At 62.7% G+C, this 56,148-nt stretch carries 54 protein-coding genes, 1 tRNA gene and 2 rRNA genes (2 of these 57 cut by a window edge); 36 read left to right on the forward strand and 21 right to left on the reverse strand.

Features of this window, described 5'->3' with window-relative positions; genetic code table 11:
* From AC3WVQ_RS18595 to AC3WVQ_RS18605, 3 genes are all read left to right on the forward strand, one after another.
* A 23S ribosomal RNA gene (locus AC3WVQ_RS18595) occupies positions 1-2,341 on the forward strand; it begins 455 nt to the left of the window's first position.
* A gap of 124 nt (positions 2,342-2,465) precedes the next feature.
* Positions 2,466-2,580 (forward strand): 5S ribosomal RNA (gene rrf, locus AC3WVQ_RS18600).
* A 226-nt stretch (positions 2,581-2,806) separates the two neighbouring features.
* Positions 2,807-2,883: transfer RNA gene (locus AC3WVQ_RS18605), tRNA-Met, on the forward strand.
* A 91-nt stretch (positions 2,884-2,974) separates the two neighbouring features.
* Here the strand turns inward: AC3WVQ_RS18605 and AC3WVQ_RS18610 are convergent.
* Positions 2,975-3,655 carry an alpha/beta fold hydrolase gene (locus AC3WVQ_RS18610; RefSeq protein WP_181432570.1) on the reverse strand — a complete coding sequence of 227 codons (681 nt, stop codon included), beginning with the start codon at positions 3,653-3,655 and terminating at the stop codon, positions 2,975-2,977.
* A 262-nt stretch (positions 3,656-3,917) separates the two neighbouring features.
* On the opposite strand from AC3WVQ_RS18610, the gene AC3WVQ_RS18615 reads away from it, so the two are divergent.
* From AC3WVQ_RS18615 to deoA, 9 genes are all read left to right on the forward strand, one after another.
* Entirely contained in the window at positions 3,918-4,625 is a 708-nt protein-coding gene (locus tag AC3WVQ_RS18615) for a lysoplasmalogenase (RefSeq protein ID WP_492382889.1), read from the forward strand.
* Positions 4,615-6,027, forward strand: coding sequence for a coniferyl aldehyde dehydrogenase (locus AC3WVQ_RS18620; protein ID WP_371589956.1), 1,413 nt, complete (start codon positions 4,615-4,617; stop codon positions 6,025-6,027). Before AC3WVQ_RS18615 ends, AC3WVQ_RS18620 begins: the two co-directional genes overlap by 11 nt.
* Before the next feature lie 95 nt (positions 6,028-6,122).
* A complete protein-coding gene (locus tag AC3WVQ_RS18625; protein WP_110818584.1) occupies positions 6,123-8,435 on the forward strand; it encodes a heavy metal translocating P-type ATPase in 2,313 nt (770 codons plus the stop codon).
* 248 nt (positions 8,436-8,683) lie between these two features.
* Entirely contained in the window at positions 8,684-10,219 is a 1,536-nt protein-coding gene (locus AC3WVQ_RS18630) for an ABC transporter ATP-binding protein (RefSeq protein WP_492382890.1), read from the forward strand.
* Complete coding sequence (locus tag AC3WVQ_RS18635; RefSeq protein ID WP_060519393.1) at positions 10,216-11,349, forward strand: ABC transporter permease; 1,134 nt, start codon at positions 10,216-10,218, stop codon at positions 11,347-11,349. The genes AC3WVQ_RS18630 and AC3WVQ_RS18635 overlap by 4 nt, the downstream gene beginning before the upstream one ends.
* Positions 11,350-11,353: 4 nt before the next feature.
* A complete protein-coding gene (locus AC3WVQ_RS18640; protein ID WP_043622808.1) occupies positions 11,354-12,325 on the forward strand; it encodes an ABC transporter permease in 972 nt (323 codons plus the stop codon).
* A gap of 4 nt (positions 12,326-12,329) precedes the next feature.
* Complete coding sequence (locus AC3WVQ_RS18645) at positions 12,330-12,722, forward strand: cytidine deaminase (protein ID WP_034805117.1); 393 nt, start codon at positions 12,330-12,332, stop codon at positions 12,720-12,722.
* Entirely contained in the window at positions 12,719-13,525 is an 807-nt protein-coding gene (locus tag AC3WVQ_RS18650; RefSeq protein WP_060580511.1) for a purine-nucleoside phosphorylase, read from the forward strand. The genes AC3WVQ_RS18645 and AC3WVQ_RS18650 overlap by 4 nt, the downstream gene beginning before the upstream one ends.
* A complete protein-coding gene (deoA, locus tag AC3WVQ_RS18655; protein WP_090296387.1) occupies positions 13,522-14,838 on the forward strand; it encodes a thymidine phosphorylase in 1,317 nt (438 codons plus the stop codon). The genes AC3WVQ_RS18650 and deoA overlap by 4 nt, the downstream gene beginning before the upstream one ends.
* Here deoA and AC3WVQ_RS18660 read toward each other — a convergent pair.
* From AC3WVQ_RS18660 to AC3WVQ_RS18690, 7 genes are all read right to left on the reverse strand, one after another.
* Entirely contained in the window at positions 14,831-15,358 is a 528-nt protein-coding gene (locus tag AC3WVQ_RS18660) for a TIGR02281 family clan AA aspartic protease (protein ID WP_089043333.1), read from the reverse strand. The genes deoA and AC3WVQ_RS18660 overlap by 8 nt on opposite strands.
* A 128-nt stretch (positions 15,359-15,486) precedes the next feature.
* Positions 15,487-16,116 (reverse strand): uracil phosphoribosyltransferase, encoded by a 630-nt coding sequence (gene upp / locus AC3WVQ_RS18665; RefSeq protein WP_034805105.1) that lies wholly within the window; start codon positions 16,114-16,116, stop codon positions 15,487-15,489.
* Positions 16,117-16,233: 117 nt separating this feature from the next.
* Positions 16,234-17,202 (reverse strand): adenosine deaminase, encoded by a 969-nt coding sequence (locus AC3WVQ_RS18670; RefSeq protein ID WP_090296100.1) that lies wholly within the window; start codon positions 17,200-17,202, stop codon positions 16,234-16,236.
* Entirely contained in the window at positions 17,199-18,419 is a 1,221-nt protein-coding gene (locus AC3WVQ_RS18675; protein WP_090296104.1) for a phosphopentomutase, read from the reverse strand. Before AC3WVQ_RS18675 ends, AC3WVQ_RS18670 begins: the two co-directional genes overlap by 4 nt.
* Positions 18,420-18,560: 141 nt before the next feature.
* A complete protein-coding gene (locus AC3WVQ_RS18680) occupies positions 18,561-19,148 on the reverse strand; it encodes a TadE/TadG family type IV pilus assembly protein (protein WP_090296106.1) in 588 nt (195 codons plus the stop codon).
* A 10-nt stretch (positions 19,149-19,158) separates the two neighbouring features.
* Positions 19,159-19,782 carry a TadE/TadG family type IV pilus assembly protein gene (locus AC3WVQ_RS18685; protein ID WP_090296109.1) on the reverse strand — a complete coding sequence of 208 codons (624 nt, stop codon included), beginning with the start codon at positions 19,780-19,782 and terminating at the stop codon, positions 19,159-19,161.
* A gap of 116 nt (positions 19,783-19,898) precedes the next feature.
* Positions 19,899-20,312 carry a pilus assembly protein N-terminal domain-containing protein gene (locus AC3WVQ_RS18690; protein ID WP_090296111.1) on the reverse strand — a complete coding sequence of 138 codons (414 nt, stop codon included), beginning with the start codon at positions 20,310-20,312 and terminating at the stop codon, positions 19,899-19,901.
* Between the two features lie 257 nt (positions 20,313-20,569).
* Between AC3WVQ_RS18690 and AC3WVQ_RS18695 the strand changes: the two genes are divergently transcribed.
* The 10 genes from AC3WVQ_RS18695 (at position 20,570) to AC3WVQ_RS18740 (ending at position 29,674) form a co-directional block, all read left to right on the forward strand.
* Positions 20,570-20,758: a Flp family type IVb pilin gene (locus tag AC3WVQ_RS18695; RefSeq protein WP_090296113.1), complete on the forward strand. Its 189-nt coding sequence runs from the start codon at positions 20,570-20,572 to the stop codon at positions 20,756-20,758.
* Positions 20,759-20,791: 33 nt separating this feature from the next.
* Complete coding sequence (locus tag AC3WVQ_RS18700) at positions 20,792-20,977, forward strand: Flp family type IVb pilin (RefSeq protein WP_060580518.1); 186 nt, start codon at positions 20,792-20,794, stop codon at positions 20,975-20,977.
* A gap of 123 nt (positions 20,978-21,100) precedes the next feature.
* Positions 21,101-21,613 carry an A24 family peptidase gene (locus AC3WVQ_RS18705; protein ID WP_090296116.1) on the forward strand — a complete coding sequence of 171 codons (513 nt, stop codon included), beginning with the start codon at positions 21,101-21,103 and terminating at the stop codon, positions 21,611-21,613.
* 121 nt (positions 21,614-21,734) lie between these two features.
* Positions 21,735-22,544, forward strand: coding sequence for a Flp pilus assembly protein CpaB (cpaB, locus tag AC3WVQ_RS18710; RefSeq protein WP_034805067.1), 810 nt, complete (start codon positions 21,735-21,737; stop codon positions 22,542-22,544).
* Positions 22,541-24,118, forward strand: coding sequence for a type II and III secretion system protein family protein (locus AC3WVQ_RS18715; RefSeq protein ID WP_060609563.1), 1,578 nt, complete (start codon positions 22,541-22,543; stop codon positions 24,116-24,118). Before cpaB ends, AC3WVQ_RS18715 begins: the two co-directional genes overlap by 4 nt.
* 8 nt (positions 24,119-24,126) lie before the next feature.
* Positions 24,127-24,870, forward strand: a complete 744-nt coding sequence (locus tag AC3WVQ_RS18720) for a CpaD family pilus assembly protein (protein ID WP_083523783.1) — start codon at positions 24,127-24,129, stop codon at positions 24,868-24,870.
* A gap of 18 nt (positions 24,871-24,888) precedes the next feature.
* On the forward strand, positions 24,889-26,175 hold the full coding sequence (locus AC3WVQ_RS18725; RefSeq protein WP_060580521.1) for a CpaE/TadZ family protein: 1,287 nt from the start codon (positions 24,889-24,891) through the stop codon (positions 26,173-26,175).
* A gap of 17 nt (positions 26,176-26,192) precedes the next feature.
* Positions 26,193-27,659 (forward strand): TadA family conjugal transfer-associated ATPase, encoded by a 1,467-nt coding sequence (locus AC3WVQ_RS18730; protein WP_492382891.1) that lies wholly within the window; start codon positions 26,193-26,195, stop codon positions 27,657-27,659.
* A gap of 8 nt (positions 27,660-27,667) precedes the next feature.
* Positions 27,668-28,678 (forward strand): type II secretion system F family protein, encoded by a 1,011-nt coding sequence (locus tag AC3WVQ_RS18735; RefSeq protein ID WP_060609560.1) that lies wholly within the window; start codon positions 27,668-27,670, stop codon positions 28,676-28,678.
* Positions 28,679-28,687: 9 nt separating this feature from the next.
* Positions 28,688-29,674: a type II secretion system F family protein gene (locus AC3WVQ_RS18740; RefSeq protein WP_060609557.1), complete on the forward strand. Its 987-nt coding sequence runs from the start codon at positions 28,688-28,690 to the stop codon at positions 29,672-29,674.
* Between the two features lie 168 nt (positions 29,675-29,842).
* Here AC3WVQ_RS18740 and AC3WVQ_RS18745 read toward each other — a convergent pair whose 3' ends face one another.
* Positions 29,843-30,667 (reverse strand): tetratricopeptide repeat protein, encoded by an 825-nt coding sequence (locus tag AC3WVQ_RS18745; RefSeq protein WP_060609554.1) that lies wholly within the window; start codon positions 30,665-30,667, stop codon positions 29,843-29,845.
* Positions 30,668-30,798: 131 nt separating this feature from the next.
* On the opposite strand from AC3WVQ_RS18745, the gene AC3WVQ_RS18750 reads away from it, so the two are divergent.
* The 3 genes from AC3WVQ_RS18750 (at position 30,799) to AC3WVQ_RS18760 (ending at position 33,489) form a co-directional block, all read left to right on the forward strand.
* Positions 30,799-32,190 carry a leucyl aminopeptidase family protein gene (locus tag AC3WVQ_RS18750; RefSeq protein ID WP_110818582.1) on the forward strand — a complete coding sequence of 464 codons (1,392 nt, stop codon included), beginning with the start codon at positions 30,799-30,801 and terminating at the stop codon, positions 32,188-32,190.
* An 87-nt stretch (positions 32,191-32,277) separates the two neighbouring features.
* Positions 32,278-32,628, forward strand: coding sequence for a MarR family transcriptional regulator (locus AC3WVQ_RS18755; protein ID WP_034805040.1), 351 nt, complete (start codon positions 32,278-32,280; stop codon positions 32,626-32,628).
* A gap of 6 nt (positions 32,629-32,634) precedes the next feature.
* A complete protein-coding gene (locus AC3WVQ_RS18760) occupies positions 32,635-33,489 on the forward strand; it encodes a C40 family peptidase (protein WP_034805036.1) in 855 nt (284 codons plus the stop codon).
* Positions 33,490-33,635: 146 nt separating this feature from the next.
* Here AC3WVQ_RS18760 and AC3WVQ_RS18765 read toward each other — a convergent pair whose 3' ends face one another.
* The 5 genes from AC3WVQ_RS18765 to AC3WVQ_RS18785 all read right to left on the reverse strand — a co-directional run bounded on the left by AC3WVQ_RS18765 (position 33,636) and on the right by AC3WVQ_RS18785 (position 40,496).
* A complete protein-coding gene (locus tag AC3WVQ_RS18765) occupies positions 33,636-34,595 on the reverse strand; it encodes a 2-hydroxyacid dehydrogenase (protein WP_090296121.1) in 960 nt (319 codons plus the stop codon).
* Between the two features lie 8 nt (positions 34,596-34,603).
* Positions 34,604-36,232 carry an ABC transporter ATP-binding protein gene (locus tag AC3WVQ_RS18770; protein WP_034805312.1) on the reverse strand — a complete coding sequence of 543 codons (1,629 nt, stop codon included), beginning with the start codon at positions 36,230-36,232 and terminating at the stop codon, positions 34,604-34,606.
* Positions 36,233-36,240: 8 nt separating this feature from the next.
* Positions 36,241-37,377, reverse strand: coding sequence for an ABC transporter permease (locus AC3WVQ_RS18775; protein ID WP_034805015.1), 1,137 nt, complete (start codon positions 37,375-37,377; stop codon positions 36,241-36,243).
* Positions 37,377-38,459 (reverse strand): microcin C ABC transporter permease YejB, encoded by a 1,083-nt coding sequence (locus tag AC3WVQ_RS18780; protein ID WP_034805012.1) that lies wholly within the window; start codon positions 38,457-38,459, stop codon positions 37,377-37,379. Before AC3WVQ_RS18780 ends, AC3WVQ_RS18775 begins: the two co-directional genes overlap by 1 nt.
* 177 nt (positions 38,460-38,636) lie before the next feature.
* Positions 38,637-40,496, reverse strand: coding sequence for an extracellular solute-binding protein (locus tag AC3WVQ_RS18785; RefSeq protein WP_492382892.1), 1,860 nt, complete (start codon positions 40,494-40,496; stop codon positions 38,637-38,639).
* A 231-nt stretch (positions 40,497-40,727) separates the two neighbouring features.
* Between AC3WVQ_RS18785 and mepA the strand changes: the two genes are divergently transcribed.
* From mepA to AC3WVQ_RS18815, 6 genes are all read left to right on the forward strand, one after another.
* Entirely contained in the window at positions 40,728-41,780 is a 1,053-nt protein-coding gene (gene mepA / locus AC3WVQ_RS18790; RefSeq protein WP_090296126.1) for a penicillin-insensitive murein endopeptidase, read from the forward strand.
* 105 nt (positions 41,781-41,885) lie between these two features.
* Positions 41,886-42,266 carry a methylglyoxal synthase gene (locus tag AC3WVQ_RS18795; RefSeq protein WP_034805003.1) on the forward strand — a complete coding sequence of 127 codons (381 nt, stop codon included), beginning with the start codon at positions 41,886-41,888 and terminating at the stop codon, positions 42,264-42,266.
* A gap of 112 nt (positions 42,267-42,378) precedes the next feature.
* Entirely contained in the window at positions 42,379-43,398 is a 1,020-nt protein-coding gene (locus AC3WVQ_RS18800; protein WP_090296393.1) for a glucokinase, read from the forward strand.
* 112 nt (positions 43,399-43,510) lie between these two features.
* The gene (locus tag AC3WVQ_RS18805) at positions 43,511-45,346 is read left to right on the forward strand and encodes an ABC transporter ATP-binding protein (RefSeq protein ID WP_090296128.1); all 1,836 of its coding nucleotides are present in this window, start codon (positions 43,511-43,513) and stop codon (positions 45,344-45,346) included.
* A gap of 21 nt (positions 45,347-45,367) precedes the next feature.
* Entirely contained in the window at positions 45,368-46,186 is an 819-nt protein-coding gene (gene dapB / locus AC3WVQ_RS18810) for a 4-hydroxy-tetrahydrodipicolinate reductase (RefSeq protein WP_090296130.1), read from the forward strand.
* A gap of 34 nt (positions 46,187-46,220) precedes the next feature.
* Positions 46,221-46,856, forward strand: a complete 636-nt coding sequence (locus AC3WVQ_RS18815) for a 2,3-bisphosphoglycerate-dependent phosphoglycerate mutase (protein ID WP_034804979.1) — start codon at positions 46,221-46,223, stop codon at positions 46,854-46,856.
* Between the two features lie 77 nt (positions 46,857-46,933).
* Here AC3WVQ_RS18815 and AC3WVQ_RS18820 read toward each other — a convergent pair whose 3' ends face one another.
* Both AC3WVQ_RS18820 and AC3WVQ_RS18825 read right to left on the reverse strand, forming a co-directional pair.
* Entirely contained in the window at positions 46,934-47,821 is an 888-nt protein-coding gene (locus AC3WVQ_RS18820) for a methylated-DNA--[protein]-cysteine S-methyltransferase (RefSeq protein ID WP_034804968.1), read from the reverse strand.
* Between the two features lie 103 nt (positions 47,822-47,924).
* A complete protein-coding gene (locus AC3WVQ_RS18825; RefSeq protein WP_034804964.1) occupies positions 47,925-48,422 on the reverse strand; it encodes a DUF2244 domain-containing protein in 498 nt (165 codons plus the stop codon).
* A 22-nt stretch (positions 48,423-48,444) separates the two neighbouring features.
* Here AC3WVQ_RS18825 and nth point away from each other — a divergent pair, with 22 nt between their 5' ends.
* Positions 48,445-49,215 (forward strand): endonuclease III, encoded by a 771-nt coding sequence (gene nth / locus AC3WVQ_RS18830; RefSeq protein ID WP_090296396.1) that lies wholly within the window; start codon positions 48,445-48,447, stop codon positions 49,213-49,215.
* A 22-nt stretch (positions 49,216-49,237) separates the two neighbouring features.
* Here the strand turns inward: nth and AC3WVQ_RS18835 are convergent, their stop codons facing one another.
* Positions 49,238-49,831 carry a TetR/AcrR family transcriptional regulator gene (locus AC3WVQ_RS18835; protein ID WP_090296132.1) on the reverse strand — a complete coding sequence of 198 codons (594 nt, stop codon included), beginning with the start codon at positions 49,829-49,831 and terminating at the stop codon, positions 49,238-49,240.
* Between the two features lie 68 nt (positions 49,832-49,899).
* Between AC3WVQ_RS18835 and AC3WVQ_RS18840 the strand changes: the two genes are divergently transcribed.
* Together AC3WVQ_RS18840 and AC3WVQ_RS18845 are read left to right on the forward strand one after the other, a co-directional pair.
* A complete protein-coding gene (locus tag AC3WVQ_RS18840) occupies positions 49,900-50,328 on the forward strand; it encodes a VOC family protein (protein ID WP_090296135.1) in 429 nt (142 codons plus the stop codon).
* A gap of 87 nt (positions 50,329-50,415) precedes the next feature.
* Positions 50,416-51,408, forward strand: coding sequence for an adenosine kinase (locus AC3WVQ_RS18845; RefSeq protein WP_060519440.1), 993 nt, complete (start codon positions 50,416-50,418; stop codon positions 51,406-51,408).
* Between the two features lie 39 nt (positions 51,409-51,447).
* Here the strand turns inward: AC3WVQ_RS18845 and AC3WVQ_RS18850 are convergent, their stop codons facing one another.
* The gene (locus AC3WVQ_RS18850; protein ID WP_034804952.1) at positions 51,448-51,999 is read right to left on the reverse strand and encodes an SH3 domain-containing protein; all 552 of its coding nucleotides are present in this window, start codon (positions 51,997-51,999) and stop codon (positions 51,448-51,450) included.
* Positions 52,000-52,181: 182 nt separating this feature from the next.
* Here AC3WVQ_RS18850 and AC3WVQ_RS18855 point away from each other — a divergent pair, with 182 nt between their 5' ends.
* A complete protein-coding gene (locus AC3WVQ_RS18855; RefSeq protein ID WP_034804939.1) occupies positions 52,182-53,186 on the forward strand; it encodes a 2-hydroxyacid dehydrogenase in 1,005 nt (334 codons plus the stop codon).
* Between the two features lie 49 nt (positions 53,187-53,235).
* Here the strand turns inward: AC3WVQ_RS18855 and AC3WVQ_RS18860 are convergent, their stop codons facing one another.
* The 3 genes from AC3WVQ_RS18860 to recF are packed head-to-tail and all read right to left on the reverse strand — an operon-like array spanning position 53,236 to position 55,627.
* Positions 53,236-53,703 carry a GNAT family N-acetyltransferase gene (locus AC3WVQ_RS18860; RefSeq protein WP_110818598.1) on the reverse strand — a complete coding sequence of 156 codons (468 nt, stop codon included), beginning with the start codon at positions 53,701-53,703 and terminating at the stop codon, positions 53,236-53,238.
* 10 nt (positions 53,704-53,713) lie between these two features.
* A complete protein-coding gene (locus AC3WVQ_RS18865) occupies positions 53,714-54,475 on the reverse strand; it encodes a molybdopterin-synthase adenylyltransferase MoeB (protein WP_090296137.1) in 762 nt (253 codons plus the stop codon).
* Positions 54,476-54,502: 27 nt separating this feature from the next.
* Positions 54,503-55,627 (reverse strand): DNA replication/repair protein RecF, encoded by a 1,125-nt coding sequence (gene recF / locus AC3WVQ_RS18870; protein WP_090296401.1) that lies wholly within the window; start codon positions 55,625-55,627, stop codon positions 54,503-54,505.
* 203 nt (positions 55,628-55,830) lie between these two features.
* Here recF and AC3WVQ_RS18875 point away from each other — a divergent pair, with 203 nt between their 5' ends.
* Positions 55,831-56,148 carry the beginning of a DUF47 domain-containing protein gene (locus tag AC3WVQ_RS18875; protein ID WP_043622835.1) on the forward strand. It continues 327 nt past the right edge of the window, so 318 of the gene's 645 nt are visible here — the first part of the coding sequence; it begins with the start codon at positions 55,831-55,833; the stop codon falls past the right edge of the window.

Below are 56,148 nucleotides of genomic sequence, written 5' to 3' on the forward strand. Positions count from 1 at the left end.
TCTCCAAGCCTAAGTACTCGTGCATGACCGATAGCGAACAAGTACCGTGAGGGAAAGGTGAAAAGCACCCCGACAAGGGGAGTGAAATAGAACCTGAAACCGGATGCCTACAAACAGTTGGAGCCCGCAAGGGTGACAGCGTACCTTTTGTATAATGGGTCAACGACTTAGTGTGACGAGCAAGCTTAAGCCGATAGGTGAAGGCGCAGCGAAAGCGAGTCTGAACAGGGCGTTCAGTTCGTCGCATTAGACCCGAAACCGAGTGATCTAGCCATGAGCAGGTTGAAGGTTGGGTAACACCAACTGGAGGACCGAACCCGCATCTGTTGCAATAGATTGGGATGACTTGTGGTTAGGGGTGAAAGGCCAATCAAACTCGGAAATAGCTGGTTCTCCGCGAAAACTATTTAGGTAGTGCGTCGACCGAATACCCTCGGGGGTAGAGCACTGGATGGGCTATGGGGACTCACCGTCTTACTGATCCTAACCAAACTCCGAATACCGAGGAGTACTAGTCGGCAGACACACGGCGGGTGCTAACGTCCGTCGTGAAAAGGGCAACAACCCTGACCTCCAGCTAAGGTCCCCAAGTCATGGCTAAGTGGGAAAGGATGTGAGGATCCCAAAACAACCAGGATGTTGGCTTAGAAGCAGCCATCATTTAAAGAAAGCGTAACAGCTCACTGGTCTAAATAAGGGTCTTTGCGCCGAAAATGTAACGGGGCTAAAGCCATGCACCGAAGCTGAGGATACGTCGCAAGACGTGTGGTAGCGGAGCGTTCCGTAAGCCTGTGAAGGGATACCCGTGAGGGGTCCTGGAGGTATCGGAAGTGCGAATGTTGACATGAGTAACGATAAAGAGGGTGAGAGACCCTCTCGCCGAAAGACCAAGGGTTCCTGCTTAAAGTTAATCTGAGCAGGGTTAGCCGGCCCCTAAGACGAGGCGGACACGCGTAGTCGATGGGAACCACGTTAATATTCGTGGGCCTGGTGGTAGTGACGGATCGCTTAACTTGTTCACACTTATTGGATTGTGTGGGCGGGGACGCGGTTCCAGGAAATAGCTCCACCGTATAGACCGTACCCGAAACCGACACAGGTGGTCAGGTAGAGTATACCAAGGCGCTTGAGAGAACTATGCTGAAGGAACTCGGCAAATTGCACGCGTAACTTCGGAAGAAGCGTGACCCCAAGGGACGCAAGTCTGTTGGGGTGGCACAGACCAGGGGGTAGCGACTGTTTATCAAAAACACAGGGCTCTGCGAAGTCGCAAGACGACGTATAGGGTCTGACGCCTGCCCGGTGCTGGAAGGTTAAGAGGAGGGGTGCAAGCTCTGAATCGAAGCCCCAGTAAACGGCGGCCGTAACTATAACGGTCCTAAGGTAGCGAAATTCCTTGTCGGGTAAGTTCCGACCTGCACGAATGGCGTAACGACTTCCCCGCTGTCTCCAGCATAGACTCAGTGAAATTGAATTCCCCGTGAAGATGCGGGGTTCCTGCGGTCAGACGGAAAGACCCCGTGCACCTTTACTATAGCTTTACACTGGCATTCGTGTCGGCATGTGTAGGATAGGTGGTAGGCTTTGAAGCAGGGACGCCAGTTCTTGTGGAGCCATCCTTGAAATACCACCCTTATCGTCATGGATGTCTAACCGCGGTCCGTTATCCGGATCCGGGACAGTGTATGGTGGGTAGTTTGACTGGGGCGGTCGCCTCCGAAAGAGTAACGGAGGCGCGCGATGGTGGGCTCAGACCGGTCGGAAATCGGTCGTCGAGTGCAATGGCATAAGCCCGCCTGACTGCGAGACTGACAAGTCGAGCAGAGACGAAAGTCGGTCATAGTGATCCGGTGGTCCCGCGTGGAAGGGCCATCGCTCAACGGATAAAAGGTACGCCGGGGATAACAGGCTGATGACCCCCAAGAGTCCATATCGACGGGGTTGTTTGGCACCTCGATGTCGGCTCATCGCATCCTGGGGCTGGAGCAGGTCCCAAGGGTTTGGCTGTTCGCCAATTAAAGCGGTACGTGAGCTGGGTTCAGAACGTCGTGAGACAGTTCGGTCCCTATCTGCCGTGGGTGTAGGAATATTGACAGGATCTGTCCCTAGTACGAGAGGACCGGGATGGACATATCTCTGGTGGACCTGTTGTCCTGCCAAGGGCATAGCAGGGTAGCTATATATGGAATGGATAACCGCTGAAGGCATCTAAGCGGGAAACCAACCTGAAAACGAGTATTCCCTTGAGAACCGTGGAAGACGACCACGTTGATAGGCTGGGTGTGGAAGTGCGGCAACGCATGAAGCTTACCAGTACTAATCGTTCGATTGGCTTGATCGTTCCCATTGCTCATGCTCATCTTCAGATGAGCGACGTGTTCAAAACAAAACGAGTTGGCTCGACCAACTCACCAGCTTCTCAATCCGGTTTGCGTCCGCTAGACGCAAATCTTGCGCTTTGCCGACCTGGTGGTTCTGGCGGGGTGGCTGCACCCGTTCCCATTCCGAACACGGCCGTGAAACGCCCCAGCGCCGATGGTACTTCGTCTTAAGACGCGGGAGAGTAGGTCGCTGCCAGGTCTGCAAAGCGCAAGATAAAATCCGGAAAACAAAGATCACCTTCTCTTCATCCCTCGGCCCAGCCGAAACACGGGCCGCCCTCAAGCGGCCCTTTTGTTTTGCTAGACCGAAGTCATCAGTGCGTCCCTTACACGAGACAAATCGCTTCGCAATTTGCTCGGCACAGACCATAAATCCCTTCGGGATTTACGTTACCGCGATAAATCCCATCGGGATTTACGCTTGGCGCGGGGTGGAGCAGCCCGGTAGCTCGTCAGGCTCATAACCTGAAGGCCGCAGGTTCAAATCCTGCCCCCGCAACCAAATCAAAAAAAGCCCGCATGGAGAAATCCAGCGGGCTTTTTGACGTTTGAACCGCCGAAAGCATTCCCCTGCTAAGCCGCAAGCGTCCAATTTAGGCGACTTCCTGAGATCTGATCACGTCCGCCAGGATGGCATTCAGCGCAAACGCACGCTCCAGTGGGACATAATGGCCGCAAGCCGGGAGGACGTGCAAACGGCCATCGATCGCGGCTGCGGCCTGCAAGGCGCTCGCGCTAGGCCCCGGAGCGACGTCGTCCGCTCCGGACACGATCGTGATCGGCCCCGGAAACGTCGAGAGGCAGTGATCCCGGCTCGGCCGCGTATGAAACACGGTAACGCCCCTTGCTATCTCCGCCGCCGAGGATCGTAACGCCATTTCCTTCGCCCGGTCGACCGTTGCCGTGCTGGCGGTGCGGGAAAACAGCGGCGCCCAATAGGAGTACCAGGCAGCCTCCAGGCCTTCTTCGTCAATCAGCCTGAGCGCAGAGGCATGGAAAGTCGGTTCGGGATGATGCCTGGCCTTCGTGCCGATCAGCACCAGCGCCGAGACCCGTTGCGGTGCGATGGTCGCGACCTCGAGCGCGCATGATCCGCCGACGGAACAGCCGACCACGATGATATTGTCGCCCTTCAGCGGTTTGAGTGCGGCCCGCGCCCATGCGTCAATCGTCTCTCCCGAAGAATAGAGGGTCGGGGCATGGGTTGCGCCTGGCAGCAGATGCATCTGCTCCGCCCACATGGAACTGTCGAGCGGCAATGCGTGCAGCAGCAAGAGTTCGGGGGCCGATCTTGGCTGTGGCCCGTTGGCGGAATGGGCGATCATGGAACGCACTATGAGCCAGCCGCCGGCGAAAGGGCAATCCTGCCGCGCTTCGGACGGTTCACCAGCGGAGCGATGTCCGCAATAGTCCGTCAGGAGTGTAGTGTTGCTCGATATGCCCGCGCGCCCCCGCTGGACAATCGCGCAAAAATAGAAACTATCGCCGTGACCGGAACAGAGTCGAAACGCGGCCTTAGGGCGGGAGTGGCGCGACATGAGTTATCAGGGAACCTTGGACGTTCACCGAAGCCGGCCCGTCCACGTGCTCTTTTTCGTCTGCGCCGCTTTGGCGATCCTCGGCAGCCTGCTTGCCGCCCCCGACGATTCTCCCTGGCGCTGGCTGCATTATCTGACGAAGCCGACGGCGACGCTGCTGCTTCTCGTCGTGGTGTTGCGAACGATCTCTGAAACACCCAGCGCCTATGCCTGGGCAGTTGCTATCGGTCTCGTCTTCGCGGCGGCCGGCGATGTCTTTCTTATGCTGCCGGGTGATGATTTCCTGGCAGGCCTCGTTTGCTTTCTGCTGACCCATTGCACCTATATTTACGCACTCACCCGTGATGCCAAGTTTGCCGAAAGCAAAGGCATCTTCGCGGCCTTTGCCCTCGTTGCGCTCGCCGTTGTCGGTGGGCTCTGGATCTCACTTCCTGACGAAATGCGCATTCCCGTCATCATCTACGCCCTGGCGCTTGGAGCAATGGCGGCTCAGGCCATTTCCCGCGCCCGACAGCTTTCGGGAACGCCCCGGGCAACGGCGGCACGGCTCGCCGCCTATGGCGGCCTGTTGTTCCTGATCAGTGACAGCATACTCGCCTATGGCCGCTTCCGCTTCGCGATCCCCTTCAACGCGCTCTGGGTGCTTGGCACCTACTACGCAGCCCAATGGTTCTTTGCCCGCTCGACCGATGACCATAGCCACTGACAACCCCGCAGGTCTCCATGCCACTTTCGACGGGCTACGCACGACCTGGCGCGACAACCGGCCGTCCGTCGAACAACGCCGTGCGGACCTGAGCCGGCTCAGGGACCGCCTGCGCGACCGCATGGAGGAGATGTGCGAGGCGATCGAAGAGGATTTTGGTCATCGCGCCCGGCATGAGACGTTGCTTGGCGAAGGGGGTGTCGTACTCTCGGAGATCGACCACACGCTGGCGAAGCTCAAACACTGGGTTCGGCCGGAACGACGCAAGGCCGGTTGGAAGCTATGGCCGGCGAAGGCCGAAGTGCGCTTCGTGCCGCTCGGTGTCGTCGGTATCATTTCGCCGTGGAACTACCCGGTCAACCTGGCGCTTGCCCCCTTGGTGGCGGCGATCGCGGCCGGTAACCACGTGTACCTGAAGCCGTCCGAACACACGCCGCGCACCGCGGAATTCCTTCGCTCGCTGCTTGCCGAAGTCTTTCCCGAGACACGGGTGGCTGTTGCCCTGGGGGCCGCCGAGCTTTCGGCAGCCTTCTCCGCCCTTCCCTTCGATCACTTGTTCTTCACCGGCTCGACCGCCGTCGGCCGCAAGGTGATGGCGGCGGCCGCGCAGAACCTGACACCTGTCACGCTGGAGCTCGGCGGCAAATCGCCGGCGATCGTCGGCGAAGCCGCAGACCTCGCCAAGGCTGCTGCGCGCATCGCGACCGGAAAGTTCTTCAACGCCGGGCAGACCTGTATCGCGCCCGACTATGTGCTGATCCATGAGAGCAGGCGGGATGCTTTCGTGGAGCAGCTCAAACGGGAGGCTGTGGCGCGCTATCGGTCGAAGCGTGGTCTCGACGATTACACGTCGATCATCAACGACGCCCAGTACGAGCGCCTGAAGCGGCTCATTGCGGATGCCGAGGCGCGCGGTCATCCGGTGGTTTCCCTTCTCGAAGGGGCAGCAGACGCGATAGCGCGGGAACGCGTCCTGCTGCCGACGCTCGTGCTTGATCCGGACCACGACAGCGCCGTCATGGGCGAGGAGATTTTTGGGCCCATCCTTCCCATCGTCAGTTACGCTTCCATCGACGAAGCCATCGCCTATGTGCGCGATCGCGACCGCCCGTTGGCACTTTATTGCTTCAGTCGCGATAACGTTGAAATCGAGGCCGTCCTGTCACGCATCGTCGCCGGCGGGGTCTGCGTCAACGACACGCTCTACCAGTTCGGCTGCAACGACCTGCCTTTCGGCGGCGTCGGCGCCAGCGGCATAGGCCACTATCACGGGCGCGACGGGTTCCTGACCTTCTCCAAGGCGATGCCGGTGCTGAGGAAACTCGATCCGGCGCCGAGCGACCTGGTGAAACCGCCCTATCGGGGCATTGCCGACTGGGTCATCCGCTTCCTGTCGCGATAATTCGCCAAAAAATCTGCAATCACGCAGCAATTTGGCCTTGTAGCTCTAGTTGCTAGAGGTCGTAGCCTTGCTTCAGAATTTGCAAGGAGCAGGTTATGGCGAGCACTATTCGGGAAGCCCGTTATCGCGTCGAGGGCATGGATTGCGCGTCCTGCGCGTCCAAGATCGATACGGCGGTGCGCCGGCTGTCGGGCGTCGAGGACGTATCGGTCTCTGTGTCGGCGGGCACCATGTCGGTCAAGTTTGCCGACGAAAACGATCTTGCGACGTCGATTGTGAGCAGGGTCGGAAAGCTCGGCTATCGTTTGCATCCGATCCAGGCAGGCCAGGCGTCGGAGCGGAAAGCGGCGCATGTCTGCTCCGGACACGATCATGACCATAACCACGACCACGATCACGGCGATCACAGTCATGACCATGACCATGATCATGGTAATCGACACGATGAGCACGCCCATCATCACGAGGGTAACGCCAGCCAGAAGGGCGAGACAGTCGCGGCAGCGATGGGCCTTCACGGTCATGACCACGGCCCGACGAGCGGCCCCTGGTGGAAGTCGGGCAAGGGCAAGCTGACGATTGCCAGCGGCCTGGCGCTGATTGCCGCCTATGCGGTCGGCAAGACGATCCCGGCGACCGAGCCCTGGATCTTTACCCTCGCCATGCTCGTCGGCCTGTTGCCGATTGCGCGGCGCGCCTTTGTCGCTGCGACCATGGGCACGCCGTTTTCGATCGAGATGCTGATGACGATCGCCGCGATCGGCGCGGTCTTCATCGGCGCGACGGAAGAGGCGGCAATGGTCGTCCTGCTCTTCCTGGTCGGTGAACTGCTGGAGGGCGTGGCCGCCGGCAAGGCGCGCGCCAGCATCCAGTCGCTGACGGCGCTCGTTCCGAAATCCGCCTTCGTCGAGCGCGATGGGCGGCTGGATGAGGTTCCGGCCGAAACGCTGAGCGTGGGCGCCGTCATTCTCGTTCGCCCCGGCGACCGCATTCCGGCTGACGGAGTCATTCTCTCCGGCGAAAGTGCCGTCGACGAAGCGCCGGTTACCGGCGAGAGCACGCCGGTGCGCAAGGAAGTCGATGACACTGTGGTTGCGGGCACCGTCAATGGCTCCGGCGCGCTGCGCGTGCGGGTCACGGCCGCCGCTGCCGACAACACCATTGCGCGCATCGTCCGCATGGTGGAGGAAGCCCAGGAAAGCAAGGCGCCGACCGAGCGCTTTATCGACCGCTTCTCGCGCTACTATACGCCGGGTGTCGTCGTCGTCGCGGCGCTTGTGGCGGTGCTGCCGCCGCTTCTCTCCGGCGGCTCCTGGGACGAGTGGATCTACAAGGGTCTTGCCATCCTTCTGATCGGCTGCCCCTGCGCGCTGGTCATCTCGACACCGGCAGCGATCGCCGCCAGCCTTTCGGCCGGCGCCCGTCGCGGTTTGCTGATGAAGGGCGGCGCTGTGCTTGAGAATGTCGGCAAGGTCACGGCCGCCGCCTTCGACAAGACCGGAACGCTGACCGAAGGCAAGCCGAAGGTGACGGATATCGTCGGCTTCGGCCGGTCGGAGGCGGAGGTCCTGCGTCTTGCCGCAGCACTGGAGCAGGGATCGAGCCACCCGCTTGCCCGGGCCATCCTGGAGCGCAGCACGGCTGATGGCGTTGCGATCCCCAATATCGCCACTGTGAATGCGGTGGGCGGCAAGGGGCTGGAAGGCACCGTCGAAGGCATCGCGCTGTTCTTCGGTTCGCCGAAGGCCGCAGCCGAGCGGACGCCGATGACGGCCGACGAAAAGGCGCGCGTCGCCGCTCTCAACGATGAGGGCAAAACCGTTTCTGTGCTGGTCGCCGGTGGCGTGATGGCCGGTGCCATTGCCATGCGTGACGAGCCTCGGCCGGATGCGGCCGCGGGTGTGAAGGCGCTCACGGACGCCGGCCTCCGCGTCGTCATGCTGACGGGCGACAACCGCCGCACGGCCGAAGCGATCGGCCGCCAGTTCGGCATGGAGGTCCGTGCGGAACTCCTGCCCGAGGACAAGCAACGTATCGTGCGCGAACTGAAGGCGGAAGGCTTCAACGTCGCCAAGATCGGTGACGGCATCAACGACGCGCCGGCGCTGGCCGCGGCCGACATCGGTATCGCCATGGGCGGCGGCACCGATGTGGCGCTGGAAACGGCGGACGCGGCGGTGTTGCACGGCCGTGTCGGCGACGTCGCGGCGATGATCCGGCTCTCCCGATCGACGATGCGCAACATCGTTCAGAACATCACGATTGCGCTTGGCCTGAAGGCGGTCTTCCTGGTGACGACGATCATCGGCGTTACCGGCCTTTGGCCGGCGATCCTCGCCGACACCGGTGCGACCGTTCTCGTCACGATGAATGCCCTCAGGCTGCTTCGGCCCGTGCGAGCCGTCTGAGAACCACCAAATAATCCCAAGATGAAGGACCGGCGGCACCCGTTGTCGCCGGTTTTTCGCGTCCAAGTGCCTGTGTATATTCACGCTGGACTCTCACCAGCGATCTGATGAGAGTATAAGGAGATCACGGTTGAGGGCTTTCGCCCCGAAAAATCGATGATAAACTTAGACCAAATGGTAAAAAAATCGCCGGCACGGTTTCTGGGAAGAATGCCGAAGCGGGCCAGTTTGGGGATCGCAAGGCCAATATGGACAATATTGCCATCGAACTGCGTGGGATCGACAAGAGTTTCGGTCCGGTCCACGCCAACAAGAACATCAATCTAAAAGTCCGCAAAGGGACGATCCACGGCATCATCGGCGAAAACGGTGCGGGAAAATCGACCCTGATGTCGATCCTCTACGGCTTCTATCAGGCCGATAGCGGTGAAATCCTCGTCGACGGAAAACCCGTAGCGATCCGCGATCCGAATGCGGCGATCGCCGCCGGCATCGGCATGGTCCACCAGCATTTCATGCTGGTCGAGAACTTCACGGTGCTCGAAAACATCATGCTCGGCGCCGAGGACAGCCAGATCCTCAACAAAGGTATTGCCAAGGCGCGCGTCGAGCTGAAGCGGCTGGAGCGCGAATACGCGCTGGAAGTCGATCCGGATGCCGTCATCGAGGAACTGCCCGTTGGCCTGCAGCAGCGCGTCGAGATCCTGAAAGCACTTTATCGCCGGGCCGATATCCTGATCCTCGACGAGCCGACCGGCGTCTTGACGCCGGCTGAGGCCGACCATCTCTTCCGGGTGCTCGAACAGCTGAAGAACCAGGGCAAGACCGTCATCCTCATCACCCACAAGCTGCGCGAGATCATGGCGATCACCGACGAGGTGTCGGTCATGCGCCGCGGCGAGATGGTAGCAACGCGCACGGCGGCTGAAACCTCGGTCGAAGAGCTTGCCGAACTCATGGTCGGGCGTCGCGTCTTGCTGCGTGTCGAAAAGGGCGAGGCCAAGCCCGGCGAGGTGAAGCTCGCGGTCGAGGGGCTGACGGTCAAGGACGGCCGCGGCGTCACCATGGTCGACAACGTCTCCTTCAACCTGAGGGCGGGCGAGATCGTCGGCATCGCTGGTGTTGCCGGCAACGGCCAATCCGAGCTGCTCGAAGCGATTTCGGGCATTCGTCGCGCCGTGTCGGGCTCCGTGCTTCTCAACGGCAAGCCGATCGACGTTACCGGCCGCGCCGACCCCTCCGAACTGCGCAATCGTGGTCTCGCCCACGTGCCGGAAGACCGCCACCATGTCGGTCTCGTGCTGAAGTTCGAGGAATGCGAAAACGCGATCCTCGGCTATCATCACGACAAGCGTTACCTCAACGGCGTCTTCCTGAACGTCGATGCGATCCGCAAGGACGCAGAGCAGCGCATCGCTGAATACGATATCCGCCCGCCGAATCCGCGGCTGAAGACCGCCAATTTCTCCGGCGGCAACCAGCAGAAGATCGTGCTGGCGCGTGAAATGGAGCGCGGGCCCGATGTGCTGATCATCGGCCAGCCGACGCGCGGCGTCGATGTCGGCGCCATCGAGTTCATCCATAGACGGATCATCGAGATGCGCGACCAGGGCATGGCTGTCCTGTTGGTCTCCGTCGAGCTCGATGAAATCCGCGCCCTGTCGGACCGTATCCTCGTCATGTTTGCCGGCCGTGTCGTCGGCGAGCGCGATCCGGATGCGACCGAGGGCGAACTCGGCCTGCTGATGGCCGGCGTTGAAGGCCGCAAGGAGGCCGCAGAATGAGCACCCCCTATGCTAAGCTTCCGGGCTGGGTCGAATACGGCCTCGTCCCGCTGGTCAACCTCGCTGTTGCCTTCCTCGTCGCCGGTCTCGTCGTGTTGCTCGTCGGTGAAAATCCGTTGGAAGCGGCCTATCACCTGATCAACGGCGCCTTCGGCCGCGGCGAATATCTCGGCTTCACGCTGTACTACGCCACCACCTTCATCTTCACCGGTCTTGCCGTCGCAGTCGCCTTCCATGCCGGCCTCTTTAACATCGGCGGCGAAGGCCAGGCCTATGTCGGCGGTATCGGCGTGGCGCTTGCCTGCCTCTGGCTCGACCAGACGATGCCGTGGTTCGTGGTGTTCCCGCTGGCGATCCTCGGGTCCGCCTTCTTCGGCGCCGCCTGGGCCTTCCTGCCCGGCTGGCTGCAGGCCAAGCGCGGCAGCCACATCGTCATCACGACGATCATGTTCAACTTCATCGCCTCGAGCCTGATGGTCTACCTGTTGACTCGGGTGCTGAAGCCGCTCGGCTCGATGTCGCCGCAGACGCGCACCTTCGCCGAAGGCGGGCAACTGCCCAAGCTCGATTGGCTGCTCGCGATCTTCGGGCTGGATATCGGCACGGCGCCGTTCAACGTCTCGTTCCTGCTGGCGCTGGTCGCGGCCTTCTGCGTCTGGCTTCTGATCTGGCGCACCAAGCTCGGCTATGAAATGCGCACCATGGGCCACAGCCCTTCGGCCGCGCGCTACGCCGGCATGAGCGAAAGCCGCATCACCGTCATCACCATGATGATATCCGGTGCGCTTGCCGGCATGATGGCGCTCAATCCGATCATGGGCGAGCAGGGGCGCATGCAGCTCGACTTCGTGCAGGGCGCAGGCTTCGTCGGCATCGCCGTGGCGCTGATGGGCCGCTCGCATCCGGCCGGCATCATCCCGGCCGCCATTCTCTTCGGCATGCTTTACCAGGGCGGAGCCGAAATCTCCTTCGAAATGCCGTCGATCTCGCGCGACATGATCGTGATCATCCAGGGTCTCGTCATTCTCTTTGCCGGTGCACTCGAAAACATGTTCAGGCCGGCGATCGCCCGGCTGTTTGCGACGCAGAGCCGCCGTGCGGCCGTCGTGGCACAGACCAAGGGAGCTTGAGGCCATGGATTTCTTCCACGTCATCGTGGTGCTCCTCGAGTCCACCATCCGCGTATCCGTTCCGCTGATCTTCGCGGCGCTGGCAGGGCTCTTCACCGAGCGCGCCGGCATCTTCGACATCGGCCTTGAAGGCAAGATGCTTGGTGCTGCCTTCGCCGCCGGCGCTGTTGCGGCCGTCACCCAGTCGGTCTGGATGGGGCTGCTTGCTGCCATCCTGATCTCGATCGCGCTGTCGCTGGTGCACGGCTATGCGTCGATCACCCAGCGCGGCAACCAGATCGTCTCGGGTGTCGCGATCAACTTCATCGTCGCCGGCTCGACCGTCATCCTTGGCGAGGCCTGGTTCCGCCAGGGCGGCCGCACGCCGGCACTCGGCGAAGGCGCACGCTTCCAGACGATCACCTTCCCCTATGCCGACAGCATCCGCGAAATCCCGATCCTCGGTCCGATCTATTCGGACCTGCTTTCCGGGCATTTCATCCTGACCTATGTCGCCTTTGCCATGGTGCCGATCAGCTGGTGGATCCTCTACCGCACCCGCTTCGGGCTGCGTCTGCGCGCGGTCGGCGAGAACCCGGGCGCGGTCGACACAGCCGGTATTTCGGTGATCTGGATGCGCTATCGCGCCGTCATCTGCTGCGGCATTCTCTGCGGCTTTGCCGGTGCCTATCTGTCGCTGGCCATGACCGCCGGCTTCGTCAAGGGCATGACCGCCGGTAAGGGTTATATCGCGCTGGCAGCGTTGATCTTCGCCAAGTGGCGGCCATTCAATATCATGCTCGCCTGCCTGCTTTTCGGCTTCCTCGATGCGCTCGCCATCCGCCTGCAGGGCAATCCGCTGCCGCTGATCGGCCAGGTGCCGGTGCAGTTGATGCAGGCGCTGCCCTATATCCTCACCGTAATCCTGCTTGCCGGTTTCATCGGCAAGGCCATTCCGCCGAAGGCCGGCGGCGTCCCCTATGTCAAGGAGCGCTAGAACCATGGAAAAGGAACTGTTCGAAGCCGCGCGTGACGCAATGGCCAAGGCGCATGCGCCCTACTCGAAGTTTCCGGTCGGCGCGGCGATCCGCGCCGAGGACGGCAAGATCTATACCGGCGCCAACATCGAGAACCTGTCCTTCCCCGAGGGCTGGTGCGCCGAAACCACCGCGATCAGCCATATGGTCATGGCCGGCCAGCGCAAGATCATGGAAGTCGCCGTCATTGCCGAGAAGCTGGCGCTCTGCCCGCCCTGCGGCGGCTGCCGCCAGCGGCTGGCGGAGTTCTCCGGCGCCAGCACGCGCATCTTCCTGTGCGACGAGACCGGCGTGAAAAAGACCCTGGCACTGTCGGACCTGCTGCCGCACAGCTTCGAGACCGAGATTCTCGGATGACCGCGGCCGCTGAACTGTTGAAGGCCAGGCTCGGGGGCCTCTCTCCACGCTATGGCATCGTGCTCGGCTCTGGCCTCGGTTCTCTGGTCGAGGCTTTGGACGAGACGTTGCGCCTCTCCTACGCCGAGATCCCCGGGTTCCCGGTCAGCAGCGTCTCCGGCCATGCCGGCGAACTTGTGGCCGGAACGCTCTCGGGCGTGCCTGTTGTCATGCTGTCTGGTCGTGTCCACTACTACGAGCAGGGCGACGCCAATGCGATGCGCGTCCCGCTCGAAACCCTTAGGGCGCTCGGCATCGAATGCCTGGTGCTGACCAATTCCGCCGGATCGCTGCGGGACGATCTGCCGCCGGGATCGGTGATGCGGATATCCGACCACATCAACTATTCGGGCTTCAACCCGCTGATCGGCGTCGACAGCGACGATCGCTTCGTCGGCATGACCAATGCCTATGATGCCGAGCTTGCGGAAAGAATGCAGGAGAGCGCCGAGCGCCTCGGCATTCCGCTTCTCGCCGGCGTCTACATGTGGTTCTCCGGACCGAGCTTCGAAACGCCGGCGGAGATCCGCATGGCGCGCATCCTTGGCGCCGATGCGGTCGGCATGTCCACGGTTCCGGAAGTCATCCTCGCGCGCTTCTTCGGCCTCCGCGTCGTTGCCGCCTCTGTGATCACCAATTTCGGCGCCGGCATGACCGGTGGCGAGATCAGCCATCACGAGACGAAGGACATGGCGCCGATCGGCGGCAAGCGGCTTGCCGCGATCCTCGCCGACATGATCGCGGCCGACGCGGTGTGCGGGTGACGATGCTTCCGCAGGAAACCATCAGGCGCAAACGCAACGGCGAGCACCTCGCCCCGGCCGAGATCGCGGATTTCGTTCGCGGCCTGTCGGATGGTTCGATCTCCGAAGGGCAGGTCGCCGCCTTCGCCATGGCGATCTGGTTCTCCGGCATGAGCCGCGAGGAGACCGTCGCTCTGACATTGGCGATGCGCGATAGTGGCGAAACACTCGACTGGAGCACCATCAGACGACCCATAGCCGACAAACATTCGACCGGCGGTGTCGGCGACAACGTCTCGCTGATGCTGGCGCCGATCGTTGCCGCCTGCGGGCTCGCCGTGCCGATGATATCAGGGCGCGGGCTCGGGCACACCGGCGGCACGCTCGACAAGCTCGAATCCATACCCGGCTATGATATCCAGCCGTCGGCGAGTGTCTTCCGCAGGACGGTCGACGAGATCGGTTGCGCCATCATCGGCCAGACCGCTAATCTCGCGCCTGCCGACAAGCGCCTCTATGCGATCCGCGATGTCACTGCGACCGTCGATTCGGTACCGCTGATCACGGCCTCGATTCTGTCGAAGAAGCTCGCGGCCGGCCTTCAGTCGCTGGTGCTGGACGTCAAGCTCGGCAACGGCTCCTTCATGAGCGATGCGCGTGAGGCCGAGATCCTGGCGCGCTCGTTGGTCGACGTTGCCAATGGCGCCGGCGTTCGCACCTCCGCACTCCTGACCGACATGAACGAGCCCCTGGCAGACGCGGCCGGCAATGCACTGGAGATCGACAATTGCCTGGCTTTCCTTCGAGGCGAGAAGAAGGGAACGCGGCTTGAAACCGTCGTGCTCGCCTTTGCCGCCGCAATGTTGGTGGCCGGCGGCGTTGCCGGCGATGCCGAACAGGGTGAAGCCCAGGCGCGCAAAGTGCTTGGCAGCGGAGCGGCGCTGGAACGGTTCGGGAAGATGGTACATGCGCTGGGTGGCCCGGCGGATTTCATCGAGCGCTCGGTCGCCTATCTCGGACGTGCGCCGGTCATTCTGCCGGTCGAAGCCTCGCAGTCCGGCTATCTCGCCGCCTGCGAGACGCGGGAACTGGGCTTGGCCGTCATCGCGCTCGGCGGCGGGCGTTCGCATCCAGACGACAGGATCGATCACCGCGTGGGTTTCGACGCGCTGAAGCCGCTTGGCACGCGGGTCGAGAAGGGCGATCTGATCGCCTTCGTTCACGCGGCAGACCAGGAGGCGGCGGAAGCGGCCCGGCGACGCCTTTTGGCACTCTACACGATCGATGAGGTCGAGCCGGAGACGAGGTCCCCGATCCTCGCGAAAATCACCTGACCAGATGCAGGTCGCCGTCCTCGACACGGAAAGAGGACAGCCGGTTCAGGAAGGTCATGCCGATCAGAGTCCCCGAGAGCGCCTTGTCCGGAAGCACCAGCGCCTGAACGTCGCGCACCGATATGCCGCCGATCTCGATTCGGCTGAGGACCGCCGGCGCTGCCCCGACGATGCCATTGGCCGTGTTGACACGTGCCGCGGCGAAGTCGAGCGTGCTCGCCGAAATCCCGAGCCGCCTTGCGGTTGAAAAGTTGATAATGATCGCACTGGCGCCGGTATCGACCAGTCCGCGTTCGGTTCGTCCATTGATGCGGAAGGTGCCAATGAAATGGCCTCTGTCGTCGGCGTCGAGCACGACGCTGCGCCCCATCGCGTATTTCGCGGTGGTCGTCGGCGGGGCTGCAGCTTCCTGTGTGGTCTTCCCGTTGTCTGCGTGGGACAGAAACCTGGTCGCAAGGTTCGGGACCAAGATGGCCGCGACTGCCGCAGCGCCGGCCAATGTCAGCAAACGGACGAGCATGGACATCACCTCTCAATCTAACTTATGCTCGTGCAAGTAGAGCCGATGATGCCTAAGACGACATAAAAAAACCGCCGGGATCCGGCGGTTTTCTCATCGATTTCAGATCCTGGTTAAGGATCTGAAAATCACTTGGTGCCGTACATGCGGTCGCCGGCGTCACCCAGACCGGGCATGATGTAGCCGAGTTCGTTCAGGTGGCTGTCGATCGAGGCGGTGAAGATCGGTACGTCCGGGTGCGCGCTCTGGAAATTGCGGATGCCTTCAGGTGCGGCGAGCAGGCAGAGGAAGCGCATGTTCTTGGCGCCGCGCTCCTTCAGCTTGTCGATCGCCGCGATCGAGGAATTGCCGGTGGCAAGCATCGGATCGACGACGATGATCAGGCGCTCTGACAGGCTCTCCGGTGCTTTGAAGTAGTATTCCACCGCCTCCAGCGTCTCATGGTCGCGATAGACGCCGATATGGGAGACGCGGGCTGAAGGCACGAGTTCGAGCATGCCTTCCAGCAGCCCGTTGCCGGCGCGCAGGATCGAGGCGAAGACAAGCTTCTTGCCTTCGAGGACCGGCGAGTCGATTTCCTGCAGCGGCGTTTCGATGCGCTCCATCGTCAGTTCGAGATCGCGCGTCACCTCGTAGCAGAGCAGCGTCGAGATCTCACGGAGAAGCCGGCGGAAACCCGCAGTCGAGGTCTCCTTCTTGCGCATGATGGTCAGCTTGTGCTGCACAAGCGGATGATCGATCACTGTAACGCCGTTCATGGCTCACCTTTCCGGATTTTTTGTATCCGTCCTTTTTCCATGGAATGCGCCGTCGCCGCAAGGGTATTGGCCGACCGGAGACCGTCATCCCCAGCCGGCAAATCGCGACCTGTACCCCTAGATCCGCGTCAGCAACCGCTGGCGCGTCGCCTCGTCGACAAAGGCCGCTTCGATCGCGGTCCTGGTCATGCCGTTGATCTCATCGTCGCTGAAGCCCATCACCGCGGAGGCGATGTCGTATTCCTGGGCGAGCGAAGTGTGGAAGAACGGTGGGTCGTCGGAATTGAGCGTGACGCGCACGCCGGCCTCGTGCAGGGCCCGCAGCGGATGCGACGCGAAATCGGGGAAGACCTGAAGCGAGATGTTGGAACCGGGGCAGACCTCGAGCACTACACCCTCATCGGCGAGGCGCCGCACCAGATCCGCGTCTTCGATCGCCCGCACACCGTGGCTGATGCGCGACGGGCGCACGTGGTCGAGCGCGTCGCGAACGCTGAAGGCGCCCGAGAGTTCGCCCGCATGGATCGTCAGCCCGAGGCCGGCATCGCGCACGATATCAAAGGCGCGCGCGAAGTCGGCGACCTTGTGCATGCGCTCTTCGCCGGCAAGGTTGAAGCCGGTGACGAGCTTGTGTTCGCGCCTGGCGGCGAATTCGGCCGTCTTGATCACCGATTCCGGGCCGAGATGGCGGATGCCCGTGATCAGCATGCGCGATTCGATCCCAGTCTTCTGCCGGGCGGCTTCCATTCCGGCGGCAAGACCTTCGAGATAGGCGTGGGCACCCAGGCCGATCGTGTTGCCGTGGTCGGGCGAAACGATGATTTCGCTATAGATCGTGCCGGCTTCGGCAAGCTCGGTCAGATAGGCTTCAGCGAGCAGCGCGTAGTCTTCCTCGGTCTTAAACAGTGAGGCGATGGCGTCGTAGCATTTCACGAAGCTGGTGAAGTCTTCCCAGACATAGGCCTTGTCGCGGATGATTGCGCTGGTGTCGACGCCATATTTCTCGGCCTGGGCCAAAGCCAGTTCGGGCGGCGTCGCACCCTCGATGTGGCAATGCAGTTCCGCCTTCTTCAGATGTGCGGTCAAATGAGGCTTCTCCCATGGTGCCCCGGCGCGATGCCGAGATGCTTGGCGACGGTTTCGCCGATATGCGTGAAGGTATTGGCAATGCCAAGCGAGCGGCTGCGCAGGGACGGCCCGAACATCAGCACCGGCACGCGCTCGCGCGTATGGTCGGTACCGCGCCAGGTCGGGTCGCAGCCATGGTCGGCCGTCAGGATGACGATGTCGCCCGGCTGCAGGCGCCGGTCGAGATCGGGCAGGCGCGCGTCGAAGGCCTCGAGGGCAGCCGCATAGCCGGCAACGTCGCGACGATGGCCGTAGAGCATGTCGAAATCGACGAAGTTGGTGAAGACCAGGCTTCCGTCCTCGGCCTCGTCGATGGCTTCAATGCTGGCATCGAAGAGCGCCATGTTGCCATCGGCCTTGGTCAGCTTGGTCACGCCCTGATGGGCGAAGATGTCGCCGATCTTCCCGATAGCGTGAACCGAGCGCTCGGCCTCCACCAGCCGGTCGAGGATGGTCGGCTCCGGCGGCAGCACCGAAAAGTCGCGCCGGTTGCCGGTGCGCACAAAGGTCTGCGGGCTCGTGCCGACGAAGGGGCGGGCGATGACGCGGCCGATATTGTAGTCGTCGAGCAGGCGGCGAACGATCTGGCAAAGCTCGAGCAGGCGGTCGAGGCCAAAACTCTGCTCGTGCGCTGCGATCTGGAAGACCGAGTCCGACGAAGTGTAGCAGATCGGCTTGCCACTGCGCATGTGCTCCTCCCCGTGGCGGACGATGATGTCGGTGCCGGAGGCGTGGCAGTTGCCGAGAATGCCGGGAATGTTGGCCTCGCGGCAGATCGCTTCGACGAGCTCCGGCGGAAAGGCGTCGCCTTCGGCGGAGAAGTAGCCCCAGTCGAACATGACGGGGGTCCCGGCGATTTCCCAATGACCGGAAGGCGTGTCCTTGCCGCGCGATACTTCGCTCGCCGCGCCATAGGCGCCATAGACACGATTGGGCATCGGCATGCCCTGGGGAATGGTGCCGGTCGCAAGCTTTGCAGCGTGGATCAGGCCAAGCGCGGACATGTTCGGCAGGCTGAGCGGGCCCTCGCGCAAACCTGGCCGGTCGGCAGCGCCGATAGCGCAGAACTCGGCGATATGGCCAAGCGTGTTGGCACCGAGATCGCCGAAGGCTTCGGCGTCCGGCGCTCCGCCTATGCCAAAGGAATCGAGAACGAATAGAAAGGCACGCGCCATGATGCACCTGACAGCGGGCGCGCGGCGATCGCGGCCCGAAACCTCCGGAAAAGCGCAGGCACGCCCTCTAGGGCACCCGCGCAATCTCGAAGGGATAGCGCCGCTCGTTGCTCAATGCAATTGCGTCGCATGTCTGTCTGATCAGCAATCCGAGCATTTTATCGGCTGGGAGAGGCGTGCGTGGAAGTAGGCCGTCTTGGAGAGATCGATGGTCTTTGCCGTCGCCTGAAGGTTGGGCGCATAGAGCAGGAGTTCGTGCGGCACGGTCAGTTCCGTGCGAATGACGAAGGAGTTGGTCGCTGTGAACTGGGCGGGCAGGGAGACCTTGGTATTGACGGCATAGGGTGTGCCGCCTGCCTGATCGCGCGACCACAGGATCGTGCCCTCATTGGTGTTCGTGACCGCGATGCCGCTGATCTTCAGCGTGTAGTTGGCATTTCCGTAGGGCGCCAGGATGCTCTTTGCGATGTTCGGCACGTTGGCGAGGAAGGCCTTGTTGACTTCCGTCTGCTGCGCGACGACGTCGGCCGTAGCGCTTGCGGCGCGCGCGGTCTTGCCGGCAACTGTAAAACCGACCGAGAGTTCGAAGGCGCCGAGATAGGCCATCACCAGCAGCGGGGCGACGATCGCGAATTCGACCGCACCGACGCCGCTTCTGTCGCGCCGCAGCGCACCAAGGGCCTTGGTGATTGGCTTGAGGCGCAGGATTTCTAACGCGGAATACGGCATCGGGGGTGCCTCACTCGCTCTCGTTGCGGAAGGTGGCGGTCGCCACCATGAGATAGTCCTTCGGCATGCTTGAGCCGGCGGGCCGCAGGTTGGTGATGAACGGCCTGACGAGGTCCGTGAAGACGCTCCAGCGATAATAGGCGCGAACCACGTTGAAGGAGCCGGGGCCGCCAGGAGCAAACTTGAAGTCGGCCGTGTCGATGTCGGTGGAATCGGCCTTCCGCGGGATCAGCACGGGAAACTTGCTGAGATCGTTGACCGCCCTGACGTCCAGATAGAACTGCGAGGGTTGGCCGGCTTCGGTGGCCGAGCACTTCATCAGGATGGAGATCTCGTCGCAGAATGCCTGGCGGAACTCAGCCTGGTTCATATCGGTCAGTTTTCCCTGCTCGAAGGTGATCTGACCGGTGCGGACCTTGCGCGCCATCGTCTCCGTCGCATTCGCCAGGAGCTGGTCGCCGTAGAAGGCAGCGAAGGTTTCGAGTGAGGCGAAGATCACCATGAAGAAGGGAAGCGCGAGGATGGCGAACTCGATGCTCGTCGTGCCTTTGCGGTTGCGAAGGAAGCGGCTGAAGATGCCTTTTCGCCCGTTTTCGGCGGCACTCGGCCGCCTTGTGCCCTGCTCGATGTTCATTGCGCCGTCCCATCATGTTACGCCAGACGGGCGGCAGATTATGGAGCAACCATTGATATTTCGTTCTCAGGGATGGTGCGTATTTTAACGAATCACGCGCTTCGAACCCATAAAAATCAATTGGTGCTACCTGTGGTTTTGCGTTCCGCGTGACGCTCGCAATTTGGTGTGCAGGAGAGCACGGTGCGGGACGTTTGTTTATAGACGCGCACTGTGTTGCCTTCGTCGATCGACACCAGGATCCGCTCGTCGACGATGGCGTTTCCGTCCTGATCGAGGATGACCAAGTTGGTGGTTCCGAAGTTGCGGCCGGTAATGACGATCGTACGGGCATCCGCAACCGTCGCGTCCGCCACCTCTGCATTGCCAATGATGACCTTGCTGACCGGGCGGTCGAGCTTCAATACGCGCGCATGATCCATATACACACGCATCAAGTCGCTTTCGGCCGCAGCGGCAACCGATGGGGCGAGGGCGGCGATCGCGAATGCGAAAATGGCGGCTCGGCCGGTCGCGAATGGCGTGGTCATGGCGGGTCCCTAGGTGGTGTTCATGCCATACTCACTGGTCTTGGTGAACGAACCGTTAAGTCGACGCTATCGAGGCTTTGCGGAGGCTTTGCCGTTTTCTGTTCGTTTACCCAAAAATCAGGGATGCTTCGTTAACCTTCAGGTAACCGCCTTCTTTAAGTTGATGGCAATGCGCCAGGACTAGTTTGGGGTTCATCCGATCAACGGCAACAGTTGGCGGAAGTGCTGAACAACAAACGTGAAGTAGGAGAATCATCATGAAGAAGATTTTTGCCCGTCTGATGAAGGACGAGTCCGGCGCGACCGCCATCGAGTATGGCCTCATTGCCGCGCTCATCTCCGTTGCCCTGATCGCAGGTGCAACGACCCTCGGCAACCAGCTGAATTCCGTCTTCAGCAGCCTCGGCACCAAGATGTCGAATGCTGCGACCGCCGCAGCCAAGTAATCGGGCTGACCGCCTCGAACGGAGGGGATTTCGATGAAGTCGATTTTCTGCCGCTTGCTGCGGGATGAGTCCGGAGCGACCGCGATCGAATACGGCATGATTGCCGCCCTCGTCTCGGTGGCGCTCATTGTCGGTGCAAGTTCGCTCGGCAATGCGATTAACGCCACGTTCAGCGGGGTCGAAACGACGGTTTCGACGAGCACGGCCGGAAAACTGTGACGATCCAGCTTTCGTAGCGGATCGACGATGGAGCCGCCCCCGAAAAGGGCGGCTCCATCGGTATCTATGGATCCTGCGATCGGATCTCAGATCGCGTGCATCTGATTTCGGGAGGCCGTGAATATGACTGAAGCCGCCATTTTCGTAGTCTTTCCCTTTTGCCTGGGATTTGCGGCGTTTTCCGACCTGCTGACGATGACGATCCCGAACCGTGTTTCGGTGATCCTGCTTGGTGCCTTTTTCCTGGTGGCGCCAATGTCCGGCTTGGGGTTCGCCGAGATCGGCCTGCATGTGCTCGCGGCCGCCGCAGTCTTTGCCGCATGTTTTGCCCTGTTTGCGACGAACGTGATGGGCGGCGGGGACGCGAAGCTCCTGACGGCCTGCGCCATCTGGTTCGGCCTGACGTCGTCGTTGACGGCCTTCCTGCTCTATGTCTCGATCTTCGGCGGCGTGCTGACGCTCGCGGTGCTTTTGTTGCGCCAGCAGGAGGATACGATCCTTGCGAGCGGCATTCCTTTCCCGCAGCTTTTGCTCACGGCCAAGAAAATTCCTTACGGGATCGCGATCGCGCTTGGGGGCTTTGCCGCCTATCCCTCGTCGCCGCTTATGGAGGCGGCCTTCGCGCGGCTGACTTGAGAGACCTTTGGGCCGACTGGTCAGCTTTCGTTAACTGCGCTCATAAGTAATCCGTTAACCATAATTACACCAATTCCTGATCAATCTGAGCCTGGCATTTTTTCGGGGCTCGGAAACAATCATGAAACCGGTTCGCATCATCATACTGGCAGTGGCCGTTCTCTCGGCTGCGATGGCCGGTCTTTTGGCGATGAGGCTGACGGGCGCGCCTGCGCCGCAGATGGCTGAACCGGTCGTCGAGCGTGCCCCCACCGTCAACGTGCTTGTCGCCAGCAAGAGCCTGCCCGTCGGATCGCGACTGGGCGGCGACAGCATCCAATGGATGGCTTGGCCGAAGGACGGTGTGGTCGATGGCATCATTACCGAAGAAAATCAGCCGACCGCGATCGATGATCTGAGCGGCGCGGTCGTGCGTCTGCCGATCTTCAACGGCGAACCCGTGCGCCACGAAAAGGTGGCAGATTCGTCCAGCCGCATCATGTCGTCGCTGCTGCCGGCGGGCAAGCGCGCCGTTGCGACCGAAATCACGGTCGCAACCGGTGCCGGTGGCTTCATCCTGCCGAACGACCGCGTCGACGTGATCATGGTGCGCAAGGGTGACGGCGAACTCTACCTGACCGAAACCGTGCTCAGCAATGTGCGTGTGCTCGCGATCGACCAGCAGGTCGAGGAAAAGGATGACGGCACCAAGGCGGTGGTTGGAACCACGGCCACGCTGGAACTTACGCCCGACCAGTCGAAGGTGATGACGGTTGCGCAGCAGATGGCGGAACGTATTTCGCTGGCGCTCCGAAGCGTCGCCGATGCGCAGGAGTCTGACACGGACGCCGCGGACTATCTGCTGAGCGGTGACGGCCAACCGAACATTCAGGTCATCAAGTCCGGCTCCATCGTCAAGGGCGATGGAACGGTCGGCCAGACGCAGCAATGACAGACACGAGCAGGAACCAGGTGAGAACGGGGCATAAGGTGAAACGGAGCGGAAACAAATTTCGGGCGTCTGTCGCAGCCGGCCTATCATTCTGCCTGGCGGTTACCGGCATGTATCTGCCGGCGCCGACGGAAGCTTTTGCCGGCGCGTCCTCGGTCGTCCGCATCGTCGAAAGCGGCCCCGGCGTGAAGAAGAAGGTCAGCCTCGGTTTGAACAAGGCCGTAGTCGTCGATTTGCCTGCAGACGCGCATGATATCCTCGTTGCCGACCCGTCTCTCGCCGACGCCGTGACCCGTACGTCGCGGCGCATCTACCTCTTCGGCAAGTCGGTCGGCCAGACCAACATCTTCGTCTTCGGTCCCAATGGCGAGGAGATCGTCTCCCTCGACATCGAGGTCGAGCGCGATGTCTCCAGCCTTCAGTCCAACCTGCGCCGCTTCATTCCCGACGCCGATATCAATGTCGAGATCGTCTCGGACAACATCGTACTGACCGGCACCGTGCGCACACCGCTCGATTCCACCCGTGCCGTCGACCTTGCCAAGGCCTTCCTTCAGGGCGGTGAGGCGACCACGCGCAACATCACGGCCCAGGGCAACAATGGTGACGCCGATATTTTCGCCGAAGACCGGCAGGTGTCGCAGATCGTCAATCTCCTGACCATCGATGGCGACGACCAGGTCAATCTCAAGGTCACCGTGGCCGAGGTCAGCCGCCAGGTGCTGAAACAGCTCGGCTTCAACGGCCGTGTTGGCGACGGCGAAAGCGGGATTGCTTTCCGAAACCCGGCCAACCTCGGCGATGCGGTCGGCGTCGGCGTGAACGCGATCATCAACAAGACGGTCGGCGGCACGGTGATCTCCAGCTACATCAACGCGATGGAGCAGGCCGGCGTCATGCGGACGCTGGCTGAGCCAAGCCTGACGGCGATTTCGGGCCAAGAAGCCAAATTCTACGTCGGCGGCGAGTTTCGCCTGCCCGGAACCCAGGAAGTCACGACTGATGACAAGACCGGCGAGGAAAAGGTTACACGCGAAGTCAACGATGTCGAATACGGTATCCGCCTGAACTTCAAGCCGGTCGTCCTCGGCCCCGGGCGCATCAGCCTGAAGATCGAGACGAATGTCTCCGAGCCTACCTACGAGGGATCCGTCGTCACCGGCAACGGCAAGAACGCGATCCCCGGCAACACCTTCCTCGGCATCCGCAAGCGTGAGGCATCGACCAGCGTCGAACTGCCGTCCGGTGGTTCGATCGTGATCGCCGGCCTGGTTCAGGACAACATTCGCCAGGCGATGTCTGGCCTGCCGGGCGCTTCGAAGATCCCGGTCCTCGGCACGCTGTTCCGCAGCAAGGACTTCGTGCGCAACGAGACCGAACTGGTCATCATCGCCACGCCCTATCTGGTCCGTCCGGTTGCCAGAAGCGCGATCTCCCGGCCTGACGACAACTTCAATCCGGCCAACGATCTCGACAGTTACTTCCTCGGCCGCGTGAACCGCATTTACGGACGGCCGGAAGCGACCGCTCCGGCAGGCCGTTACCACGGCAACGTTGGCTTCATCTACAAATAGGCTGGGTCATGACGCTTCGAACCGATTTCCACGTGAATTCCGAAAGGCCGAACGCCATGTCCTCAGGTCCGTCCGGAACATTCATCCGTCGCACGAGCCGGGCAGCCGTCCTGGTGCTGGCCGGTGCCCTGCTTGCCGGTTGCGGCACGAGGGACAATCTGGCGACCGGCTCCATCCCCGACGACTACCGCACCCGGCATCCGATTGTGCTCGCCGAAGGGGAACGCGTCATCGATATCCCGATCGCCTCGGGCGATCGCCGTCTTACTCAGGGCACGCGCGATGTCATCGCCGGTTTTGCGGCCGACTATCGCAACTCGGCAAGCGGCGTCGTGCAGATCATGATGCCGCGGGGCGCTGCCAACAGCCACGCCGCCCAGGCGATGCGCCGGGAAATCCGCGGCGTGCTGGTGAATGCCGGCGTACCGGCCAAGAGGTTGCTGGAGACGAGCTACGACGCCGGACCCTATGGCGACGCGGCCCCTATCCGTCTGAGCTATGTGGCGATCACGGCGCAGACGGGACCTTGCGGCACCTGGCCGGAAGACATGAACCTCAACACCATGGAAAACAAGAACTACTACAACTTCGGTTGCGCCTCGCAATCGAACCTGGCGGCCCAGCTTGCCAACCCGACGGACCTCCTCGGTCCGCGTCAGATGTCGCCGATCGACGCCGAGCAGCGCGGCCAGGTGATCACGGATTGGCGTGGAACCGAGAAGAAGGACGGCACGGTCATCACCTTCAACTGATATCGGCTGGATGAAAAGATGAGTACCATCGATTACAGGATCGAGACTGGGACCGAGGGGGACGACCCGTCCTTCGATGCGCGTATGAGCGATCTGGAGCAGGTTCGTCCGTTGCCGCGGATTTCGATCCACGCGTTTTGCGAAAGCAACGCGATGTTGCGGCTGATGGAGCGGTGCGGCCAGGATCGGCGCATGGCGAAGGTGAGCCTGCGCATCAACAGCGGCAGCATCGATGCCGCCGCCAACATGTTCGCGACCGTATCGACGCCCAACCTGATCATTCTCGAGACGGCGACGGAACCGCGGTCGCTGCTGACCGAACTGGCACCGCTGGCGGAAGTCTGCGATCCCAGCACCAAGGTGATCCTCGTCGGCAAGCACAACGATATCGGGCTCTACCGCGAACTCATCCGCAACGGCATTTCCGAATACATGGTCGCGCCGGTTTCGATGCCGGACATTCTCACTGCCGTTTCGGCGATCTTCGTCGACCCGGATGCCGAACCCTTGGGGCGAAGCATCGCCTTCATCGGAGCGAAGGGCGGCTGCGGATCGTCCGTGATCGCGCACAATTGTGCCTGGGGCATCTCCAGCCTGTTCTCGACCGAAACGATTCTCGCCGATCTCGACTTGCCCTATGGCACCGCCAACATCGATTTCGACCAGGATCCGCCGCAGGGCATTGCCGAGGCGGTCTTTGCGCCGGAGCGCCTGGACGAGGTGTTTCTCGACCGTCTGCTGACCAAGTGCTCCGAGCACCTGTCGCTGCTGGCGGCACCTTCGATGCTCGACCGCGCCTATGACTTCGAGACCGGGGCTTTCCACCCGATCCTCGAGATCCTGCAGCGCAGCGCCCCCGTTTCCGTTCTCGACATTCCGCACCTGTGGACGGACTGGACACGGTCCGTGCTCGGCGAAGCCGACGAGGTGGTGATCACGGCGATCCCCGATCTTGCCAGCCTGCGCAACACCAAGAACCTGCTCGACGCCCTGAAGAGGCTGCGCCCCAACGACAAGGCGCCCCACCTGGTGCTGAACCAGGTCGGCATGCCGAAGCGGCCGGAGATTGCCGCCAACGAGTTCTGCGATTCGCTGGAAATCGAAGCCGCGGCCATCATTCCCTTCGACGCGGCTCTGTTCGGTAACGCTTCGAACAGCGGGCGGATGATCGCCGAAATCGACAAGAAAGCGCCGGCCGCTGAAACCTTCTCGCAGCTCGCACATCTTCTGACCGGCCGCGTGACGATGAAGAAGGCCCGGCGCGGCGGCCTCGGCAAGATGCTTGCAGCGCTCGGCAGGAAATAGGAAGTAGGATTACGCAGATGTTTGGCAAGCGCGGAAACGAAGGCTTCGGCAAAGGCGGCGGCACCCCGGTTTCCGCCCCTCCGCCGATCGTGGCTGCGGCGCAAGCGCCGGTGGTCGAGCGCGCCGTGCCGGTACTCGCCGATACGCCCTCCGCCAGCGCCAGAGTGCCGACGCCCGCCCCGCCAGCAAGACGGCGGCAGGCGCGGACGGAAGACTACTACGACACGAAATCGCAGGTCTTCTCCGCGCTGATCGACACGATCGACCTGTCGCAGCTCGCCAAGCTCGATACGGAGAGCGCGCGCGAGGAAATCCGCGATATCGTCAACGACATCATCACGATCAAGAACTTCGCGATGTCGATCTCCGAGCAGGAGGAACTGCTCGACGATATCTGCAACGACGTTCTGGGTTACGGTCCGCTCGAACCGTTGCTTGCCCGCGACGACATCGCCGACATCATGGTCAACGGTGCCGGCCAGACCTTCATCGAAGTCGCCGGTAAAGTGCAGGAATCGGAAATCCGGTTCCGCGACAACGCGCAGCTTCTTTCGATCTGCCAGCGCATCGTCGGCCAGGTCGGCCGCCGCGTCGACGAATCGAGCCCGATCTGCGACGCCCGCCTGCCGGACGGGTCCCGCGTCAACGTCATTGCCCCACCGCTCGCCATCGACGGCACGGCGCTGACCATCCGCAAGTTCAAGAAAGACAAGCTGACGCTCGAGCAGCTGGTCCGCTTCGGCTCGATCACGCCAGAGGGCGCCGTTCTCCTGCAGATTATCGGTCGTGTCCGCTGCAACATCGTCATTTCGGGCGGCACGGGCTCGGGCAAGACGACGCTTCTCAATTGCCTGACACGCTATATCGACACGGATGAGCGCGTGATCACCTGCGAAGACACGGCCGAACTCCAATTGCAGCAGCCGCATGTCGTGCGCCTCGAAACCCGCCCACCGAACATCGAAGGCGAAGGCGAGATCACCATGCGCGATCTCATCAAAAACTGCCTGCGCATGCGCCCCGAACGCATCATCGTCGGCGAAGTGCGTGGCCCGGAAGTCTTCGACCTGCTGCAGGCGATGAACACCGGCCATGACGGCTCGATGGGAACCATCCACGCCAACACGCCGCGCGAATGCCTGAGCCGCATGGAATCAATGATCGCGCTTGGCGGTTATACGCTGCCTGCAAAGACCGTGCGCGAGATCATCGCCGGATCGGTGGACGTGATCATCCAGGCGTCCCGCCTTCGCGATGGTTCCCGCCGCATCACCCACATCACCGAGGTGGTGGGCATGGAAGGCGACGTGATCATCACCCAGGACCTGATGCGCTACGAGATCGATGGCGAAGACGCCGGCGGGCGGATCATCGGCCGCCATATGTCGACCGGCATCGGCCGGCCGCACTTCTGGGATCGCGCGCGCTACTTCAACGAGGACAAGCGACTAGCCGCGACCCTCGACGCGATGGACAAGGGCTAGGAGCTGCGATGTTCGGGATAGACATCACGGTTCTGGCGCTAGCGGCCCTCGTCGCCATATCGGCGGCGGCGCTTGCCTACGGCCTGCTGTTCTCGCGCATCGAAAGCGAAAAGAAGGCGGAAGGCCGCGTGCGCAAGATCAGCGTGGCGGAAACCGACCGCGCCAAGATGAAGGCCGCACGCGACCGCGTGAGCGAACTGTCGAAACGGCGAAAATCCGTCCAGGATTCGCTGAAGGAACTGGAAAAGAAACAGCAGGAGCGCTCGGCCAAAGCCACCCCCTCGATGAAGGTGCGTCTCACCCAGGCGGACCTGTCGATCTCCATCGGGCGCTTTTATCTGTTCAGCGCGCTCTTCGGTTTTTTCGCCTTTCTGGTCGTGCTGATATTGGGCGCCGGGCTCCCCATTGCCGTCGGCTTTGGCATGATCGCCGGTCTCGGCCTGCCGCGCTGGTTCATCGGCTACCTGGTCAAGCGGCGCTGCAAGAAGTTCCTTGAGGAATTCCCGAACGCGCTCGAAGTCATGGTCCGCTCCATCAAGTCGGGCCTTCCCTTGAACGACGCACTGCGCCTCATCGCCGCCGACGGCCAGGAGCCGGTCAAGACCGAGTTTCGCCGCGTGGTGGAATCCCAGCAGGTGGGCCTGAGCGTGACCGAGGCCTGCGCCCGTATGGTCAACAGCATTCCCCTGCCGGAGGTGAATTTCTTCGCCATCGTGATCGCCATCCAGGCGCAGGCGGGCGGCAACCTCTCGGAAGCTCTCGGCAACCTGTCCAGGGTCCTGCGCGAGCGCAGGAAGATGCGGGCGAAGGTCAGCGCCATGTCGATGGAAGCCAAGGCCTCGGCCTGCATCATCGGCGCCCTGCCGTTCATCGTCACGCTTTTGGTCTACCTGACATCACCCGCCTACATGATGGTGCTTTTCACCGACCCCCGCGGTCATCTGATCATCGGTGCCGGCCTGTTCTGGATGAGCATCGGCATTTGGGTGATGCGCAACATGATCAACTTCGACATCTGAGGGGCGTCGATGAGCACTGACCTGATCAAGACCCTGACCGATCCCAACGTCGTCGTCGCCATTCTGGTTTCGCTCGCCGTGCTCGCAACCTTCTATTCGCTGATCGTGCCGCTGTTCGATCGCGGCGATCTCGGGAAGCGGATGAAGTCCGTTGCCACCGAGCGCGAACAGATCCGGGCGCGCGAGCGCGCGCGGCTTGCCACCGAGGTTCAAAACGGCAGGGCAAGTCTGCGGGGGCAGAACAACGCCTCCATCCGGCAGGTCGTCGAGCGGCTCAACCTGCGCTCGGCGCTCGTCGACGACAACACGGTCAACCGGTTGAAAATGGCCGGCTTCCGTTCGCAGAACGCGCTCAACACCTTCCTGTTCGCGCGCTTCTGCCTGCCCTTCCTGTTCCTGATCGTCGCGCTCGTCTATATCTTCGTGCTCGGCAATTTTGCCGACAAGCCGCTGATGGTACGGCTGTTCTTCGCGATTGGCTTTGCCTATGTCGGCTTTTACGCGCCGAATATCGTGGTGGCCAACGCCGTCTCCAAGCGCCAGGCATCGATACGTCGGGCCTGGCCGGATGCGCTGGATCTCCTGCTGATCTGCGTCGAATCGGGCGTGTCGATGGAACTGGGGATGCGTCGCGTCGCCGACGAAGTGGCCTCGCAGTCGCAGCCGCTGGCGGAAGAGCTGGTGCTGACGACGGCGGAACTGTCGTTCCTGCCCGACCGCCGGGTTGCGCTTGAAAATCTCGGGCAGCGCACCGGCCTCGAAGAGGTGAAGTCCGTGGTCCAGGCGCTGATCCAGGCGGACCGCTACGGCACGCCGATCGGCCAGGCTCTGCGCGTGCTTGCACAGGAAAGCCGCGACCAGCGCATGACGGCAGCCGAGAAGAAGGCGGCTGCCCTGCCGCCGAAGCTGACCGTGCCGATGATCCTGTTCTTCCTGCCGGTGCTGGTCGCCGTCATCCTTGGACCGGCCGGCATCCAGGTCGCCGACAAATTCTAGGCAGCGGCGCCGCTGTCGGCGCTCTACAAACATGGGTTCGAAAACCGCTTGCGCGGTGGCGGACAAAGGCATGCCGCGCAAATGTGCGCGGCTGACTTTGCGGATGACGGTAGCGGTAGATGGAAGCGCTAGAGGGACCAAGAGCGTCTCTGAAGAACGCGGCGCGCCTTAGTTGGCGACCTTCTTGTCGTCGGCCTTGGCGAGCTCTTTCCATGCGCCCTGCTGCGACAGCATTGAGCGCAGATAGGCGACGTTCGCTTCCGCCTGCTCGCTGGAAAGCTCCTGGCGGGCGATCGTCTCGGCTTCCTGGAAGCGGCCCTGAAGGCCGACGGCGAGCGCGAGGTTCTGGCGCACGCTGCTGTCGGCGCCGGGCTGGCTTGCCGCCGACTTGAGGTAGGTTTCGGCGGTACGAAGGTCCTTGGTCAGAAGATAGGACATGCCGAGATTGGAGAGTACTGACGGCTCGTTCGGCTTGAGGTCGAGAGCCTCGCGGTAGCGCAGTCGCGCCTCCTGGGCGCGGCCCAGCTGGTCGAGGATTGCGCCCTCGGCCGATTTCAGCTTCCAGTCCGGACGGTCGGGTGTCTGCGCCCGGCCGATTGTCGCAAGCGCCTGCTCGAGCTGACCGGCGGCGGCCTGTGCCTTGCCGTAGGCGCCGAGCACTTCGCGGTCCGACGGATGGTTGATCGCGACCTGCTGCATCACCGCAAGCGCCTGCTCATTGCGGCCAGTCATGCGCAGGAGATTGGCATAGTTGAGGCCCGCTTCGCGATCCTTGGGGTTCTTTTCATAGGCCTGGCCGATGCTTTCGGCAGCGGCCGAAAGCTCAGGCGCGGTCATCGACTGCACCGGTTTTGACGTTCTGGAGATCGACCCCGTCGTCAGCTCCTTCTTCGGCTGGTTGGCGCAGCCGGCAAGCGAAAGCGCCACCAGCGCGATCGCCGCGCCCTGCAAGAAACGGGCGCGTCTCGAGGATGAGGTCGTATATTTGGCCATGTGTGTCCCCAGCATGCATTCGCGCACCTGAACTTCAGACAACACCGGCGCAACTTTCACTCCAGCAATAATCTGTTAACCCTAACAGAGCGTTAATGGCGCGATTCCATCTCTGTCAGCCGAGGACTTTCATGGCTCCCTATCAGTTCATCGAGCGGCCGTCGCCGTTCAACACCAGCGCCGGCAAGACCCTGCCGATCTTCGCCGTCACGCCGGCGCATATCGAGACGGGGACGATCGACCCGATCGCTTTGGACTGGGCGCGCAAGGCAGGCTTTACGGCCGAGTCCGGCGCGGTGCTGTTGATCCCGTCCGCCGACGGCCATCTTGGCGGCGCGCTCTTCGGCCTCGGCAGCAACCCGTCGGAAGCGCCGTTCCTCGCAGGCAAGCTGGCGCGGGCGCTGCCGGCCGGCAAATGGCATATCGAAACGGCACCGCTGACGGCCAACCGGCTGGCGCTCGGCTACGGCCTCGGCTCCTATCGGTTCGAGCGCTACAAGTCCGCCAAGGGCGAACCGCCGACGCTGCTCATCCCCGCCGATGCGGACGCGACCGACATCAAGCGCCAGCTCGCTGGCGTGTTCCTCGCCCGTGACCTCATCAACACGCCGACCAACGACATGGGACCGGAAGCGCTCGAAGGCGCGTTCCGCGCGCTTGCCGCCCACTACAAGGCCGATGTTTCGGTCATAACCGGCGAAGCGCTGCTGACGCAGAACTTCCCGCTGGTTCACACCGTCGGCCGCGCCAGCGCCGAGGTTCCGCGCCTGCTGGAGCTGCGCTGGGGCAAGAAGGGCCACAAGAAGGTAACGCTCGTCGGCAAGGGCGTGTGCTTCGATACCGGCGGTCTCGACATCAAGCCGTCGGCCTCCATGCTGCTGATGAAGAAGGACATGGGCGGTGCCGCCAACGTCCTTGGCCTGGCGCTGATGATCATGGACGCCAAGCTCAAGGTGGATCTGCGCGTCATCGTGCCGGTGGTCGAAAACTCTATTTCCGCCAATGCTTTCCGGCCCGGCGACATCTATCGCAGCCGCAAGGGCCTGACGGTGCAGATCGACAATACCGATGCCGAAGGCCGGCTGATCCTTGCCGACGCGCTCGCCTATGCCGACGAAGAGAAGACGGATCTGCTCGTCGACATGGCGACGCTGACCGGTGCCGCGCGCGTCGCGCTCGGCCCGGATCTGCCGCCTTTCTTCACCGACGATGCCGATCTGGCCCACGATCTGACGGAAGCAAGCCTCGAGGTCGACGATCCGATGTGGCGCATGCCGCTCTATAACGGGTATGACAAGGATGTCTCGGCCCGCATCGCCGACCTCACCAACGCGCCTGCGGGCGGCATGGCCGGATCGATCACTGCGGCACTCTTCCTCCGGCGCTTCGTCACCAACGCCAAGAGCTGGGTCCATTTCGATATCTTCGGCTGGGCTCCGTCCGAGCGCCCGCATTCGACGGTTGGCGGGGAGGCGCAGGCAATCCGTGCGCTTTACCAGCACGTCCAGAAGATGACGAGGTAACCGCAACCAGGCGTAACCGGCAAAGAAACGCTTGCGTAACGATCCGCCGCTATCGTGGCGGATCAGTATCACGCGTAGGAGCCGCCATTGCCGATCGAGCTAACGCCCTCCCAGGCCCTCGGGCTTTGGCATTCGGTGTCGCTCGCCCAGGTTCGCGTCGACAGCCGCGACCTGACCTTGCGGCAGCTGGCGATCCTGCTGCACATCTACCTCGTGCCGCCGCCGCACACCGTGCGTGGATTGGCGGCGACGCTTGGGGTCACCAAGCCGGTCATCACCCGCGCGCTCGACACCATGGGAGCGCTTGGACTAGTCGATCGCACCCGCGACGAGCGTGATCGCCGCAACGTCGTCATCAAAAGGACAGTCGAGGGTGCTCTCTATCTTGAAAAATTCGGTGACCTGATCATTGATCAGGGCCGCAAGCAGCTGAAGTGAGTAGACATGTCGACACCGCCCGATCGCCGCCTGAACGCCTATCGCCCCGACCTCGCAGAGAGCCGGCTACGCGGTGTCGTGCAAGCCGAACGCTACGTCGAGGGAAGCGTTGCGCGCATCTCTGTTCCGGTTGCGCCCCTGCGGGCCAAGCCCGATCTCGCCTGCGGCACCGACACCGAGCTGCTGCTCGGCGAATCCGTTCGGGTACTCGACACCAACGAAAGCTGGTGTTGGGTGAAGGCCGATCTCGACGGCTATGTCGGCTATCTTCCGGAGTATTGCCTTGCGCCGGTGGTCAAGAGCCCGACCCATATCGTGACGGCGCCGCGCACTTTCGTCTATACCGGCCATGATCTGCGTTTCCCGACGGTCTATCCGCTGTCGATGGGCAGCCGGTTGACGGTTGTCGATGAACGCGAAACGAGGGGCACGCGCTACTTTCTGCTCGACGGCGGCCAGGCGGTCATCGCCAATCACTGCATCGAGGTCGGCAGTGTTGTGCCGGGAGACTATGTCTCGGTCGCTGCCCGCTTCGTCGAAACACCCTATCTCTGGGGTGGGCGTTCCGGCTTCGGCATCGATTGCTCCGGCCTTGTGCAATTGTCGATGATGATGGTCGGCAGGCAGGCGCCGCGCGATTCCGACATGCAGGCGACGGGGTTGGGAACGCCGATTGGGCGCGAAGAGCTCACACGCGGCGACCTCGTCTTCTGGAAAGGGCACGTCGCGCTGATGGAGGACGACGAAACCCTGATCCACGCCAACGGTCACACGATGACGGTTGCGCGAGAGGGCTTGGAGGCCTCGATCGAGCGGATTGGCTGGCTCTATGAGCAGCCGACGGGCTACCGCCGTCCCTGAGCGCCCGCAAACGGAGCGTAGGGGGGGCGCGAGCCTCCGCAATCGTAGCCGATGAAGGCAAAACACCCGTTCACGTCGCAGAATGCGACGCTGCGTCTCTGCCAGGAGGCTCGGCGTGGCAAGCGTCGCACCTCGCTTTCGCTGGATCAGTAGCCGGCTACTTTGTCGACGACGTGTTCGAGCGCCTGTCCGCCTTCGAAGCGGGCGATCTGCTGCTCCACATGGCGGAAGAGGGCCTTGACGTCGGAGGATGCCGCCACGTGCGGTGTGACGTAGACGTTGGGCAGGGTCCAGAAACGGCTGTCCTGGGCAAGCGGCTCCTGCTCGAAAACGTCGAGCGAGGCACCAGCGAGCACGCCGCTGTCGAGCGCCTTCAGGATGTCCGCTTCGAGCTGGCTACCGCCGCGGCCGGCATTGATGAAGACAGGCGCGCCGAACGGGCCGTTACGGCTGAGCCTTGCAAACAGGCGCAGGTTGAAAATGCCGCGGGTGTCCGGCGTCAGCGGCAGCAGGCCGACAAGGAAGTCGCTGCGTGCCAGGAAGCTGTCGAGTTCGTTGCCGCCAAAGGTCTCGATGCCGGCGACGTCGCGCTTGCTGCGCGACCAGCCGATGACCTTGAAGCCCATGGCCGAGAGCTTGCGGGCGGCGTCCTGGCCAAGCACGCCCATGCCCATGATGCCGACGGTGATGTCGGCGGCTTCTGGCTGGGTCAGGTCGCGCCATTCGCGTTTCGCCGCCTGCGCCTCGTAGGTGCGGTGCTGGCGCAGGTGCATGAGGCACTGCATGACCACCCATTCGCTCATGCGCGTCGTCAGTGTCTGGTCGACGAAGCGCACGAGCGGCACTTCGGGAAGGCCGGGCAGCGTAAGCACATGATCGACGCCGGCGCCGCCGGAGAACACCACCTTGAGGTCCGGTGCCCTTTCGAAGAGGTCCGGTGCCGACTTCCAGACGACCGCATAGTCGATGCCCGAGAGGTCGCGGTTGTGGTGCACGGCATCGGCGCGGTTGATCACCTCGCGATCCGGGAAGGCCCCGCGAAGCGCCGCCTCGACCTCCTCCGGAATGAACTTCAGATCGACGATGACGGGGCTTTTTGCGGACATTCGGGCACCTATTGGCGGATCGCGGTCAAGTTGACGGCTTCGAGGTTGAAGGCGGCAGCCATCAGCGCCTTCGTGTAGTCCTGGCTCGGGGCATTGAAAATGCGTTCGGCCGGGCCCTGCTCCACCACCTTGCCCATGCGCATCACGATCATCTCGTTGGCAAGGGCGCGCACGACCTTGAGGTCGTGGCTGATGAACAGATAGGCGAGGTCGTGTTTGCTCTGCAGGTCCCGCAGGAGGTCGACCACCTGCGCCTGCACGCTCATGTCGAGCGCCGAGGTCGGCTCGTCGAGCATCACGAATTGCGGCTTAAGCACCATGGCGCGGGCAATGGCGATGCGCTGCCGCTGGCCGCCGGAGAACTCGTGCGGATAGCGCCAGCGGGTCGCGGGATCGAGGCCCACTTCTTCGAGCGCCGCCGCGACGCGGGCGTCGCGCTCGTTGTCGGATAGGGAGCGCTCGTGGATTTTCAGGCCTTCGGCGATGATATCGGCCACCGACATGCGCGGGCTGAGTGAGCCGTAGGGATCCTGGAAGACGATCTGCATCCGGTTTCGAAGCGGCCGCATCTCGTTGAAGCTGTAGCGGTCGATGTCCTTGCCGATGAAGGCGATGCGACCCTTCGACGAGATCAGCCGCGTCAACGCAAGCCCGAGCGTCGTCTTGCCGGAGCCGGATTCGCCGACGACGCCGAGTGTCTGGCCTGCACGCAGCTTCAGATCGATGCCGTCGACGGCCTTCACATGATCGACCACCTTGCGCAGGAATCCCGCCTTGATTGGGAACCACACCTTCATCTCAGAGGCTTCCATCACGATCGGCTTTGACGCGTCAGACGGCGGCGGATTGCCCTTCGGCTCGGAGGCGAGCAGATGGCGGGTGTAGGCATGCTGCGGATTGGCAAAGATCTCGGCGGTCGGTCCCGTTTCGACGATCTTGCCCTTGGTCATGACGCAGACCCGATCGGCGATCTTGCGCACGATGCCGAGGTCATGGGTGATGAACAGCATCGACATGCCGTGCTCATCCTTGAGCGTCTTCAACAGCTCGAGGATCTGTGCCTGCACGGTGACGTCGAGTGCGGTCGTCGGCTCGTCGGCGATCAAGAGTTCCGGTCGGTTGGCGAGCGCCATCGCGATCATCACACGCTGGCGCTGGCCACCCGAGAGCTCGTGCGGATAGGCGCTCAGCCGCTTCTCCGGCTCGCGGATGCCGACCTGGTTGAGCAGCTCGAGAATGCGCGTGCGCCGCGCTGCACCCTCCAGCCCCTGGTGCAGTTCGAGGATCTCGCCGATCTGCCGCTCGATCGAATGCAGCGGGTTGAGCGAGGTCATCGGCTCCTGGAAGATCATGGTGATGTCGTTGCCGCGGGCGTGGCGCAGCTCCGCATCGCTGGCTTTCAGCAGGTCCTTGCCGTTGAAGACGATTTCGCCGCTCGGGTGGCTGGCGGACGGGTAGGGCAAGAGCTTCAGGATCGAGTTGGCCGAGACCGATTTGCCCGAACCGGATTCGCCGACAAGCGCCACGGTCTCGCCGCGCCTGATGTCGAAGGAGATATGGTCGACGGCAACGGAGGTGTTGCCGCCCTGGTGAAAGGCGACGGAAAGGTCACGGACGGAGAGGATTGGATCTGTCATCGTCGCGCTCACCGGAACGTCTTTCTCGGATCGAAGGCATCGCGCGTCGCTTCGCCCACGAAGATCAGCAGCGACAGCATCAGCGACATGACGCAGAAGGCCGTCAGCCCCAGCCAGGGCGCCTGCAGGTTGGACTTGCCCTGGGCGATCATCTCGCCGAGCGAGGGCGATCCCGGCGGCATGCCGAAGCCGAGGAAGTCGAGCGAAGTCAGCGTCGTGATCGAGCCAGAGAGGATGAAGGGCAGGAAGGTCAGCGTCGCCACCATCGCGTTCGGCAGGAGGTGGCGATACATGATCGTGCCATTGCCGACGCCGAGCGCGCGTGCCGCGTTGACGTATTCGAAATTGCGAGCCCGCAGGAACTCGGCGCGCACGACACCGACGAAACCGACCCAGGAGAACAAGAGCATGATACCAAGCAGGATGAAGAAGCCTGGCGGCAGGATCGCGGCGATGATCAGGAGAATGTAGAGCACCGGCATCGACGACCAGATCTCGATGAAACGCTGCATCAGGAGGTCGGTCCAGCCGCCGAAATAACCCTGGATGGCGCCGGCGGTGACACCGATCACCGCCGAGGCGATGGTGAGCGTCAGGCCGAAGAGCACCGATATGCGGAAGCCATAGATCATGCGCGCAAAGACGTCGCGGGCCTGGTCATCGGTGCCGAGCCAATTGAGGTTTCCGACGATGCAGTTCCGGTCGTTGGTCTTGTCAGGGTAGGCGGAGCAGCGCTCTTCCTTGTCCATCAGCCAGAACGGCTTGGTCGGCGCCGAATGCGGGATGTTGGAATTGACCGTCTGGTAGGAATAGCGCACCGGCGGCCAGATCATCCAGCCATTGGCCTCGATCTCGTCGCGGATGAAGTCGGAGCGATAGTCGGTCTCGGCCAGGAAGCCGCCGAACTTTTCCTCCGGATAGTCGATGACGACAGGGAACAAAAGCTCGCCCTTGTAGGAGGCGATGATCGGCTTGTCGTTGGCGATCAGTTCACCGACCAGGCTGAGCCCGAACAGCGCCAGGAACAGCCAAAGCGACCAGTAGCCGCGTCGGTTCGCCTTGAAATTCTGCCAGCGGCGCTGGTTGACCGGTGACAACCAGCCACGCGGCGCCACAGCGGTCGGGGACGTTGCGAGGCTTGCCATCAGACGTCCCTCCGCTCGAAATCGATGCGCGGATCGACCCAGGTGTAGATGAGGTCCGACAGCAGGCTGACGAGCAGGCCCATCAGCGAGAAGATGAAGAGCGTGGCAAAGACGATCGGATAGTCGCGCTTGACGACCGAATCATAGCCGAGCCGGCCGAGGCCATCGAGCGAGAAGATGTATTCGATCAAAAGCGAGCCGGTGAAGAAGGCCGAGATGAAGGCGCCGGGGAAGCCGGCGATGATGATCAGCATGGCGTTGCGGAAGACGTGGCCATAGAGCACCTGGCCGTCGGTCAGGCCCTTGGCCCGTGCCGTCGTTACATACTGCTTCTTGATTTCGTCGATGAAGGAATTCTTGGTGAGCAGCGTCGTCGTCGCAAAGGCCGAGAGCAGCAGCGTGATCAGCGGCAGCGTCATGTGCCAGATGTAGTCGAGGATCTTCTGCCACCAGGGCAAATCCCAGAAATTGTCGGAGACGATACCACGCAGCGGGAACCAGTCGAAGAACGAGCCGCCGGCAAAGACGACGATCAGCAGGATGCCGAAGAGGAAGCTCGGCACGGCGTAGCCGATGACGATGATGCCCGAGGTCCAGACGTCGAAGGCCGAACCGTCGGATACGGCCTTCTTGATGCCGAGCGGGATGGAGATCGCGTAGGAGAATAGAAGGATCCACAGCCCGAGCGAGATCGAGACCGGCATCTTCTCCTTGATCAGATCGATCACCGAGGTGTTGCGGAAGAAGCTCTCGCCGAAATCGAAGCGGAGATAGTTCCACATCATGGTAGCGAAGCGTTCGAGCGGCGGCTTGTCGAAGCCGAACTGCTTTTCGAGCTTGGCGATGAACTCCGGGTCAAGCCCTTGAGCGCCGCGATAGCGCCCGCCTTCGTCGCCGCCGGCCTGCATCAGGTCGCCGCTGCTGCCCGACAGGCGATCGGAGCCGCCGGCATTGGTCAGGTCCGAGATCACCTGCTCGACCGGGCCGCCGGGCGCGAATTGCACCACGATGAAGGAGATCGCCATGATCCCGAAGATCGTCGGGATCATCAAAAGCAGGCGGCGCAGGATGTAGGCACCCATCAGGCGGGCCTTTCGATCGACGTGTGGGCGGTGGCCCGGACCGGCGAAGCGTCGGCAAGCCGTCTATGGTGTCTCAATCCCTGTGTCTCCTTGCGGCTGTCAGGCCCGGATCGGGGCTTGTTTCAGTGATTCGTTTTTTTGCATTTGGAATCGAGACGCCATTCGAGTGCAAGGACTTCATTTGGGGGAGGCGTTTTTCGACCACCACGCGTCCGGAAAGCCTATTCCGTAGTAGGGCAGTTCCTGCGGACGGGCGAGCTGGTTCCAGTAAGCCACGCGAACCGAGCGCGAGTAGAACAGCGGAACCACGAAGTGATGGGCGAGAAGAACGCGATCGAGGGCCCGTGTTGTTGCCACCAGTTCGTCGCGGTTGGGCGCGAAGATGATCCTGCGGATGAGTTCGTCGATCGCCGGATCGGATATGCCGGCATAGTTTCTCGATCCCTGCTGATTGACCGAAGCCGAACCCCAGTAGTCGATCTGCTCGTTGCCGGGAACCAGTGTTTGCGCCCAGATGCCGTAGATCATGTCATAGTCGAAGCTTCGGACGCGGTTGGTGTATTGCGAATCGTCGACGGTCCGGATGCGCGCATCGATGCCGATCTTCTTCACGCTGTTGATGAACGGCGTGACGGTGCGCTCGAACGAGGGGTTGGCCAAGAGCAATTCGAAGCTGAAGGGCTCGCCGCTCTTTACCTTGACCAGGCGGTTGCCCTTGAGTTCGTAGCCCGCCTCCTTGAACAGCGCCAGCGCCTTGCGCAGGTTGTCGCGCACCTTCTGTGGGTCGCCGTTGACCGGGTTCGCGTAGGGCGCGGTGAAGACTTCTGGAGGAACCTTGTCCTTCAGTTCCTCCAGAATGGCCTTCTCGCGTCCTTCCGGCAAAGCCTTGGAGGCAAGCTCGGTGCCCCAGAAGTAGCTGTCGACACGCTGGAAGGCGTTGTAGGCGAGGTTGCGGTTCAGATCCTCGAAGTCGAAGGCGTAGTTCAGCGCCTCGCGCACGCGCTGATCCTTGAATTTGTCGCGGCGCATGTTCGGCACGAAGGCTTGCATGATGCCGGCTGCGCGCAGCGGGTTCTCGATCTCCTCGCGGACCACACGGCCATCCTTCATCGCCGGAAAGTCATAGGCGGTCGCCCAGTGACTGGCACTGTTGTCCTGGTAGAAATCGACGTTGCCGGCGCGGAAGGCTTCGAACTGCACGTTCCTGTCGCTGAAGAAGGCATAGCTGATCACGCCGAAATTATATTGCCCGACATTGACGTTGAGGCTCTTGCCCCAATAGTCGTCCCTGCGTTCGAAGCGGATCGAGCCGCCGGCCTGGAACGACGCAATCTTGTAGGGGCCTGAGCCCATCACCGGCTCCAGCGTCGTGCGGCTGATGTCGCGCTTGTTGCCCTTCTCGTCCTCGCCTTCCCACCAGTGTTTCGGCACGATGGGGAACTGGCCGAGGATGTTCGGCATTTCGTGGTTGTTCTTCTCGTCGAAGCGGAAGGTGACGTCGCGGTCGCCAGTCTTTTCCGCCGAAACCACGTGGCGGTAGTAGTTGGACAGAAGCGGATTGTGTTCCTTCACTTTTTCGAACGAAAAGACCACGTCCTCCGGCGTCACCGGCTTGCCGTCAGCCCACTTGGCCTCGGCGCGCAGGCGAAACGTCGCGGAGGAAATATCGTCGGGATAGGAAACGCCCTCGGCCAGCAGCCCATAGGCGGTTGTGATCTCGTCCTCGGCCGATTTCAACAACGTATCGAAGACGAGCGAGGTTACGCCGCTCGCCGCCTCGCCCTTGGAGAGAATCGGATTGAAGGTATCGAATGTACCGCTCTCCGACAGGCGCAGCTCTCCACCCTTGGGAGCGTCAGGATTGACGTAGTCGAAGCGCGCAAAATCGGGCTTGTATTTCAGTTCACCGATTGACGATGTTCCGTAGCGCCAGACGGGCTGTTCTTGGGCATTGCCTGCAGGAGGGAGGAGAAGGAACGCCGCTGTCAGTAGCGAGGCAGCGAGGCCAGGTTTCACGGTCCTGCAGAAGTTTGGCATCCAGCCGGTACCCCTTATATTTCAATCTTCTTTTGCGAGAGCATAGGCGAAATCAGGGCAAATGACAGGCACTGCCGCAAATCAGGCCAAATTTTTGAGTCACATCCCGGTGATTCACAAGCATGTAACGCGTAAGGCTGAGGCAAAGACGGGGCCTTAGGATCGGGGTTCGCCGGAGAGGCATGCCGCACAACGGCGCCGCTCGCCGCGAGACAAACGGGACGAAATTCAATGATTGCTCCATTTCGACGTTGCGGCTCGGCGTTTCTTGCGCTGCTGCTCGGAACAAGCCTCCTGATCGCCGACAACGCCGCGGCGGACGAAACGCCGGCCAAGGCGCTTTTCGGCGCCAAGGCCCTGCCTGCCGAGATGGCGGCAAATTCCTACGGCTTCTATGCGAAGGGATGCCTAGCCGGCGGTGTCGCCATCCCGACCGACGGGCCGACCTGGCAGGCAATGCGGCTGTCGCGCAACCGCCGCTGGGGCCATCCGCAGATGATCGCGCTGATCGAGCAGTTTTCCCACGACGCCGCCGACAAGGTCGGCTGGCCGGGCCTGTTGCTCGGCGATATCTCGCAGCCACGCGGCGGGCCGATGCTGTCGGGCCACGCCTCGCACCAGATCGGGCTCGATGCCGATATCTGGCTGACGCCGATGCCGCAACGCACGCTTACCTATCGCGAGCGCGAGGACATCTCCGCCACCTCGATGTTGCAGAAGAACAAATTCCTGACGGTCGACCGTTCGATCTGGACGCCGAAGCACGCGCAGCTGATCATGTTGGCGGCGAGCTACCCGCAGGTGGAGCGCGTCTTCGTCAATCCGGCGATCAAGAAGAAGCTCTGCGATACCTGGACGGGCGACCGCACGAATCTTGGCAAGGTCCGGCCGATCTACGGCCACGACTATCACTTCCACATCCGCATCAAGTGCCCCGCCGGCGCTTCGACCTGCAAGGATCAGGCGGAAGTGCCGGCGGGCGACGGCTGCGACAAGTCGCTGGCCTGGTGGTTCACCGACGAGCCATGGGCGAAGCCGACGAAGAAGCCGAACGCGAAGCCGGTCAAGCCGAAGGTGACGACGCTTGCCGATTTGCCGAAGGCCTGCGCTCTGGTCCTGAACGGCCCGGCGCCGGCCTCGGAAGCCGCCGCCACTTTTGGCACGGCCTACCGGGCTGCCGCGCCGGCCGCAGCGAACGATAGCATCGAGCAGGTGATCGGTGCGTCCGGTGATGTCCCTCCGGCCGATATCCCCGTACCAATGGCGCGTCCGACGCTGCAGTAGGATTAAGGACACACGAGCGGGGCGGGGAGGCATCAGCCTTCCCATTCCCGTGGCGCTCATGTATAGGGCAATCAAATCGATTTAAATATTGATGCGGGGCCCGGCATGGCGGATCGGAAATGTGTTGCGCTGATCGCGCATGATCAGAAGAAGGACGATCTTGCGGACTTTGCCAAGGCGCACGAGACGGTTCTGGCTGACTGGCGGATCGTTGCCACCGGCACGACCGGCGGTCGCGTCCTCGACGTCTGCCCAAGCCTCGATATCACCCGGCTGAAAAGCGGCCCCCTCGGCGGTGATCAGCAGATCGGCGCGATGATCGCCACCGGCGAAGTGCAACTGCTGATCTTCTTCGTCGATCCGCTGACCGCCATGCCGCACGATGTCGACGTCAAGGCGCTGATGCGCCTCGCCATCGTCTACGACATTCCGATGGCGCTCAATCGTGCAACGGCCGAGCAGTTGATCGACCTGAACCCCAGATGATGCGGGCTCCCGGCGGGCAGATGCTACTGAAATCCTCCCGCACTTTTCCTCATCCCGTTCTGTCTGATAGACAGTTCAGCAACCCAAGATGACGATCAGGATGGATCTTGCGATGTCCGGTACCAGTGAACACAGCTTTCCTTTTCCGATCCTGATCGGCGACATCGGCGGCACCAATGCGCGCTTCGCCCTGCTCATCGACGCTTTTGCCGACCCGAAGCAGCTGCCGCCGATCAAGACCGGTGATTTCGAGACGATCGAGGAGGCGCTGCAGAAGAGCATTCTCGACAAGACCTCCGTGCAGCCGCGCTCGGCGATCCTGGCGGTCGCTGGTCCGATTCGGGGCGACGAAATTCCGTTGACCAACGCCGGCTGGGTGATCCGGCCGAAGGACATGCTTTCGAGCCTCGGCCTCGAAGACGTGCTCATCATCAACGACTTCGAGGCGCAGGCGCTTGCCGTCGCCGCTCCGGCGGATGAGGATCTGGTGCAGATCGGCGGCGGCAGCATTCGGCCGCTGACCTCCCGCGTCGTGCTGGGTCCGGGAACGGGCCTTGGCGTCGGCGGTCTCGTCTTTGCCCAGCACACTTGGTTCCCGGTGCCGGGCGAAGGCGGACATGTCGATATCGGTCCGCGCACTGAGCGCGACTTCCAGATCTGGCCCTTTCTCGAGCCGATCGAAGGCCGCATGGCCGGCGAGCAGATCCTCTGCGGCCGCGGCATCATGAACCTTTACCGCGCGGTCTGCGCCGCCGATGGCGTTGACCCGGTTCTGACGGACCCCGCGGAAGTAACGACGCACGCACTGGCCGACAGCGACAGGGCGGCGATCGAGACCATCTCGCTGTTCTCGACCTATCTCGGGCGGGTCGCCGGCGACATGGCGCTGATCTTCATGGCGCGTGGCGGCGTTTTTCTGGCGGGCGGCATCTCGCAGAAGATCCTGCCGGCGCTCTTGAAGTCGCCCTTCCGTGCTGCGTTCGAGGACAAGGCGCCGCACTCGGCGCTGATGCGGACGATCCCCACCTTTGCCGTCATTCACCCGATGGCGGCGCTCTCCGGTTTGGCCGCTTTTGCCCGCACGCCGAGGGATTTCGGTGTGGCAACGGAAGGACGCCGCTGGAGAAGCTGACCCCGCTGCGCGCGCAAAGACTCGCCAAAGCGATATCAAACCACTATAGAGCGCCGGGAAAGATCGGGCCGGATGCCGGCCCTCCAGGTTGGTTCCAGGGAAGACGGGCTTTTTGAGCGCCAGCAAGAAAAAACAGCACGCGGTCGACTCCGATACGATCAGCGGAATCCTCAAGCGGGTCATAGCCGAAAACGGCCGTGACCATATTGGCGGCTATGTTTTCGCAATCAGCTGCCTGGCTGTCGTCGCCGCGACGACCGGCTTTACTGCCTCGATCATGGAAACCGTGATCAACGAGGCCTTCGCGAACAAGCGGGCGGACATCGTTCTGCTCGTATGCGGCGCGATCCTTGCCGCCTTCGTGCTGCGCGGCTTTGCCACCTACGGCCAGGCCGTCGCGCTTTCGAAGATCGGCAACAACATCGTCGCGCGCTACCAGCGCCGCCTTTATGCCCATCTGATGGCGCTCAGCGTCGGCTATTTTAACGAGACCCGGTCGGCGCAGCTTGCAGCCCAGATCAGCCAGAATGTCAGCGGCATTCGCGACGTGCTCAATCTGACCGTTACCTCGATCGCGCGCGACCTGCTGACGCTGATCGGTCTGGTCGGCGTCATGTTTGCCAAGGACTGGCTGCTGTCGATCATCGTCTTTGTCGCAGCGCCTCCTTTGCTCCTGGGCCTGCGCTATGTGTCCAAGCGCTTGCGCTCGGCCACGCGCGAGGCGATCGAGGTCAACAGCCGTGTTCTCGGCGCGATGCAGGAGACCATTCAGGGCATCACTATCGTCAAGGCCTTCACCATGGAAGGCGAGCTGCGTGGCAAAGTCGAGACGATCATCGACCGGGCCGAAAACCGCGCCAACCGCATTGCGCGGCTGAGCGAGCGTACCGCGCCGATGACCGAAACCTTCGCGGGTCTGGCGATTTCGGCCGTGCTTGCCTATTCGGCTTTCCGCGCCATCTACGCCGACGTGCCGCCCGGTGCCTTCTTCGCCTTCGTCGTCGCCCTGCTCATGGCCTATGATCCGGCCCGCCGCCTGGCGCGTCTTCAGGTCTCGCTCGAACGCGCCGCCGTGAACGCCCGTATGGTCTACGAGATCCTCGACACCGTGCCGCACCAGCGCGACAAGGCCGATGCCAAGGAATTGGCGTTTACGAATGCCGCTGTCGAACTGCGTGACGTGCGCTTCCGCTATCCCAATGGCGACGAGGTGCTGAAGGGCGTCAGCTTCGTGGCCGAGGGCGGCAAGACGACCGCGCTCGTCGGCCCCTCGGGTGCCGGCAAGTCGACGGTCATCAGCCTCATTCCACGGTTCTACGATCCGGCATCCGGCCAGATCCTTATCGACGGGCAGGACATCGCCGACGTCACCAAGCAGTCGCTGCGCAAGGGCATCGCCTATGTGTCGCAGCAGCCCTATCTCTTCGAAGGCTCGATCCGCGACAACATCCGCTACGGCCGCATCGACGCGACGGATGCCGAGGTGGAGGACGCCGCACGGCTTGCCTACGCCCATGAGTTCATCCTTGCGCAGCCGCAGGGCTACGATACGCCGGTCGGCGAGAACGGCATGACGCTGTCGGGCGGTCAGCGCCAGCGCCTGTCGATCGCACGTGCGCTTGTGCGCAACGCCCCGATCCTTCTGCTCGACGAGGCTACCTCCGCGCTGGATACCGAATCGGAAGCCGCCGTGCAGAAGGCGCTCGACCACGCGATGGATGGCCGCACGGTGATCGTGATCGCGCATCGACTTTCGACCGTCGTCAACGCCGACAAGATCATCGTCATGAAGGATGGCTCCGTCGTCGAAGAAGGCACCCATGTCGATCTTGCACGGCGGCCGGACGGTCTCTACGCTCGCCTCCACAATCTCCAGGGTCAGTCTTCGGAAGAGCAGTCGCCTGAAGGCGAGGCGCCCGAAGCGCCGGCCGACGCCGAAATTCACTAGCGGACAAGAAGGAAATCACCGATGGGCGCAAACGATATGAAGCTCGTGGTGGTGGGTGCGGCCGGCCGTATGGGCCAGACGCTGATCAGGACGGTTCATGCGATGGATGGCGTTCGCCTGCATGCGGCCATCGAGCGCCCGGGTTCCCCCTTCATTGGCCGCGATGCCGGCGAACTGGCTGGCCTCGGCCCGATCGGCGTGCCGGTGACCGACCAGCCGCTCGAAGCCTTCGTCGAAGCAGAAGGCGTCCTTGATTTCACGGCGCCGGCTGGCACCGTCGAGTTTGCCGGGCTCGCCGCCCAGGCCCGCATCGTCCATGTGATCGGCACCACCGGCTGCTCGTCCGACGACGAGGCGAAGATCCGCGCTGCCGCCCGCCACGCCCGTATCGTCAAGTCGGGCAATATGAGCCTCGGCGTCAACCTGCTCGGTGTGTTGACGGAGAAGGCGGCGCGGGCGCTGGGTTCGGCCGACTGGGACATCGAAATCCTCGAAATGCACCACAAGCACAAGGTAGATGCGCCCTCGGGCACGGCCCTGCTTCTCGGCGCTGCGGCGGCGAAGGGGCGCGATATCGCCCTTGCCGACCACTCCGTACGCGTGCGTGACGGTCATACGGGTCCGCGTCCGGCTGGCACGATCGGTTTTGCGACGCTGCGCGGCGGCTCGGTCATCGGCGAACACTCGGTCATTCTTGCCGGCGAAGGCGAGCAGGTGACGCTCTCGCACAGCGCCACGGACCGTTCGATCTTCGCGCGCGGCGCCGTCACCGCTGCACTCTGGGCCCGCGGCCAGAAACCCGGCTTCTATTCGATGCTCGACGTTCTCGGGCTCAACTGACCTTTCCACTCTCAAGTCTCAAGGGGAATTCGACATGAGCGGTACTCTCGTCCTCGTCCGGCATGGCCAGAGCGACTGGAACCTGAAGAACCTGTTCACCGGCTGGCGTGATCCGGACCTGACGGAACTCGGCGTCGAGGAAGCCAAGGCCGGCGGCAAGGCGCTTGCCGACTACGGCATCAAGTTCGACATCGCGTTCACTTCGGACCTCGTTCGCGCCCAGCGCACCTGCCAGTTCGTGCTCGACGCCGTCGGCCAGTCCTCGCTCGAAACGATCCGCGACCAGGCGCTGAACGAACGCGACTACGGCGACCTGTCGGGCCTTAACAAGGATGACGCCCGCGAGAAGTGGGGCGAAGAGCAGGTGCATATCTGGCGCCGCTCCTACGACATTCCGCCTCCGGGCGGCGAGAGCCTGCGCGACACCGGCGCACGCGTCTGGCCCTATTACCTGACCGAGATCCTGCCGCGCGTGCTGTCGGGCCAGAAGGTCCTGGTCGCTGCACACGGCAACTCGCTGCGCTCGCTGGTCATGGTGCTCGATCGCCTGAGCAAGGAACAGATCCTGAAGCTCAACCTCGCGACCGGCGTGCCGATGGTCTACAAGCTCAACGCCAATTCGACCGTCGCTTCCAAGGAAGTGCTCGGCGACATGTCCGGCGCCCACTGAGCGCTGACAGACGGAGAATGAAAAAGGGGCGCTGGGCGCCCCTTTTTGCGTCTGTGATGATGCTGGGAAGCCTGTAATCAGATCGTGCCGTCGGCCGCCTTGCCGGCTTCCCAGCCGAGGATGGCGCGTTTGCGCGTCAGGCCCCAGTGATAGCCGGTGAGATCGCCGCTCTTGCCAAGGGCGCGGTGGCACGGAACCACGAACGAGATCGGGTTGCGCCCGACCGCAGCACCCACGGCGCGCGATGCCGTCGGCTGGCCGATGTTGCCGGCGATGTTCGAATAGGTGGTGGCGCAGCCGAGCGGGATCTTGAGCAGCGCCTGCCAGACCCGGATCTGGAAGTCGGAGCCGATGAGGAAGATGCGCAGCGGCTCGTCCTGCCGCCAGCGCGAAGGATCGAAGATGCGCGCGGCGTATTGGGACGTCGCCGCGCTGTCCTCGATGTAGCGGGCGTTCGGCCAGCGTTGCGCCATGTCCTCGAAGCTTGCCTGCTCGCCGCCGGCATCGTTGAAGGCAAGGCCGGCGAGGCCGCGCTCGGTGATCATCACCAGCGCCGTGCCGAAGGGTGAGGGGTGATAGCCGAAGCGGATTGTCAGCCCTTCGCCGCGCGCCTTCCATTCGCCCGGCGACATCGCCTCGTGGGTGACGAACAGGTCGTGCAGCCGGCTCGGTCCTGACAGGCCCACTTCGATGCTGGTTTCCAGCAGCGGCATGTCTTCCTGGCGCAGCAGGCGCTTGGCGTGGTCGAGCGTGACGGCCTGCAGGAAGGCCTTCGGCGAAAGCCCGGCCCAGCGGGTGAAGACCTTCTGGAGCTGCGTCGGCGACTGCTTCAGGCGCTGTGCCACGGATTCGAGCGACGGCTGGTCGCGATAGTCCTCGGTGAGCATTTCGATCACGCGGCTGACCGTATCATAGTCGGTGCCTTTCGGCGTGATATCGGTGGGTACGGATGTCGCAATGTTCATGGCTCTTCTCCTGTCTTGTCACAGGTAACCATTTGCTGGCCCCGTCAACCACCCGAAACTTGAAAACATGCGATCGGCGGGGTGCCGCCACAAGCGCCAGGCGTCAGCGGCGGCGAACGGTCGCAAGCGCGCCCGAGAGCGCCAGCGCAAAAGTCTCGCGGTCGTCGCGGTTGAGGAACGAGCCGATATCGGTTCGGCGGCCACCGCCGCTGATCGTCATCGAGACGATGCCGATCTCCTGATGCCGGGCGACATTCAAGCGCGCCCAGAACGGATTGAAACGATGTTCGCTGATCTGGCCCGAGGGCGTGAACTTGCGCACCGAAACGTCCGTCCTGCTAACGCGGACCTCTTCGCGGCTGAGCCCCGAGCGATTGTTCAGCCAGAAGGCGCCGAACAGCAGCAGGTAGTCGAGCCCGAAAAAGAACACCACCGGCCAGGCGCCGATGATGAGGAAGACGAGGCCGTGAACGAGGCTCAGGAGCCCGGCGATCAGGAAGAACATTTTGAAGCCGCGGCGCCCGAGCGAGCGATAGGGCGTGAGCTCGGCGGTGAAGACCGGAGCGTCCTCAGATGGGGTGGTGGCGTTGCCATGGATCATGACCTTTGACTATAGATGCATCATGAAAAACGTGAAGCCAAAATTGCCCGTGGGTGTTGCAAAACCGAAGGCGAGCCGCCGCGCCACGCCGCGGGTGAAGAGCCTCTATAGCCAGGACGAGCTCAAGGAGATCTTCCGTCGCTTCTCGATCCAGCGGCCGGAGCCGAAGGGCGAGCTCGAGCACGTCAATCCCTTCACGCTGGTCGTCGCCGTGGCGCTCTCGGCGCAGGCGACCGATGCCGGCGTCAACAAGGCGACGCGTGCGCTCTTTGCCATCGCCGATACGCCGGAAAAGATGCTGGCGCTCGGCGAAGAAAAAGTCCGGGACTACATCAAGACCATCGGCCTCTATCGCAACAAGGCGAAGAACGTCATCGCGCTGAGCGAAAAGCTGATCCGCGACTTCGACGGCGAGGTGCCGCGCACACGCGAAGAGCTGGTGACTCTGCCGGGCGTCGGGCGCAAGACCGCCAATGTCGTGCTCTCCATGGCCTTCGGCCAGTCGACGATCGCCGTCGACACCCACATCCTGCGCATCGCCAACAGGATCTGTCTGGCGCCGGGCAAGACCCCGGACGAGGTGGAAGACAAGCTGATAAAGATCATCCCCGACGAGTATCTTTACCACGCCCATCACTGGCTGATCTTGCACGGGCGCTACTGCTGCAAGGCGCGCAAGCCTGAGTGCGAGCGCTGCGTCATCGCCGATATCTGCAAGTCGCCGGAAAAGACCTGCGACATCCCGGCGTCGCTCGTCGAATTGCCGCCGCAGATGATCTCCGCCGCAAGCTGACGCCTGCCGTAAACGCTGAGCCTTACGTCGACACCATCCGGTCGATCAGCGTGCCGATCGTTTCCACATAGACCTCGCTCGACGCGCCATCGGCAATGTCGAGCGCCGCGCGATCGAAGGCAGCTGAAAGCAGCGAAGCCATGGCCGACAGCCTTTCGGCAGAAACGGTGGCCGGAGCCATTGCCTCGGCAATCCCTTCCTCGAGCGTTCTCTGCGCATTGGCCGCGTCGATCGCCATCATCTCCAGCTTGCCGAGGACGGCAGGCCCATCGAGCAAGAGCAGGCGGATACGCCCCGGCTCGCGCATGGCGTCGAAATAGGCGCGGGCGCCGACCTTCAGTGCCTGGCGGGCCGAAAGGTCGCCTGACGTCGCCTGCTCGATCGACGTCGCCACAGCAATTGCTTCCCGTTCCGCCACCGCGCGAAACAACGCCTTCTTGTCTTCGAAGTGGTGATAGAGCGCGCCGCGGGTCAGGCCGGCGGCCGCGACGATGTCCGGCGTCGACGTGTCGGCGTAGCCCCTGGTGACGAAGAGGCCGCGGGCGGCATCGAGGATCGCGGCGCGCGTCGTGTCGGAGCGCTCGCGATTGGAGCGTCGGGAGATTTCCTGTTGCATACATGCAGCCTGTATGTTAATTGAAGAAACATACAGATTGTATGATATTGCCGGAGCGAGGAAAAGCCATGAAATCGACGAGCTATTACCCGGTCATCATGACGGCCGACGTTGCCGCCACCGCCGCATTCTATGTCGATCACTTCCGTTTCCAGGCGCTCTTCACCAGCGACTGGTATGTGCATCTTCAATCGGTCGAGGACGAGCATGTGACGTTGGCCGTGCTCGATTACCGCCACGAGACGATCCCCGAGGAGGCGCGTGCGCCGACGCGCGGTCTGCTTTTGAACTTCGAGGTCGAGAATCCGGATGCGATCTATGCGCAGGCGCTTGCTGCCGACCTGCCGATCCTCAAAACCTTGCGCGACGAGGATTTCGGCCAGCGCCATTTCATCACTGCCGACCCGAATGGCGTGCTGATCGATATCATCAAGCCCATTCCGCCGAGCGCCGAATTCGCCGCCGCCTATGAGGAAAGCGCGCTTCCTACGGCGTGAAGCCGCCTGCACGCGTCTTTTGTCTTCCAAATGGCCGGAAAACCGGTATTAACGAACACCGGCCATCACGGAGACCGGACGAGGTTCATGACAAAATACGACGTGCTGACGATCGGCAACGCCATCGTTGATATCATCGCGCGCTGCGACGATGCTTTTCTCAATGAAAACGGCATCATAAAGGGCGCCATGAACCTCATCGATGCCGAGCGAGCCGAGTTGCTGTACTCGCGCATGGGCCCGGCGGTCGAAGCCTCCGGCGGCAGCGCCGGCAATACGGCTGCGGGCGTTGCCAGCCTCGGCGGCCGCGCTGCCTATTTCGGCAAGACCGCAAGCGACCAGCTCGGCGAGATCTTCGCCCACGACATCCGTGCCCAGGGCGTCTATTTCCAAACGAAGCCGCTCGAAACCGTGCCGCCGACGGCGCGCTCGATGATCTTCGTCACCGAGGACGGCGAACGGTCGATGAATACCTATCTCGGCGCCTGCGTCGAGCTTGGCCCCGAGGACGTCGAAGCCGACGTCGTCGCTGAGGCCAAGGTCACCTATTTCGAAGGTTATCTCTGGGATCCGCCGCGCGCCAAGGATGCTATCCGCGAAACCGCACGGATCGCCCACGCGAATGGCCGCGAGACCGCGATCACGCTGTCGGACAGCTTCTGCGTTCACCGCTATCGCGACGAGTTCCTGGAACTCATGCGCTCCGGCACGGTCGACATCGTCTTTGCCAACAAGCAGGAGGCGCTGGCGCTCTACGAGACCGAGGATTTCGATCTGGCGCTGGAGAAGCTCTCGAAGGATTGCAAGCTTGCGGCGGTAACGCTCAGCGAAGAGGGTTCGGTTGTCGTGCGCGGCGACGAACGCGTTCGGGTCAGCGCAACGCCGATCGCCCAGGTTGTCGATACGACCGGCGCCGGCGACCTCTATGCCGCCGGCTTCCTTCACGGCTACACGACCGGGCGCTCGCTCGAAGACTGCAGCAAGCTCGGCAATCTCGCGGCCGGCATCGTCATCGGCCAGATCGGGCCGCGGCCGATGGTCTCGCTGGAAACGGCCGCCAAACAGGCTGGTCTCGCCTGATCCGACCGAATTGATTTTTGGTTAAAGACGGGCGCGGCCTTACTTGAAGGCCTCGCCCGGATAGGCGCCCCAGATTTCGCCTTGGGCGATCCAGCCTTCGACGCCTTGCGCTTCGGCATGGCACCAGTCGCCATTGCACTCGCCGACTTTCACGATGACACCGGGCTCCATGCGGGCGACGATCGGGGAATTGCCCTGCGCGTCGCGGCGCATGTTGACGAAGACGCCTTCGCCCTTGCCGCGCATCCAGGGGGCTGCAACGGCTGTGCGGTCGCCGGAAAGCAGCGCCTGGTTCACCCAGCCTTCGGTGCCGTCGGCGTCGCGGATGCGGCGCCAGTTGTCGTATTCCTGAATGATCTCGACCGGCACGCCCGGCTTCATGTAGCGGAAGGCGACCGCGTAATCGACGCTCGGGCCGATCCGCAGATTGACGCTCTTGGACTTCAGGCTGACGAAGCGCGGCAGCGGCAGCCCGCTGGCGCCCTTGGCGGCCTGAGCGTAAGCCGCTGACGTCATGATCGCGGCGCCAAGGCAGGCGGCGATCAACGAGAGCGAGAATCTGGAAATGACGTGACGCATGACGAAGCCCATTTTCCGTGGCACTAGCTTTTGCAGGCGCAGTTCACTTGAGGCCCATGGGTCGGGCGGAAATCGCGGGGACGACGACGCGAGTTTTGTTTGTCTTCCCGGTGGGGTCTGGTAGAAATTGCGGCTACAGGGAGAAAGTATCGCCCAACTTGGTTAAGGACCCGTCAACAAGGCCCGTCGCAGCAATGACAAGCAAGAAGAAGCCCACGGTCTACATCACCCGCAAACTGCCTGACATTGTCGAGACGCGCATGCGCGAGCTCTTCGATGCGGAGCTGAACATCGACGACACGCCGCGCAGCCAGCCGGAACTCGTTGCCGCGGTGAAACGCGCCGACGTGCTGGTGCCGACGGTGACCGATCGCATCGATGCGGCGCTGATCGAGCAGGCCGGCCCGCAGCTGAAGCTGATCGCAAGCTTTTCCAACGGCGTCGACAACATCGATGTCGATGCTGCGGCCCGCAAAGGTATCACCGTGACCAACACGCCGAACGTGTTGACCGAAGACACCGCGGACATGGCGATGGCGCTGATCCTCGCCGTGCCGCGCCGGCTTGCCGAAGGTGCGCAGATCCTGACCGATCGCAAAGGCGAATGGGCTGGCTGGTCGCCGACCTGGATGCTCGGCCGGCGCATTGCCGGCAAGCGCATCGGCATCGTCGGCATGGGCCGGATCGGCACCGCTGTCGCCCGCCGCGCCAAGGCCTTCGGCCTTTCGATCCACTACCACAACCGCCACCGGGTGAAGGCGGAAACCGAAGAGATGCTGGAGGCGACCTATTGGGACAGCCTCGACCAGATGCTTGCCCGCGTCGATATCGTCTCGGTCAACTGCCCGTCGACGCCGGCGACCTACCACCTGCTCTCGGCACGGAGATTGGCGCTGATGCGACCGGACAGCTACATCGTCAACACCGCCCGCGGCGGCATCATCGACGAGACGGCGCTGATCAAGTCGCTGCGCGAAGGCAAGATCGCTGGCGCCGGCCTCGACGTCTTCGAGAACGAACCGGCCGTCAATCCGAAGCTGATCAAGCTTGCCGGTGAGGGCAAGGTCGTGCTTCTGCCGCATATGAGCTCGGCGACGCTTGAGGGCCGCATCGACATGGGCGAGAAGGTGGTGATCAACATCCGCACCTTCTTCGATGGCCACCGACCACCGGACCGCGTGCTTCCGGGCCGCGACTGAACGCGAAAGCGCCGTGCGGCCGTCCATCCGGTTCGCTCAAGCCCGGAAGCTAAAGTGTCTTGCGCATCTCGATCGCCGTCGGCCGGGTAAAACCGGGATGGCACATCGAGCCGCTCTGGACGAAGCCCCAGGCGGCAAAGGCGCGGTGATTGTCGATGAGTTCGATGCGGGTGAGGAGCCTCAGCGCCGGCAGCTTCAGCGCACGCGCCGTCGCCTCCGCTTCGGCGAGCAGCAGCCGACCGATACCCTTTCCTTGCGTCTCAGGCGCGACGGCAAGCTTGCCGATATAGAGGCAATCGTCCTCCGGTTTGCAGAAGATGCAGCCGACGAGCCTTTCGCCGTCGCGGACGCCGAAGGCGATCTCGTCAACGATCTTCTGCCGGAGCAACTCGATGTTCAACGCATGCGCCGACGACGGCGGGTCGATCCGCCCGTCCATGTAGGAGAAGGCGCCAAGGATCAGCGCCAGCAGTTCCTCGTAGCGGTCGAATGCTTCGTCGATGCGAAAGATCTGCACCATGGTCGGCCTATGCTCTGCGGCGATAGCGGATGGTGTTGAACTGTGCCGTCAGCGCGTCATACATCAGCAGCCGTCCGACCAGCGGTTCGCCGAAGCCGGCGATCACCTTGATTGCCTCCATCGCCTGCAAGGTGCCGATGACGCCAGTCAGCGCGCCGACGATGCCGGCCTCCGCGCAGGAGGGCACGACACCGGCCGGCGGCGGCTCGGGAAAGAGATCGCGATAGGAGGGGTTCGGCCGTCCATCGGCGCCGGCGCTGTAGGGCATCAGCACCGTCAGCGATCCGTCGAAGCGGCCGACGGCGCCGGTCACCAGCGGAATGCCGACCGCTGCCGCCGTATCGGCGGCGAGATAGCGCGTATCGAAATTGTCCGAGCCGTCGATCACCAGGTCATATTGCCGGAAAAGCGCCTCGGCATTGTCGGGGTTGAGCCTGAGCCTGTGTTCGTCGACGCCGACATGCGGGTTGAGGGCGGTGATCGCCTCGGCGGCCCGCTCGACCTTGGCGCGGTCGATGTCTTCAGTGCGGTGGATGATCTGCCGCTGCAGGTTGGAAAGCGCGACCGCATCGTCGTCGACGATGCCGATCCGGCCGATGCCGGCGGCGGCAAGATAGACGAGCACTGGAGCGCCGAGCCCGCCGGCCCCGATCACCAGCACACGGGCCGCCTTCAGCCTTTGTTGCCCGGCACCCCCGATCTCCGGCAGCACGATATGGCGGGCGTAGCGGGTGATCTCCGATTGGTCGAGCTTGTCCTCACCGGTCATGGCAAAATCCTCCTCGGTGACCTCTGCTTATCCCGTAACACTGCCGTGCGAAACCGTCAGAAAGCGGCCGCGTTCGCCCAGCGCCTTGAACATCGCTTGGTCCGTCCCGGTCATGAAGGCCTGGCCGCCAAGGCCGTCGACGAGATCGAACAGAGCGGCGCGCCGGTTGACGTCGAGATGGGCGGCGATCTCGTCGAGCAGCAGGATCGGCGCGTGGCCGGTCATGTCGCCGACGAGGCGCGCATGCGCCAGCACCAGGCCGACGAGCAGCGCCTTCTGCTCCCCGGTCGAGCAGCGTGCTGCCTCCATGTCCTTCTCGCGGTGACGCACGAGCAGGTCGCTCCGGTGCGGCCCGTCGAGCGTGCGTCCCGCCGCGGCGTCGCGCGGACGCCCATCACGCAGCATCGTCAGATATTCTTCTTCCAGATCATAGGCCGGACGATGGCCCTCGTCGTCGAGAAAGCCCGACAACGCCAGGCGTGCCGACGGAAAGACGTTTTCGTCGACAGTGCGCTCGACGAGCGCCGTCAACAGACCGAGCATTTCCTGCCGTGCCAGCGCCATCGAGACGCCGAGACCTGCCATTTCGCGCTCGATCGCCGTCAGCCAGGCCGGGTCCGGGCGAAATTCGCCGAGCAGCCGGTTGCGGCTGCGCATCGCCCGGTCGAATTCGCTGGCGCGCCGGCCATGCTCCGGATCGAGCGAAAGCACCAGCCGGTCGAGAAACCGTCTCCGGTCGGCCGAAGGCCCGGTAAAGAGCCCGTCCATCGATGGCGTCAACCAGAGAACGCGCAGGTGATCGGTCAGTTCGTCGACGGTCGCTGCCGGTGTTCCATTCAGCCGCAGCCGCCGGGATTGCCCTTCCGTGACGCCGGCAGTCCCGGTGCCGATCTCGACGGTTCCCTCCATGCCCTCGACTTCCGCAAAGACCGAGAACCCGTCGCCGGCACCGACCCGGGTCACGTCCGCATAGGCTGCGCGCCTGAGGCCGCGGCCGGGCGAAAGGAAAGAGACGGCTTCCATGAGGTTGGTCTTGCCGGCGCCGTTCTCCCCCGTCAGCACCACATGGCGCTGATCGAGCTCAAGCGAGAGGGCCGCATAGTTGCGGAACTCCGTAAGCTTCAGGCGGTTGAGAAAGACCTTGTTTGGCATCGGCAGTCCGGATTCGACGTTGGGCGCAGCTAGGACGAAAGCGCCTGCCAAGGCAAGGCGAAATGGGACGCGTCGCCATATCGTGCAAGATAGGCCGATATCGACAGGGGAAAGGCGACAAACCCCTTTGATTCGGTGCTTTTCATAAAGGACCTAGTGAAATATGACAGCCGCATGACAATCCACAGATGGATATACGTGTGATGCTGGCCTGGTTCCGCAAACTTCTTCCCCGCGAGGATCGCTTCTTCGACCTCTTCGCAAAACATTCGCGCACCGTCGTCGGTGCTGCCGATGCGCTCGACAAGGTTCTCGCTGGCGGCGACGATCTGGAAAAACACTGCGACCGGATCGTCGCGCTCGAGGATGAGGCGGACCACATCACCGCCGAGGTGCTGCTGGCCGTGCGCCGGTCCTTTATCACGCCCTTCGACCGCGGCGACATCAAGGATCTGATCCAGTCGATGGATGATGCCATCGACATGATGCACAAGACCGTCAAGACGATCCGCCTTTACGAG

This window comes from Ensifer sp. EB106-05-01-XG146 (genome assembly GCF_058791875.1).

Coding starts and splice junctions, on each gene's coding strand:
- AC3WVQ_RS18615 (WP_492382889.1), top strand. CDS start 3,918: ATGAGTTATCAGGGAACCTTGGACGTTCACCGAAGCCGGCCCGTCCAC.
- AC3WVQ_RS18625 (WP_110818584.1), top strand. CDS start 6,123: ATGGCGAGCACTATTCGGGAAGCCCGTTATCGCGTCGAGGGCATGGAT.
- AC3WVQ_RS18630 (WP_492382890.1), top strand. CDS start 8,684: ATGGACAATATTGCCATCGAACTGCGTGGGATCGACAAGAGTTTCGGT.
- AC3WVQ_RS18635 (WP_060519393.1), top strand. CDS start 10,216: ATGAGCACCCCCTATGCTAAGCTTCCGGGCTGGGTCGAATACGGCCTC.
- AC3WVQ_RS18640 (WP_043622808.1), top strand. CDS start 11,354: ATGGATTTCTTCCACGTCATCGTGGTGCTCCTCGAGTCCACCATCCGC.
- AC3WVQ_RS18645 (WP_034805117.1), top strand. CDS start 12,330: ATGGAAAAGGAACTGTTCGAAGCCGCGCGTGACGCAATGGCCAAGGCG.
- AC3WVQ_RS18650 (WP_060580511.1), top strand. CDS start 12,719: ATGACCGCGGCCGCTGAACTGTTGAAGGCCAGGCTCGGGGGCCTCTCT.
- AC3WVQ_RS18660 (WP_089043333.1), bottom strand. CDS start 15,358: ATGCTCGTCCGTTTGCTGACATTGGCCGGCGCTGCGGCAGTCGCGGCC.
- upp (WP_034805105.1), bottom strand. CDS start 16,116: ATGAACGGCGTTACAGTGATCGATCATCCGCTTGTGCAGCACAAGCTG.
- AC3WVQ_RS18675 (WP_090296104.1), bottom strand. CDS start 18,419: ATGGCGCGTGCCTTTCTATTCGTTCTCGATTCCTTTGGCATAGGCGGA.
- AC3WVQ_RS18680 (WP_090296106.1), bottom strand. CDS start 19,148: ATGCCGTATTCCGCGTTAGAAATCCTGCGCCTCAAGCCAATCACCAAG.
- AC3WVQ_RS18685 (WP_090296109.1), bottom strand. CDS start 19,782: ATGAACATCGAGCAGGGCACAAGGCGGCCGAGTGCCGCCGAAAACGGG.
- AC3WVQ_RS18690 (WP_090296111.1), bottom strand. CDS start 20,312: ATGACCACGCCATTCGCGACCGGCCGAGCCGCCATTTTCGCATTCGCG.
- AC3WVQ_RS18695 (WP_090296113.1), top strand. CDS start 20,570: ATGAAGAAGATTTTTGCCCGTCTGATGAAGGACGAGTCCGGCGCGACC.
- AC3WVQ_RS18700 (WP_060580518.1), top strand. CDS start 20,792: ATGAAGTCGATTTTCTGCCGCTTGCTGCGGGATGAGTCCGGAGCGACC.
- AC3WVQ_RS18705 (WP_090296116.1), top strand. CDS start 21,101: ATGACTGAAGCCGCCATTTTCGTAGTCTTTCCCTTTTGCCTGGGATTT.
- cpaB (WP_034805067.1), top strand. CDS start 21,735: ATGAAACCGGTTCGCATCATCATACTGGCAGTGGCCGTTCTCTCGGCT.
- AC3WVQ_RS18715 (WP_060609563.1), top strand. CDS start 22,541: ATGACAGACACGAGCAGGAACCAGGTGAGAACGGGGCATAAGGTGAAA.
- AC3WVQ_RS18720 (WP_083523783.1), top strand. CDS start 24,127: ATGACGCTTCGAACCGATTTCCACGTGAATTCCGAAAGGCCGAACGCC.
- AC3WVQ_RS18725 (WP_060580521.1), top strand. CDS start 24,889: ATGAGTACCATCGATTACAGGATCGAGACTGGGACCGAGGGGGACGAC.
- AC3WVQ_RS18730 (WP_492382891.1), top strand. CDS start 26,193: ATGTTTGGCAAGCGCGGAAACGAAGGCTTCGGCAAAGGCGGCGGCACC.
- AC3WVQ_RS18735 (WP_060609560.1), top strand. CDS start 27,668: ATGTTCGGGATAGACATCACGGTTCTGGCGCTAGCGGCCCTCGTCGCC.
- AC3WVQ_RS18740 (WP_060609557.1), top strand. CDS start 28,688: ATGAGCACTGACCTGATCAAGACCCTGACCGATCCCAACGTCGTCGTC.
- AC3WVQ_RS18745 (WP_060609554.1), bottom strand. CDS start 30,667: ATGGCCAAATATACGACCTCATCCTCGAGACGCGCCCGTTTCTTGCAG.
- AC3WVQ_RS18750 (WP_110818582.1), top strand. CDS start 30,799: ATGGCTCCCTATCAGTTCATCGAGCGGCCGTCGCCGTTCAACACCAGC.
- AC3WVQ_RS18760 (WP_034805036.1), top strand. CDS start 32,635: ATGTCGACACCGCCCGATCGCCGCCTGAACGCCTATCGCCCCGACCTC.
- AC3WVQ_RS18765 (WP_090296121.1), bottom strand. CDS start 34,595: ATGTCCGCAAAAAGCCCCGTCATCGTCGATCTGAAGTTCATTCCGGAG.
- AC3WVQ_RS18770 (WP_034805312.1), bottom strand. CDS start 36,232: ATGACAGATCCAATCCTCTCCGTCCGTGACCTTTCCGTCGCCTTTCAC.
- AC3WVQ_RS18775 (WP_034805015.1), bottom strand. CDS start 37,377: ATGGCAAGCCTCGCAACGTCCCCGACCGCTGTGGCGCCGCGTGGCTGG.
- AC3WVQ_RS18780 (WP_034805012.1), bottom strand. CDS start 38,459: ATGGGTGCCTACATCCTGCGCCGCCTGCTTTTGATGATCCCGACGATC.
- AC3WVQ_RS18785 (WP_492382892.1), bottom strand. CDS start 40,496: ATGCCAAACTTCTGCAGGACCGTGAAACCTGGCCTCGCTGCCTCGCTA.
- mepA (WP_090296126.1), top strand. CDS start 40,728: ATGATTGCTCCATTTCGACGTTGCGGCTCGGCGTTTCTTGCGCTGCTG.
- AC3WVQ_RS18795 (WP_034805003.1), top strand. CDS start 41,886: ATGGCGGATCGGAAATGTGTTGCGCTGATCGCGCATGATCAGAAGAAG.
- AC3WVQ_RS18800 (WP_090296393.1), top strand. CDS start 42,379: ATGTCCGGTACCAGTGAACACAGCTTTCCTTTTCCGATCCTGATCGGC.
- dapB (WP_090296130.1), top strand. CDS start 45,368: ATGGGCGCAAACGATATGAAGCTCGTGGTGGTGGGTGCGGCCGGCCGT.
- AC3WVQ_RS18815 (WP_034804979.1), top strand. CDS start 46,221: ATGAGCGGTACTCTCGTCCTCGTCCGGCATGGCCAGAGCGACTGGAAC.
- AC3WVQ_RS18820 (WP_034804968.1), bottom strand. CDS start 47,821: ATGAACATTGCGACATCCGTACCCACCGATATCACGCCGAAAGGCACC.
- AC3WVQ_RS18825 (WP_034804964.1), bottom strand. CDS start 48,422: ATGATCCATGGCAACGCCACCACCCCATCTGAGGACGCTCCGGTCTTC.
- nth (WP_090296396.1), top strand. CDS start 48,445: ATGAAAAACGTGAAGCCAAAATTGCCCGTGGGTGTTGCAAAACCGAAG.
- AC3WVQ_RS18835 (WP_090296132.1), bottom strand. CDS start 49,831: ATGCAACAGGAAATCTCCCGACGCTCCAATCGCGAGCGCTCCGACACG.
- AC3WVQ_RS18840 (WP_090296135.1), top strand. CDS start 49,900: ATGAAATCGACGAGCTATTACCCGGTCATCATGACGGCCGACGTTGCC.
- AC3WVQ_RS18845 (WP_060519440.1), top strand. CDS start 50,416: ATGACAAAATACGACGTGCTGACGATCGGCAACGCCATCGTTGATATC.
- AC3WVQ_RS18850 (WP_034804952.1), bottom strand. CDS start 51,999: ATGGGCTTCGTCATGCGTCACGTCATTTCCAGATTCTCGCTCTCGTTG.
- AC3WVQ_RS18855 (WP_034804939.1), top strand. CDS start 52,182: ATGACAAGCAAGAAGAAGCCCACGGTCTACATCACCCGCAAACTGCCT.
- AC3WVQ_RS18865 (WP_090296137.1), bottom strand. CDS start 54,475: ATGACCGGTGAGGACAAGCTCGACCAATCGGAGATCACCCGCTACGCC.
- recF (WP_090296401.1), bottom strand. CDS start 55,627: ATGCCAAACAAGGTCTTTCTCAACCGCCTGAAGCTTACGGAGTTCCGC.